Consider the following 57,671-nt stretch of genomic DNA (forward strand, 5'->3'; position numbering starts at 1 on the left):
TTCGGATGGCGCAGGCAATATCAGCATAAACCTGGACGGCGCAGTGCGCGGCGGTTCGGGCAATGGTGCCGGTATCCAACTGGAAGGTGGTCTGAACAACCAGATCGTCACTGCGACCAGCCTCTCGGCCATTTCCGGCTGGGCGATCCGCGCAAGCGGTGGCAACGATACCGTCGTCAACAACGGTATGGTAGCCGGTAACATCGATCTGGGCGGCGGTGACAACCGCTTCCTGAACGGCGTCGATGGCAGCTTCCTCGCCTTCAACACCATCCGCCTGCGTGACAGCGGCATCTCGACCCTGTCGGCCCGCTCGATGTCGCCTTCGGCGGTGGCGGTACCGGCCGGCGCAGCGACCTTCACGAACGAGGGCGTGTTGCGACTGGGTCTGGAAGCCTCGTCTTGGCCGGTTGATCTGGCTGCGGGTGAAACCTTCGGCGACTACGACGACCTGCTGCCGGCGGTCGAGAACCTGTATCTCGGGGCGCGTGCGATCACGACGGTCGAACTGGACGGAAACTTCGTCCAGACGGCGACGGGTCGTACCCTGTTTGACGTGGCCTTTGGCAGCTATGCCTCGGACCAGGTCAAGGTTTCCGGTGATGCGGTGGTCAACGGCACGGTGGATATCAACCTTGTCTGGCTGGAAGACCTGAAGCCGATCACCTTGTTCGACGTGGCGGGCGAGAGCTTTGTGAACGCCGCAAACCCGCAACGCACGCTGGCGCTCAACTTCGCGCTCAAGGCCAGCGACGAGGGTATCCAGTTGTTGGTGGACAGCGACTTTGGCCAGTCCTTCCTGCGTCCGAACGAGGTCCGCCTTGGCGGTCACATGGATTCGGCTCTGGAGACCGGCGGCGCTACCGGTATCGGTCGTCTGATGTCGGCTCTGGGCAATATGGTGGCCGGTCAGGAAGACCTGTACCAGTCCATCTTCGCCGAGCTGAACCCCGAGGGCCACGTCGCCTCCATGCAGACCCAGTATTACGGGGCAACCAGCTTCGCCAACCAGCTGTTCGGTTGCGATGTTGCTGCGTCGGCGAACGAGCGCTGCGTCTGGGGCAAGGGTTCCACCACGGCCTTCGATCAGGAGGCCACGGGCGAGTACTGGGGCGCGACCAGCCATGTTTTCAACGCACGCTTTGGTATGCAGCAACAGTTGAACAGCGACTGGGCTGTGGCACTGGCGGGCGGCTATAACAGCCTCGCACGCCAGCAGATCAGCAATGGCCGAATGAGCACTCAAGGCGACGGCTTTGACGTCGGCATCGGCGCGGCGCGTCGCTGGGCCAAGGGCACCGAGCTGCAGCTCAACGCCTCGGCGGGCTGGCAATGGCTGGAAAGCCAGCGCTACGGCTATGTGTTCGATGTCATGACTGCCAAGTCGGAAGGCCAGAACGGCTATGCCCAACTGGGTGCCGAACTGGGTCACACCATCCGTGCGGGCGACTTCTTCTTCCGTCCGGCGCTGAATGCACAGGCCACGGCCCTGCACACCGGCGCATATAAGGAAGAAGGCTGGGATGGTCTGGGCGCACGCGTGGTGTCCGATACCCAGTGGATCGGTGCCATCGAGCCCAAGATCACCTCGGGCTGGACCTTCGATCCGGCCAGCGGCGTGCGTGCCGATCTCGCGATTACGGCAGGTCGCGTGCATCGCTCCGAGGATGGCATCTACCTGCCGATCCAGCTTATCGGCTCCAAGACGGCGTCTGATCCGGCTCTGATCACGACGCCGCTGGACCGCAGCGCTTGGAAGCTGGGCTTTGAGGCCAAGGTTGTCACCGACGCCGGCGTCTCCTTCCAGGCGGGCTACGACGGCCAGCTGGGCGACAAGGCCAATGTCCACACCGGATCTGTCAGCGTTCGCTGGCAGTTCTGATCCCGTCACGGCGGTAAAAAAAGAGGACGGGTCCCTGACGGGGCCCGTCGTTTTTTTATCAGGCGGCTTCCTGATTGGCCTGTGCGTCGGCCAGTCCGGTCAGATCGGTATCGGTCTGGCTTTCTTCCTGAAGCGTTTCGTCCAGAAGCTTGGCTGCATCGTCCATACCCAGAACCTGTGCCCAGCGTTTGAGGGTGCCATAGCGGGTGATCTCGTAGTGCTCGACGGCCTGGGCCGAAGCGATCAGACCTGCATCCAGAGCGGAGGTATCCTTGTAGGTCTCCATGATCTCTTCGCCCTCGGCGATGATGCCTTCGATGGCGTCGCAGGTCTTGCCGCGGGCTGCCTTGCCGATGATCTCGAATACCTGCTGCAGTCGCTCGATCTGGCCTTCGGTTTGCGTCTCGTGCTTTTCAAAAGCAGCCTTGAGCTCGGGAGACTGTGCAGCGCGAGCCATTTTAGGAAGCGATTTCAGGATTTTGCGCTCGGCATAATAGATATCGCGCAGGGTATCATAGAACAGATCGTTCAGCGTTTTGTCAGCCATAACAGCTCTCCTGAAGAGGATGGACGGGTGTGCTGAAAATGGTGATTTGTCCGGCGCTGTTCCTCATGTCCAACATCGGTCTTTGATCGACATCATCTGTGTTCGGATGGCGACTTACGGCAACGACGTCGTGTGAAATCCTGTTTCTCTGTGGAAGCACGGAGGATTTTCAAATGCGCAAACTTTTAATTCTGACCGGTCTCGTCGCGTCTAGTGCACTACTGGTGGCTTGCTCGAACGATGACGGTCGCAATGCAGTGGATCAAACTCAGGACAAGGTGGCTGAAGGCGTAGGCCAGGTCTCCGCCAGCGCCTGGGGTTCCAACAATCCCGAAACCTATGCCATGAGCGCCTCGATGGGCGATATGTACGAGATCCGCTCGGCCGATCTGGCCCTGCAGCATTCGTCCAATGATAAGGTCAAAGAGCTGGCTCGCATGATCAAGGCTGATCACACGGCCGCGTCCGAGCAGCTTAAAACCGCTGTCGGAAGCGCCGGTGTGAGGGTGGCCACGGCCAATGAACTGGACGAGCGCCGAAAGGGCATGCTGGACAATCTAGCCGGTGCCGATAAGGCCGGTTTCGACAAGGCCTATCTTGAACAGCAGGTGGCAGCCCACGAAGAAGCACTGACCCTGCATCGCGGCTTCACCGAGAACACCGATGCGCCTGAACTGCGCGAGCATGCGCGCACTGTGATCCCCAAGATCGAAGCTCACTTGAAGACCGCACGCGAACTGCTGGCGAACGTGCAATCGTCCAACTGATTAACCGCTAACAACAAGGGGCGCTGTGATCGATCACAGCGCCCCTTTTTTGTTACTTCTTCTTGAAAGTGTCGCCGATTTCCGTGGCGTCAGGGCCGTCGGGTCCGGCGCGCTCGCGGGATTTTTCGTGGGCCTTTTGCGCTCCCTTATCGGGGGCGTCAGGCGTGGATTTGGTGACGGGTACAGCGCCGTTTTCGGTGCGGCCTTTGGTTTGATCGGTCATGGCATACCTTTCTGTGTTTGCCCTTGGGCGGCGGGGGAGTTCTGAACGTCTTCCGACTGGTTCCTGAAGAAGCCCGTTGCCGCGACCGCGACGTACAGCAGGAGAAATAGCGAGATCAGGATTAGCAGGAAGCGCATGAGGGACCCTCGCCTTTTCAAAACGGGAGGCTTGTCCTCGTGCGGGGAGTGCGAAGGCATGGTGCCCTCCTTGATGGGGGTGAGGCACTGACGAAGCTGTCCCGGAGGTATTGTTGTTCCCGAATGAACCGTTTCAGACAGTGTCACCGCCCCATCGCTGAGCGCATCGACCGAGCGGGCAAGAGAACTGACATCGATGGGTGTAAGGCAATCGCCGACTTACTCGCTATGGTATAAATAACTGAATATACTGAGCTAACTAACCCGAGATCTTGCCCGCTTTATTCGGGAATTTACGAAAAAGTATCGGGTAAGCTTTACCGTTACGGGGTGGGGAAACGCGCCAGGGAATCGGCGCAGCCAGTTATTTTTCACGCTTAAGCCCCTGGCTGTGCCAGGGGTCTTTGTCGTGGGGTGCGTATGTCTCAGTTGCGTGTGGTGCTGTCCGGTTCGACGGCCTTGGTTAAGGCGGGTGCTTCTAAATCGCGGTTTACGGCGGCAGGGTTGGCAGCATCAGCAGCCTTGGCCTTGTCGGCACAGGGCGCTCATATGGAACGCTTCGAACAAGCAATGGTTGAACGCGGACGGCGCGCTGGCTGATAACTGGAACGGCGAAGTGGCCATCTTCCGCAACCTGCCCGGCCAGTTCAGCGGCGGTGTTGTGACGGTCGAGGGCGCACAGGCCTTTACCGGTATCCAGTTTGTGGACGAGGGCTATCGCCTGACGGGAACCGGTTCGCTGGTCACCGATGCTGAAGGTTTTGAAATCCGCGTGTTGGCCAATAGCGCCCGCATCGACACGGCCATCAGTGGCACGGGGCTCTCAACAAGACCCAAGGTGGCACCCTCTATCTGGCGGGTGACAACACCTCCGAGGGCGGGACCTCGGTCCAGGGCGGTCTCGTTTCGGTATCGCGCGACGCCAATCTGGGTAAGGCCGGAATAGGCATTTCGCTGAACGGTGGCGGGCTACAGTTCACCGGCACCGCCTTTGGCACCCTGACCCGTGATGTGCTGTTGGGCGAAAATGGCGGCACGATTGATATCGCTGATGCCGACCATACCCTGACGGTGTCGTCGTCACTCACCGGTACGGGCGCTCTGTATAAGCGCGGTGCGGGCACGCTCTCGCTTACGGGAACGAATGCCTATGCAGGCACCATCATCGAAGCGGGGCGTGTGAATGGCTCGCGCGCTTCGTTGGGTGGCAATGTGGCGCTCAGGGGTGCGGACACGGTTCTGAACCTGACCGACAGCGGCAATGTCACCTATGCCAGTGTGCTGAGTGGCACGGGGCAGGTGATGTTCGAGGGCGACGGCACGCGCCTGCTGACCGGCAACAGTGCAGCCTTCGCTGGCACCATCAGCGTCAACGGCGGCACGCTGCTGGTCGGTAATGCGACGGGTGGCTTGCTGGGCGGCTCGATTAACGTCGGCAATGGCGCGACCCTCGGTGGTTCGGGCCGGATCGGCTGGGGCGTGGGTTCACGCGTGACGATTGCATCGGGTGCCGTTCTGGCTCCGGGCAACTCTATTGGAACGCTGAGCATCGCTGGCGATCTGGTCTTCGAGAACGGTGCCCGCTTCGAGGTTGAAGTGGATCCGCTGGGCGTGGGTGCCGATCGCGTGGCGGTTTCGGGCAAGGCTGTCCTGAACGGCGGCACCGTGGCGCACATCGGCGCGACGGGGAACTAGCCTGCGCTCGACCTACACCATCCTGAACGCAGGGACGCTGACGGGCGAGTTTGGCTCGGTAACGTCGGACTTCGCCTTCCTCAATCCCAAGCTGATCTATGACTACAGCGCGGGGACGGTGGCGATGGAACTGTTGCGTAACGACCGCGATTTCGCGGCTCTGGCACGCACCGGCAACCAGACCTCGCTGGCCAACGCCATTGAAAGCATCGGCTTCGATGCCGGGCATGCTGTGTTTGACGCCATCGTCCAGATGGCCGACGCGCCGGATGATATCCGCGCCAGCTTCGATGAACTGACCGGCGAGATGCATGCCTCGACCCGCACGGCTCTGATCGAAGACAGCCGTGTGGTGCGCGACGCGGCCAACAGCCGTCTCCGCTCCGCCTCCGGCCGTGGTGGCCCCACAACGACTGTGGCCTATGGAGCCGGTGGCGAGCAGCTTGCTGTGGATGCGGACCATTCCGGTCTGGCATTCTGGACGCAGGCGTTTGGCTCCTGGGGTTCGTTCGACAACCACGGCGCGACCGGTCAACTGGACCGTCAGCAGGCCGGCATGATGGTCGGCGGTGATGTTGCACTTGGCCAATGGCGCGTTGGCGCTATGGGCGGGTTTGGCGATGCCGAAATGCAGGTGGAGCGTCAAAAGGCAACGACCAGCACCCAGACGCTGGGCCTCTATGCCGGGACAGCGTGGGGCAAGTTGGGCGTTCGCGCGGCCTTGGCTCAGTCCTGGCACGATGTGGACACTCGCCGCTCGGTGATCATCAGCGGTCTGACGGACTACAACCGCGCCGAATACAGCGCCGAGACCCGACAGGCATTCGCCGAGGCCGACTATGCGTTGGTGTCTGGGCAGAAGGCCCAGCTACAGGCCTTTGCTAACGTCGCGCACGTCCGCACCGATACCGATGAGGTGACGGAGAACGGCAATGCGACAGCGCTGGTGATCGATGAGGCACAGACGGCGGTGACCTTCACCGGTCTGGGTCTGCGCGGTGTCCAGCAGGTGGTTCTGGGGGGCTCCGCATCCTCGCTGCGGGCTTCGGCGGCGTGGCGTCATGCCTCGGGCGATCTCGCGCCCCTGAACCGTCAGGCCTTCTCCAAGGGCGACGCCTTCACCATTGCCGGTGGTGCAATCGCCGAGGACAGCGCCCTTATCGAAGCGGGCATGGACGTACAGTTCAGCGACCGCACCCGCTTTGATCTGTCCTACAGTGGCCAACTGTCCGGCAATGCTCAGGACCATGGCTTCAATGCCCGCCTGAGCATCAGCTTCTAAAGCCGAAAAGCCCGCCTGATCGATCGTCAGGCGGGCTTTCTTATCCCTGAGAGGCTCAGTCGGGTCGGGTCATCTTCTCCACTGGAATGAGCGCCTCGACCACTATGCGGCCTCAAACATGCAAAGCCATAGCGTGTCCGGCGCTGCGGTTTTTCCTCTCAGCCCATCTGGGCGATCATCAGGCTGACCCGCTCGGTGGTCTTGTCGATATGCTCGTCGTTCAGCGAGGCGGCGAGTTCGGCATTGCGCTCTAACGCGGCGTCCATAATCGCCCTGTGCTCATCGTGCACATTGCGGCTGGGACTGCGTTCGAGACGCGACAGGCGACGATAACGCTCATGCTGGTCGTACATGTCTTCGGCCAGTTGGATTAGCCGCTCGGACCCGGCAGCACCCATCAAGGCCTGATGGAATTCGCGGTTGCGTGCCTCGCATTCGTCCATGGCGCTGCGGTCTTCGAGGACGCGCTTTTCGGCCATGCCGAGACGGTGGAAGGCCGCAACGATTCCCGCCTCCCATTCGTCACCACCCTTGGTGATCGAGTCGCGCAGCGCGGCCCCTTCGAGCAATTTCCGAACGGCTGCGATCTCCTGCAAATCCTCCACAGAAACGCCGGTCACGCGGAAACCACGACCGCCGTTGAAGGCCACCAGACGCTCGCTGGTCAGGCGCGCCAGAGCTTCTCGCAAAGGGCTGGCACCAAGGCCGTAGCGGCCCTTGAGGTCTTCCATCTTCAGCTTTTCACCGGGTGCGTGGTCGCCGTGCAGGATGGCCCTTTTGAGAGCGGTGAACGCTCTCTCGGTGTCGGTCAGCTCTACGGTTTGCGAGGCGCTCATCGATGAACGTCTTTCTTATCGGGGTTGACAGTTAAAATCGAGGATTTACAGTTTTATCGACAAAATAAGAAACCGCAGACGATTTGTGCTCCTGTCCAAGCGGGCTTTGGCCAAAACGTCAATACTCTTGGGAGGAAGAGGGCGTGAGTTCACCTCGTACCCGCGTAGCCATCATCGGCTCGGGCAATATCGGCACGGATCTGATGATCAAGATCCTGCGCCTGTCCAAGACTCTGGAAATGGGGGCCTTCGTCGGCATCGATCCTGAATCGGACGGCCTGAAGCGCGCCGAGCGCATGGGCGTTCCGATCACCGCTGGCGGTATCGACGGCCTCGTGGCCATGGAAGGCTTCAAGGACATCGAAATCGTTTTCGATGCGACCTCGGCCGGCGCACACAAGCGCCACAACGACATCCTCAAGTCGCACGGCAAGACCGTGATCGACCTGACCCCCGCCGCCATCGGCCCCTATGTGGTGCCGCCGGTGAATGGCGAGGCCAACCTCGACCAGCAGAACCTGAACATGGTGACCTGCGGTGGTCAGGCGACCATTCCGATGGTGGCCGCTGTCAGCCGTATCACCCGCGTTCGCTATGCCGAGATCGTCGCTTCGATCTCGTCGCGCTCGGCAGGTCCGGGCACCCGCGCAAATATCGACGAGTTCACCGAGACGACCAGCGCCGCCATCGTGCAGGTCGGTGGTGCCGAGCAGGGCAAGGCGATTATCGTCCTGAACCCCGCCGAGCCGCCGCTGATCATGCGCGACACGGTCTATTGCCTTGCTGACCCGGCAGACACCGCCGCCATCGAAGCCTCGATCGAGGAGATGGTGAAGGAAGTGCAGTCCTATGTTCCGGGCTATCGCCTGAAGCAAAAGGTGCAGTTCGACACCATTCCGGCCGATGCGCCGATCCGCGTGCCGAACAGTGACGAGATGGCCTCGGGCCTGAAGGTCACCGTCTTCCTCGAAGTCGAGGGTGCAGCCCACTACCTGCCGTCCTATGCCGGCAACCTCGACATCATGACCTCCGCTGCGCTGCGCACCGCCGAGCGCATCGTCGAAACGCGCGCCGCCAAGGCCGCAGCCTGAGCCCGGACATGACCAAGAAACTCTATATTCAGGACGTGACCCTGCGCGACGGCATGCACGCCATCCGTCACCAGTATGGTCTGGACCACGTCCAAAAGATCGCCAAGGCGCTGGACGCCGCCGGTGTTCACGCCATCGAAGTCGCCCACGGCGACGGCCTGTCGGGCTCGTCGTTCAACTATGGCTTTGGGGCGCATACCGACTGGGAATGGATCGAGGCCGCTGGCGAGGTCATGACCAAGTCGGTTCTGACGACCCTGCTGCTGCCGGGCATCGGCACCATCCACGACCTGAAGCAGGCCTATGATCTGGGCGTGCGTTCGGTGCGTGTGGCCACCCACTGCACCGAGGCCGACGTCTCCAAGCAGCACATCGAATATGCCCGCGAGCTGGGCATGGATGTGTCGGGCTTCCTGATGATGAGCCACATGAACTCGCCGGAAGGTCTGGCCCAGCAGGCTCTGCTGATGGAGTCCTATGGCGCGAATTGCGTCTATGTCACCGACTCCGGTGGTGCCATGACCATGGACGACATCGCCGCCCGTCTGGACGCCTATGACCGCGTGCTGAAGCCGGAAACCGAGCGCGGCGTTCACGCCCACCACAACCTGTCGCTGGGCGTCGCCAACTCCATCGCTGCTGTCCAGCATGGTGCGACCCGCGTTGACGCCAGCCTGACGGGCATGGGGGCAGGGGCCGGTAACGCGCCGCTCGAAGTCTTCATCGCGGCTGCCGACCGGTATGGTTGGGACCACGGCTGCGATCTGTTCGCCCTGATGGACGCCGCCGAAGAACTGGTGCGTCCGCTTCAGGATCGTCCGGTCCGCGTTGACCGCGAAACCCTCAGCCTCGGCTATGCCGGTGTCTATTCGTCCTTCCTGCGTCACGCCGAGCGTGCTGCCGAAGAGTACGGCCTCGATACCCGCGCCATCCTGATCGAACTGGGCCGCCGCCGCATGGTCGGTGGTCAAGAAGATATGATCGTCGATGTCGCGCTCGATCTTGCCAAGGCGAAGCTCCAATCCCAGAACGTGAGCCAGTAACTATGACCAGTAAGCTTTCCCCCTTCGGCGCTGGCGCGGCGTATTCTCGCGGCATCGCCTTCATCGACGGCCAGTATGTCGAAGCCACCGACGCGGCTGTCTATGACAACATCAACCCCGCCACAGGCGAGGTCATCGCCCAGATCGAAGTTGCCGACGAGGTGATGGTCGATCGTGCCGTTCAGGCCGCCCGCAAGGCTGGCCGCGGCCAATGGCGTCTGATGTCCGACGACCAGCGCGCAGAGATCATGCGCCGCGTCGCCGCCGGTATCGAAGCCCGTTTCGACGACTTCCTCGCTGCTGAAATGCGCGACACCGGCAAGCCGGTCTCGCTGGCCTCGCACCTCGATATTCCGCGTGGTGCGGCCAACTTCCGCGTCTTTGCCGACGTGATGAAGCACGCCAACGAAAGCACCACCATGACCACCCCCGATGGTGGCAGGGCGATCAACTATTCGATCCGCGCTCCGCTGGGCGTCATCGCAGTGGTCTGCCCGTGGAACCTTCCGCTGCTGCTGATGACGTGGAAGGTCGCGCCGGCTCTGGCCTGCGGCAACACCGTCGTCGTGAAGCCGTCGGAAGAAACCCCGAGCACCGCCCTGCTGCTGGGCGAGGTTATGCGCGATGCAGGCGTACCGGATGGCGTTTATAACGTCGTCAACGGCTTCGGCGGCGCATCGACCGGCGAGTTCCTGACCAACCACCCCGACGTCGATGGCGTGACCTTCACTGGCGAAACCGGCACGGGCGAGGCCATCATGCGTGCTGCGGCTCGCGGCGTGCGTCCGGTGTCGTTCGAACTGGGCGGCAAGAACGCTGGCCTGATCTTCGCCGACTGCAACATCGAAGCGGCGATCGAGACGACCGCCCGCTCGGTCTTTGCCAACGCCGGTCAGGTCTGCCTGCAGACCGAGCGCCTGTATGTCCAGCGCCCGATCTTCGACCAGTTCGTTGCCGGTCTGAAGGCCAAGGCCGAGGCCCTGAAGGTTGGCGATCCGTGGGACAAGTCGACCACGCTTGGCCCGCTTATCAGCCAGGAACACCGCAACAAGGTGCTGTCCTACTATGAAGCCGCTCGTCAGCAGGGTGCTGAAACCGTCACCGGCGGCGGCATTCCGGACATGGAAGAGGCTCTGGCAGGCGGTTCGTGGATCCAGCCGACCCTGTGGACCGGTCTGGCCGACGACGCCAAATGCGTGACCGAAGAGATCTTTGGCCCGTGCGCCCACATCCGTCCGTTCGACGACGAGGAAGAGGCCGTCGCGCTGGCCAACAACTCGCCGTACGGCCTGGCCTCGATGACCTGGACCAACGACGTGTCGCGCGCCCACCGCGTGGCCTCACAACTGGAAGCGGGCACCAACTGGGTCAACGCCTGGTTCCTGCGCGATCTGCGCGCTCCGTTCGGTGGCTCGAAGCGCTCGGGCATCGGCCGCGAAGGCGGCACCCACTCTCTCGAATTCTACACGGAGCTGCGTAATGTCTGCATCAAGCTCTGAAGCCGTGATCAAGGCCTGCGCTGAAGAACTTCGCCAAGCCCGCATCGACGCCACGTCGATCGGTCCGGTGAAAGACCGTCTGGGCGATATCGCCTCGGCCTATGCCGTTCAGGACGCCGTCACCGCCATGGATCTGGCCGATGGCCGCCGCATCGTCGGCCGCAAGATCGGCCTGACCTCGCGTGCCGTTCAGACCCAGCTGGGTGTGTCCGAACCGGACTATGGCGTGCTGTTCGCCGACATGAACCGTGACGAGGGCGAACTGATCGCCCTCGAAACCCTGGTCGCTCCCAAGATCGAGGCCGAAGTGGCCTTCGTTCTGGGCATGGACCTGACCTATGAGCAGCCCGCGCTGCACGAGGTCATCTCCTCGATCGACTACATGGTTCCGGCGCTGGAAGTCGCCGACAGCCGCGTGGCCGACTGGAAGATCAGCATCGTCGACACCATCGCCGACAACGCCTCGGCCGGTCTGTTCGTGCTGGGTGCCACCCCGCGCCTGCTGGGTGAAACCGACCTGACGCTTTCCGGTATGGTGATGGAAGCCAATGGCGATCCGGTGTCGTTCGGTGCCGGTGCGGCCTGCATGGGCCACCCGCTGAACGCCCTGCGCTGGCTCGCCCGCCGCATGGTCGAACTGGGCCAGCCGCTGCGCGCCGGTGACGTGGTCCTGTCGGGCGCGCTTGGCCCGATGGTCAACGTCAAGCCGGGCCACACCTATGAAGCCCGCATCAACGGCGTCGGCACCGTCCGCGCTTCCTTCAACTCGGGAGCCCAGAAGTGACTGAAGAGAACCTGATCGACCTCGGTGCTATCGCCACCCGTCTGGACAATGCGGCCCGCACCGCGGCCGCGACGCCGCAGCTGACCGAGCCGCTGTCGCTGGAAGATGCCTATATCGTCCAGAAGATGTCGCTAGGCCTGCGCTATCAGCGCGGCGAGAAGCGCGTCGGTATCAAGATGGGCTTCACCAGCCGCGCCAAGATGGTGCAGATGGGCGTCCACGACATGATCTGGGGTCGCCTGACCGACGCCATGCGTGTGGAAGAAAATGGCGAGGTCAGCCGCGCCAAATACGTCCACGCCCGCGTCGAGCCGGAAATCGCTTTCCTGCTGAACAGGCCGCTGCCGCGCAATGTTTCGCTGATGGAAGCGCGTGCTGCTGTGGAAGCGCTGGCTCCGGCCATCGAGATCATCGACAGCCGCTACGAGAACTTCAAGTTCTCCCTGACCGATGTGGTCGCCGACAATTCTTCCTCGTCGGGCTTTGTCATCGGCGACTGGGCTTCGCCGGACACCGACGTGTCGAACCTCGGCATGGTCATGACTGTGGACGGCCAACCGGCTGAAATCGGCTCGACCGCAGCGATCCTCGGCAATCCGTGGCGTTCGCTGGTCGCCGCTGCCCGCGTCGCTGCCGACGCAGGCGAGCCGCTGCAGGCCGGTGACATCGTTCTGGCCGGTGGCGCAACCGCCGCTGTGGCTCTGGCGGGCAAGCGCCATGTGCGCCTCGACACGCAAGGGCTGGGCCGCGTCGACGTGTTCGTGAAGGACTGATCGGTGCCCGTCGCCCAAATCACCATCATCGAAGGCCGTCCCGCTGAAAAGCGGGCGGCTGCGATGCGTGAAGTGGCCGAGGCCCTGTCGCGCACACTGGATGCGCCGCTCGAGTCCGTGCGCGTCATCATCAACGAGGTTCCTGCCTTCCACTGGTCCGTGGGTGGCGTGCCGAAGGGACAACCGGCGCAAGACTGAAAACAGTCGGCGTTCTAGTGGGGAGTAAACAGGACTATGATCGATCTCGAAGACATCACCTATGTCCGTCTAGGCACGCGTGATCTGGCGGAAGCCGAGCGTTACGCTACCGAAATCCTCGGCCTTCAGGTCGGTCGACGCGAAGCGGGCGCGGTCTATTTCCGCTCGGACAACCGCGAACATACCCTGTGCTATTTTGAAGGCGATCCGACCGACCACACTGTCGCATTCGAAGTCGCCACCCAGTCGGCCCTCGACAAGGCTTGTGCCGCTCTCGAAGAGGCCGGCCACATTGTGACCGTCGGCTCGGCCGATGACATGGAACGCCGCCGCGTTAAAGGTCTGGCGTCGCTGTACGATCCGAACGGCAACAAGGTCGAACTGGTCGTGCGTCCCGAAGTGAGCGGCTGGCGCTACTTCCCGTCGCGCGATGCTGGGATCACTGGCTTCAGCCACGTCGGTCTGTGCAGCAGCAATCCGGCCCGCGACGAAGTCTTCTGGACTAACATCTTCAACGCCCGCGTCAGCGACTACATCGGCAACTCGCCGCTGCTCCGTATCGACGAGGTGCACCACAAGATCGCGCTGTTCCCGACCCAGCGTAAGGGCGTGCAGCACATCAACCACCAGGTTGCCAGCATCGATGACATCATGCGCTCCTGGTACTTCCTGCAGGACCGTCAGGTCCGCATCCAGTTCGGTCCGGGCCGTCACCCGACCTCGGGTGCCATGTTCCTCTATTTCGAGGGACCGGACGGCATGGTCTATGAATACTCGACCGGCGTTTCGCACATCACGGACGAAGAAAACCATCGTCCGCGCCAGTTCCCCGCCGTGCCGGAAGGCTTCTGCATGTGGGGCGCGAAACCGGACATCGCCGAGTTCAAGTGATGCTGGTTTCTGAACAGACGCAGGTCCTCGTGCGCATGGCGGCGCGTGCCATTGGCCGGGCCAATCTGGCCCACGCCTATGGCCACTGCAGCACCCGTCTGGACGAGGATCACTTCCTCGTCTGTGCGGCCCGTCCGATGGGACTGGTCCGCGTGGGCGAGGCGGGCACGGTCGTTCCGGTTCGCGGTGAACTGCCCGAAGGCGTTCTGGGCGAAGTCCGCATCCACCAGCAGATCTATGCCACGCGCCCGGAAATCGGCGGCGTGTGCCGCACCATGCCGCCGTCGGTGATGGCGCTGGCGACGCTGGGGGCGACGCCGCTGCCGCGTCACGGTTTTGGCACCTATTTCGCGCCGCAGCCGCCGCTGTGGGACGATATCCAGCTGCTGCGCTCGGACGAACAGGCCCGCCAGATGGTCGCGCAGATGGGCAAGGCTGCGGCCATTGTCATGCGCGGCAACGGCGCCGTGGTCGCCGCCGAGACGCTGGAAAAGGCCGTGGGCCTGACCTGGTATCTCGAGGATGCGGCCCGCGTGGAGCTGGCTGTGCGTGCGTGCGGTGGCGAAGGCCCCGTCATCTCGGCCGAGGACTGCGCTAAGCGTGCCACCGACGCCGGACGGATTTTCGAACGCATGTGGGAGTTTCTGACCGCCGGTGATCCGGAGGCTGAGGCGCAATAGGGACGCGCCTTTCGGGCGGTCGGCGGCCTGTGCTGCCGACCGATGGGGACAATGACGACTGCCGAAAAGAGCAGTCGCTTCAAAGTAATATAAAAAGGGAGGTCAGTGTCGTGACGACATTGCCAAAAGTCGACGTCCAGGACGTCCTCGACAATAACAAGATCGCGCCCGTTCAGTGGGTCGTTCTGGCCATCTGTTTCCTGATCATGTTCCTCGATGGCTACGACACCGCAGTCGCCGCCTTCGTCGCACCTGTTCTGTCCAAGGAATGGGGCTTTGAGCCCGCCGCCATGAAGCCCGTGCTGGCTTCGGTGCTGTTCGGCGTGGCCTTTGGTGCGCTGGCCGCGGGCCCGCTGGCCGACCGTTTCGGCCGCCGCTGGGTTCTGATCGCCTCGGTGCTGGTGTTCGGCGTCTTTACGTTGGTTTCGGCCATGGCAACCTCGATCCCGATGCTGACCTGGCTGCGTCTCGTGACGGGCCTCGGTCTGGGCGCAGCGATGTCGAACGCGGCCACCCTGATGGCTGAATATGCGCCGAACCGTCGCCGTTCGGTGATGGTGGCCGTGCTGTTCTCGGGCTTTACGCTGGGTTCGGCGGGCGGTGGCCTGCTGGGCGGCTTTATGGTTCCGGCCTTTGGTTGGCAGAGCGCCTTCATCACCGGCGGCCTTGCGCCTCTGGCACTGGCTCTGGCCATGGTGTTCTTCCTGCCGGAATCGCTGAAGTACCTGACCGTCAAGAAGACCCAAGCGACCGAAACCATCCGCAAGGTGCTGTCGCGCATCGAGCGTCGTGGCCCGATCCCGACCAACGCTGTCTTCATCAACTCGGCCGCCGAGGCTCCGTCGTCAAAGGGCGGTACCCGCATGCTGTTCCGCCGCGATCTGATCGCGGGCACCATGGCGCTGTGGGCGACCTATTTCTTCGGCCTGCTGGTCATCTTCCTGCTGCGCAGCTGGCTGCCGACGCTGGTGACCCTGTCGGGTGAATCCATCCAGCGCGCCGGCTTCCTGGCCGCTCTGTTCGACATCGGTGGCACTGTCGGTGCGTTCGGTGTGGCATGGCTGGTTGACCGCCTGCGTCACGACGGCGTGGTGTCGATCACCTATCTGATCGCTGGCGTGATGATCTTCATCTTCTCGCACTGGCTGGGCAACATCGGCCTGCTGGCGACGGGTATTCTGGTGCTGGGCTTCCTGCTGTCGGGCGCACAGGCCACCGTTCCGGCAATCGCTGCCAAATTCTACCCGACCGAAGGCCGTGCCTCGGGCGTGGCGTGGACGCTGGGCATCGGTCGCTTTGGCGGCATCGCCGGCGCTCTGGTCGGCGGCACCCTGCTGCAACTGGGCTGGAGCTTCGCCACCATTCTGGCGTCGCTGGCCATCCCGGCGGTAATCGCTGCCGTTATCATCGGCGCACACATTTGGGGCTCGCGTCGCGCCGAGGCCCGTTTGGTTCAGTCTCAAGTCTAACTCCCCGAGACAACTGCCGCTCCCGATCCGTCGGGGGCGGCCTTTTTTCTTCAAGACATCAAGCCCGATCCAACGGGCTCAGGAGGAAACCATGCTGCTTTCCACTACGGCGGCTGCAGCCTTGCTGCTGTCCGCAACTCCGGCGGCTGCCACCGCTGCCGTTACGGTCCAAACCCCGGCACCCCCGCTTGCGCCGGTTGCGTTCAAGCCGCTCAATGTCGAGGACGACTGGAGCCGCTTTGCCGATCCGGCCACCCGCACGACCCCGTGGTCGAAACTGAAATATATCCCGGTGGCCGGTGATGCGTGGCTGAGCCTCGGCGGCGAGGCCCGCTGGCGCGCCGAGTACCGTGGCAACGAGCGTTTCGGCCGGGGCGCGCAGGACGACGACGGCGACCTGCAACAGCGACTGCGCCTGTGGGGGGACCTGCACGTCAACAACAATGTGCGAGTCTTTGTCGAACTGCAGGATGGCCGCTCGCACGGTCTGGACAGCGGCGAGACCATCACCGAGGAAAACCGCACCGACTTCCATCAGGCCTTCATTGAAACCGAGGGCAAGTTTGCCGGTGGCCGGACCCGCCTGCGCGTGGGCCGACAGGAGTTCGGCATCGGCTCGATGCGCCTGTTCGAACCGCGCGAAGGCGGCAATGCGCGCGTGGCGCTGGATATAGCGCGCGTGATCTATGACAACCCCAACGGTTGGTCTGGCGGTGCCTTCGCCGGTTACGGTATCCGCGAGGCCAAGACCTCGTTCGATAACCGCACCAACCATGACTACCGCCTGATTGGTGCCCATGCGGGTCGCAAGCTGGGCGAGGGGGCTACCGCGCCCAAGCTGGAACTGCTGTACGTCAACACCGACCGCATGGGCATGGCGTTCGATACCGGTCTGGCCGGTCGCGATGATCGCCATACCGTCTCTGTTCGTCTGGATGGTCGTCACCAAGCTTGGGACTATGACGTCGAAGGCGTGATCCAGCGTGGTGACTTCCGCGGTCTGGATATCGAGGCGTGGTACGTCTCGGCTAATGCCGGATACAGCTTCAACCACGCTTGGTCCCCGCGTCTGGGTGTGCGTATCGATGCCGCCTCGGGCGACAAGGATCGCGCCGATGGCAAGCTGAACACCTATAACCAGCTGAACCAGCCGCCGATCTCGATGCGTACCGATTTTGGCGTCAGTAACCTGGTGACCATTCAGCCGCAACTGACCTTCAAGCCGAACCCGAAAACGACCGTTGGCCTGTTCACGGCGGGTCTCTGGCGTCAGAGCAATGAGGACGGCGTTTATGCGCTATCGGGCATGCCGATCCGTTCGGGCGTTGAAGGCACTTCGTCCTATGTCGGCTGGCGCAACGCCGCCTTTGTCACCCGCGTGCTTAACCCGCACCTGAGCGTAACCGGCGTGGTCAACCACACGACTGCCGGTGACTTCCTTAAGGAGACCGGCACGGCGGACGATCAATCCTACGTCGGCGCATGGCTCACCGCTAAGTTCTAAGCGCCGCTGAACACCAAGAAAAAGGGCTGAACCGCAATCCGGTTCAGCCCTTTTGTATTTCTGCCTGAATAGGGTGGAGCCTATGCCCCTAGTAGGGTGCCCTTTTGCACGATCCGGATCGGGCCATGTTCCGACACGTGGATGCGGCAGGGAGACTTGATCTCCAGCAGGTTGCCCTTTTCGACCCAGTAGAGTGAGCCGAACAATTTCTCGGCCCTCAACCCGCCTGAGGGCTGGAAGGTGGTTGCCCAGTTGCGGATGGCGTAATCACCCGGAAGCACCAGGCCTTCGCCGCCCCAATGGGGGCGCGCAATGAGCCATACCGAACCGTCCCCATCCTGCGACAGCGTGATGCTCTCGTTGGATACGCTGACATTGCGCGGCTTGTAGGCTTCGATGAAGCGGTTCAGCGGCTCGGGGTCACGGGCTTGCAGGATTTCCCGATAGGCGACCAATAGGCTCTCGACCTCTTCGGGGCTGGCACCGGAGGGTTGCGGAGCCATTGCGGGTGCTGGCTGTGTACGTTGGGCAAAGATGTCCCGATCTCGGAGGGCCGTGCGCCCTTCCATCTGCTCCAGAAACTGTTTTAGCGAGTTGCGGTGAGAGTCGACGGATCGATCGAGCGAGTTTATCCGCTCCTCGAGATCCCTGATGCGTTTGGCGCTGGCGTCGAATGCCTCGTCATAGGCGTCGAACATCCTGTTGTGATTGCGCTCGGTCAGGAAGGCGTTGATCCCCAGGACGATGGCGGCCAACAGAGCCAGAAGAGCGACACCTAAAGTCGCCCATGGCAAGATTTTCAACGGCTGTTCCAGTGCGTCCGGCTGTTGAACTTCAGTGGCCGTTTCGTCCGGAATCTGTGCCGGTGCCTGTTCTACCGACATAGGCGCAGCGGTTTGAGCTTGCTCCGTTGCGACCGGTGCATCGGGCAGGCTCGCGGCGGTCGTCGTCGGCGCGGCGTGGGCAAGGCCACTCGTCGCGAGGATAGCGAAGGTCAGCGCCAGACCGGCAGGCTTAAAGACACGGTTTCGCATTAGCGCACATCCTTGATCAGCAGGATTTCATCACGACGGTCGATCTCCTGCGTCATGAACCGGATGAGTTCACGCAGGGCCAGAATGAAGGGCGGCTCGAAGGGCTGGGCATCGCGGTCTTCGAAGGCATCCTCTTCCAACAGGGCGAGGCTGGTCCGAAGGTGCGAGCGGGCGCGTTTGCGCAGCTCGTCCAATGCACCGCGCGACTTGATGTCGACCGACAGGCCGATGGCTTCGCGCAACTGGGCCAACAGGTCTTGAAGGTTTTCCAGCCCGATATCGTCGAAGTCGGACAGGTCCTTGATGCCGAACAGTTCGTCCGTATCGGCATGGGTCTCGCCACGGCTGGTAATTTTCTCGCCTAGGATGGCGAAGCGTTGCTCGGTATCGGTGCTGGAAGCCGGAACGTCGACCAGAAGGCCCTTTGCGACTTCATGCTTGGCTTCGGTCGCGCCAGGGAAGCGGGCGGACACGCTTCCCTTGATCGACTTCCCGGTGGCCACACGCACCGCGATTTTGAGCACCTGTTCCAGTTCGTCATCCGGCACACCGGCCGAAAGCTGCTGGTAGAGGGACGAGCCGCGGCCGGCGAAACCGACCGTCATGCGTGACAGGTCATCGGCACTGATCGGGGCATCCGGACTTTCGACCAGACGTTTCAGGACAAGGCCGACGTAGTACATCATGCCGCCTAGCGCGACGAAAGCAACCTGACGCAGGCCTTCTCCCAAGGGGGCAGCCGAGAGGCGTCGGAAGCCGGAGGCGAACTTGTCGTTGAAGTTCGGCTTGTTGACGAACAGTTCGACGAAGTCGCGGCGACCGTCTTCGTCGAGTTTCGATGCCTTGGAGAGGCCCTCGGCCACATCGCTTAGATCGATGTCGCGCAGCAGGTCGATATTGTTGGCCAGATAGGAGGTGAAGAAGTGGCCACCGGCCACCTTCACCGAGTTGCGCCAGATCGGATTGTCATCCTTCCAGATGGCGATGTCGGTGGTGCCGCCGCCAATGTCGAGGATGACCATGAGGCGGTCGGGCGTCCGTTCGTTCTGGCGCAGGTAGTAGTGACCGGCGGCCAGACCCTCGGCCTTGTGCAGGAATGGACGGGTAACGGGCGGAGCCGTGTCCCCGAACAGTTCGCGCCAACCGGCGGCGATTTCCTTTTCCAACTGGGCGCGCTCACGCGGTTTGAAGGCCTGCGGATAGGAGAAGCGCCAGTCGATGGCTCCGACCGAGCCGCCGGTGGCCACAGTCTCGGCGGCGGTCATCATCATGACCTGACGCAGGAAGCGGGCGGCCATGGCGCGCATCGGGGCGGTGTCACCCCATTTGAGGCGGAATTTCAGGATGCCGCGCTCGGTCCAATCCAGATACGGGTTCTCGCCCGGCGTCAGCTTGGAGTGCCACTTCAGGAAGCCGTCGAAGTTCGGCACGAAGAAGACCGCATCGGTCAGACCATGGGACTCGATCTTTCCGGCATCAACCTCTTGCTGGAGTTGAGGCGGGAGGGCCGGCCTGAACTCGCGCAGTTTGACGACAGTCGGGAAGGGCGACTGGTGCGCCTTGAGTGGGAAGAAGGTGGTGTAAAGCTCGATCAGTTCCTGACGGCGCTTTTCTTCCTTTTCGCGGACGCCGAAGGGGAACAGGACGCGGTCCTCGAAATCGACCCGGTCGATGGTGCTGCCGCGACGGCGGTAGATGACCGTGTTGGTGGTGCCGAAGTCGACAGCCATGGTGGTGTCACCCACGCTGGCGGACGACGGTTCCTGGAAACGGACCAGCGCCATGCCGACGGTGTCGTATTCGCCGTCCGGCTTTTGGCGGGCGAAGAAGATGGCATCGGCACCGTCGGTCAGATGGTGCATCTCGCCGATGGATTGCTCGGTCGCATAATAGCCCACGCGTTGCATCAGACGACGCTGCGGCGTGCGGATTTCCGAGAAGCGCGGCGCATCGGGCGCAAAGCCGAACATGGCATCGATCGGGCCAATGCCCGGTTCGAACCAGCGACGTAGACGGCGCACGCGATCGGCCTGGGTGTTCGCCTCGCCATTCACTTCTTCGGCGATGAAATTACCGGTGACCGCAAAGCGCGGACGCACTTGATAGGTCGGGCTGCCCGAGAAGTGGAAATAGGTCCATTGCCAGCCCGGAGCCTTGAAGTTCGGCCAGAACGACAAGTCTCCCGGGGTTTCCGAGGAGAGGACTTCCAGCGTCTTGCGGACGGTGTGCGTCTGGCCGTTCGACAGCTTGAGTTGCAGAACGGCTGTGGCTTCCTTTGGACCTTTCTGGAGTTGGGCGACCTTGGGCAAATCTGCCGGATCAACCAACAAAAGCGCCAGCGGCGTCAGCGGCAGCAGTACCGAGGTGAAGTCACCGTAATGGGCCTCGATACGGGTGGAAGCATCGAAACCAACCAACGCCTGGGAGAAGATATCGTCGGGCGTGATAACCAGCCAGCCCGCTTCCTCGGCCTCGACGCGGATGGTCTTGAGGATGTGCGGCTTGAGGGCTTCGGCGAGGCTGTATTGGCCCCAGATGCGGATGTCTTCGGGCGGAAGACGCAGAGAGTCCGACAGTTGTTCGTCGACTAGGATAGCCCCGCGCGCCACCTTGGTCAGGTTGGTGGTCGTTCTCAGCACGGCGTCGCCCTGTTCGGGGGCAACATTGCGGGCTTCATAGGCGCTGGTGGTGCCCAGCAGGGCCTGATGCAACTGGGTAGGCCAGTCGAGCGCCAGCGGCTGATCGCGCAGGTCGCTGCCGTCATTGGCGCGCGCGACGCAGTCTTCGTAGAACGTCTTCAGCTCGATGAAGAGCTTTGAGCGGATGCGATTGTCCAGCTCGCCCGCCCCCTGCAAACCCGCGGCGAGACGGTTCACATAGTTGGCAACGATGCGGAAATGTCGTGCAGAAAGCGATGCGCGGGTGGGGCAGGTCAGGCCATTGACCATCCACGGCACCGAGGCGCTGCGTACATCTTGTCCGCCTTGAACGCCGCTGACGATCACAGACGGGCTGAGCATGCCGATGGTGCGACCCTGATCGAAAGCAAAGGCGTTGCCGCCCGCTTGTTCACGCAAGACGATAAGGCTCTGCTCGTCCCAACGTAATTGCGGGTGCAGGCTGCCGGCAGGCTGAAGTTCCTTCAGAACGCGGCGGAAGCGCGAGCCTGCGTCGATCGGTAGGGTTTCGATCGAGAGCGTGTAGTAGTTCTTGAACTCGACCTGCAGAGCCAGCGTGGTCAGGATGCCGCGCCATTGCTGACGCGTGTGGTCGTGCAGCGGGTGGCGGGTGTCGAGAAGGCTGCGCTCGAACAGCAGAGGCTGGGCCCATGGGTCGGGAATGCTCTTGATGCCTTCGCGGTCGGCCGATTTGACGCCGACCTTGAGCGACTCTGCCAGAGCATCGAGACGCTCGATCTTCAGCCAACTGCCCGCCGCCTTCGGGGCGTCCATCGGGCCGTTGATGTCGAGTGCGGGCAGGACATAGGTGAGTTGACGTTGTCCCATATCAGTAGCTCGCGGACTCGGGTTGAAGGTCGGAGAAGGCGTGCAGGGCAGACACGAAAATGCCCAGTCCGCGCTGTCCCTTGTCGGGTTCGGCCTCGGTGCTGAGGCGATGCAGCAGGTCCGCCGAAGTCGGCAGGTTGCCGGTGGACTCGCCCGGTATGATCAAGCGGTTCAGTAGAGCGTCGTGCTGGTTCTCGTGCAGCGTCGCTGGCAAGGAGAAGCGATTGCTTCCGTCACCGTCACGCTGGGTGATCTCCTCCAGCTTCCACAGGCGGAAATCCAGTTTGGCCGCATTGGCATGGATTTCGATAGCGGCGGCCCAGCGCAAAAGGTCGTCGACATAGTGGTTCAAGGAAGCCACTTCGTTCTCGGGCGCAGCCGCCCGGAAGTCGATCTGGTTCAACTGCTGCATGCGGTACCACGGGTCGCGGCTGATCATGCGGCTAAGGCCCGACCGAGGGCGCGAGACGATGGGGGCCCAATATTTCCACGACGCGCCAAAGCGCAACAACTGGCCCAGAGCCTTGAGAGGCAGGTGGTTGTCGCCCTGCGGTGAGGGCAGGTCGGTCCACGTCACAGTATCCGCGTGCGAGCGGGCGACCGTATAGACTTCGCTCTCTTCGCTGCGCTCGTTCTCTGTCTCGAAGAAGCGGGCGGCAGCAAGGGCACCGTAAACCTCGGGCAGCAGTGCCGGATTTTCCTGTGCCTGTGCACCGGCGTGGTGGTCACCGACCGAGAAGGGGCGATCCCAGCCGACCATGTACATCTGGTCGAATACCGGCTCGCGGGCCAGCATATCTGCATAATACTTGAGCGCGTTTTGCGACTGCTGGGCCAGTTCCTCGGCCCGGGCAACGTTGGCGTCAGCGGACTCAACCTCGTCCGAAGGCGGGGCGGCAAAGTCGAAATAGGGCAGCATCAGAACGCCGCCGATACGGACATTGTCGGCCCCTGCGGGAACCTTGCGCCGGATGAGCTTGGCCAATGTGGGGAAGCCCGCCGCGCCCGTGCCGCCAAAGACCGAGCCGACCAGCAGGATGTTCACATCGCGCGAACCGCGGGCCGAGTTGACGTGCTCGACCAGCTGTTTCCAGAAATCCACGTCGGTTTCGATGCGCGAGGTCATGGCTGCGGCCCCGATGTGGGGGCGCCCGCGATAACCCTGATCCAGTGGCATCTTCTGTTCGGTATCGCCGGCACCCTTACCGACCGCGAACAGGCTGTCGAACAGGCGCTGCTCGGTCTCGCTCATCGACTCGCGGTCGAAGATCTGGGCCAGCGTGACGTTGGCGTTCGGGTGCGGTGTCCAGACGTTCTCGACCTCGGAAATCTTGCGAATTTCTGTGCGTAGAAGGGGGCTGGTACCCAAGGTGTGGTTGCCGCTGCCCTCGCGCCAGGAACGGCGGGCGTCGATCAGGGTCTGGATCAGGCGCTCCGTGCGGTTGACGTTACCGTTGCTGCGGTCCTGATCGACCAGACCGACATACATCTGTTCTGGCATGAGGCCCGCAGAGGTCAGGTGCAGGGTGCTCTCGACGACCTTGGCTCCGGTCCCGCCGATGCCGATGACGATATTGATGGTCAACGCGAAGCCCTCCGCAACGGGACAAACAGGGTGGCGAGGGGGACCGACGTGCGCATCTTGGTCGGGGCGGCGAAGCCGGTTGCCAGATGGTAGGCCAGTGCCGTCAGGACCACGCCGCCGATGCCATAGGGATAGACGCGCGAGGGCGAGACAGCCTGTGCGGCACCGCCGGTGCGCAGGCACAGCCAAGCGAACAGAACCGACAGGATCAGGGTAGCGAACAGGCCCAGCACCCACATGCCCGAGGCCGAACGCATCCCATTGACGCCGCCCACATGAGGCGCGCGCAGGCAGGCGTAGATGGCCCAAAGGCTGGCGATGACAAAGCCCGCGAGGATGCTGCGGAACAGACCGGTCTCGAGGCCCTTCACGGTATCACGCCGCAACTGGTCGATCTGGGCCTGTTGTTGGGCAGCGGAGTTGGCCGACGTGGCGTCTCCCAAAATGGTGCCCAGATTGTCTTCGGCCGCGACGGGCGCGGCCGCCGTCGTCGGCGCAGTGGGCAGATGGGCGCGGTCAAGGAAGTCCGGCGATCTGGTCGTGGCGGCAATGGCACCCCAACCGATCCCTGCCAGAATGGCAAAGATCACGAGGACCTTGAGAAGCGAAGCGAATATCGACTTGGCCAAGACGGCAACCTCTGGATTTTAGGATTTGGTTTTGACGACGAGCGCGAGCGTGGCCAGCGGGCGGCCTCCCTCGGGCTGCTGGTCCTGCGTGCTTCGCTCCAGAATGGAGGCCAGCTCGGCAAGATTTAGCGCGGGGAAGAAGGCTGGATTGCGGGCGCTGATCGCACTGGCCTGATCGGGCGAAACACTCCAGTCCCGCATCCAGCGCGTCGCGTCGGAGTTAGGTTTGACCGTGCGTGTCGTGTAGCTTGCACCGATGAGATAGGTGTGGCCGGGCAGAAGATCTGCAGCGGCGCGAGCATCAAGGACGAAGGTGGCCGTCGTCTTTCCGGTGTCATCGGTGTTCACGCGCCATGTACCGCTCAGGTTCGGCATGGCCTCCCACGCGCCGGGGCCGCAGCCTTTGGATGCGCGGCGCCACACGCGAGCGAAGCCGTTGGGCTCGCCTTCCCATACAGCACCGGGCAGGACGCGCGCCTTGGGATCAACGGCAACCGTAAGGCCCGCCTTTCCGGCCTGAAGGTCCTTTACGCTGACTTCCACCTGACGGACCGGCGTCTCTGGGGTGCTGAAAACAGGAGCTGGAATAGCAGAGCCGGTCAGACGGGCATCGGGCAGGTCACCCATCCAGTCGGCCGACGGTTCAGGGCCGAACCAGGTGAAATTGATCCGGTTCTCGGCGAAGGCGGGGCTGCCGGCACGGGTCAGGGATCGATAGGCGGTGAGGATCTCTTTGCGCGTGCCTACCAAGACCACGAACAGAGGGCGCTCGCGGGCACCGCGATGGGTGCCGACATTGGGCACCTCATAGACTGGCCCGCTATAGGGAGCGCGGATGCCGATGACGCCGATCGAGCGTTGGTCCTTGCCGTTCTGACCTGAAAGAATACGTCGAAGCGGGCCGCCAATAGCGACTTCGGTGCTGCCCTTGAAGGCCGAAGTCGAGAGCCACAGGTCGCTGACAATGATCCGCAGGCCGGGTGAGCGGTCGTCGGCAATCTGGGCGAGCACATCGTCCAGACGGCTTTCCTGATTATCGCAATCGGCCTGTTTGCCGCAGCGATAGAAGGCGGCCGCAGCCGGGTCTGCGCGGGCGGGCATGGCGGCGATCTTCTCGCCGAACCGCTTCCAGACAATCTCGGTACTGCCGTCGCGAGCGTGATCGTTAATCAGTCGCTGAATGTCAGCCAGCGGATGCAGATTGGCATTGGCACCGTCGATATAGCCCGCAATGCTCTCGGAACCGTCCCAGTAGGCGGTGATCGGGCCGGTCTTTTCTGTCGCCGCAGGGCGCAAGGCCGCTGGAGATTGTTCAGGCGCGCAAATCTGCGTTGCCTTGCCGTTATTGCATGCGTTGAGGAACAGCGCCGTCAAACACGCAGTAAAGGCCAAACCGGCCTTAGCTTTGAGCACCGACATCCCCCATTTTTGCCGGAAGTTTTTATATAACTACGGTTTAGCGCCATGGCGGAACCGGTGTCGATTCATTTATCTCGGCGTTATTTAAATTTGTACTGATCGTTGATCGGTGATCGCGGGTGTCATATCGAGGGCGGTGGGGGTGGGTTATGAGTATCATCGAGCTGTTAGTGGACGGTCAGCGGATCAAGCTGACAACAGACGAAAATGTGACCCGCGCGATTGTCGTCGGCGACCTGAAGCCGGCGACCCGCGTTGTCATCTGGGAACATGACGAGGAGGTTTTCGTCGGCGCTGCGATGGACGATCCGCAGCTGCGGGCGCTGTTTCCGCCAGAGATGCTTCCGGCCGTGCCCGGCACAAAGAAGATTACTCCTGTTTCGCAAGATGCGGCGGCGGCTCCAGAGAATGCGCTAGCAGCTGTGCCTGCTCTCCTTGAAGAGCAGCCCGTGGAGGCAGAACCGGTTCGTGTCACCCGCGTGCACGAGACACCCGTCGTCAATTCGGCAGATGCGGACCAAGAGGCTTTCGAGCGTCGCTTGGAGGCTGCTCGCCGGTTTCATGAACGGATGGATCGCGCGAAGGCACAGTCATCCTCGGCCCCGGTTGAGGCTAAGCCGGCTCGGGTCACCCGCGTGCAGGACGCGCCAATCGTCAGGGCGTCGGACGCGACAACCGAAGAGAGTTTGCAGCGTCGATTAGAGGCTGCTCGCCTGTTGCACGAACAGATGGATCGCGAGCAAGCACAGCAAGTCGCGATGTCCTCTGGGGCCAAACCCCGTCCTTGGCGACACTGGGTGGCCAAGCTGATTGACCTTCCTTTTCTCGTATTTGCAGCCACCCTAGCCGGAGCGTTGCTCGGCGGAGGCTTCTGGCCGGACCAGCCCGCCGCGATTGTCATCATCTCGATTGGGATGATCTTTGTTATCGAGGCTCTGATCATGCGGGTTTTTGGAGCTACCTTGGGTAAGGGACTGCTCAATATCCAGGTCCGCAAAAACGGCCGCCATATTGGGTTCTTTGCGGGAATAGGCCGCAGTCTCCAGTCGCATATCGTCGGCGCTGGAGCCTGGATACCGATCATCAGCATTGTGGTGATGCTGGGGGCGCGTACCCGCATGCTCGAAGCGGGTCGTAGTGCCTGGGATCTTGGTGCAGGAAATCAGGTCACCTATGGCAAGATTGGGTTCTTGCGGGCAGTGGGCATCATAGGCTTTTTCGTTCTGGCGTATCTGTTGTTGGCAGCGGCTGGCGGACTGTAAGTCCGTCGCCTTGGGGAAGGTAGCGGGGCGCGAATGTACAAGATGGGGTTCAGGATTGATGGCCAGACGGTAGTTCTGTCCAGCGACGACAGTGTCCGTCACGCCATGTTGCGCGGCGATCTAAGACGCGACACCCGCGTATTCGTGGAAGATGACGACAGGGAGGTCTTTGTCGGACCTGCCGAGGATTTTGGTTGGCTGAAAGCGCGCTTCGAGGAAGTTTTCCCCGCGCCGGTCGTAACTGAAGCCGAAGTTGTCGAAGAACAGCCTGAGGTGGTCGCTCCTGCGCCCGCTCCGGTTGCCTCCGAAGATAAAAGCCCCGCCGAAGAGCCTGTCCAGCCGCCTGTCAGCGCCGCTGCGGGACAAACTCCGCAACCTGCGGAACCGCAACTGAACGTCGCGCCCGTGGCTCGCGCCAGCACCGGGAAATCTTCGACCGGACCGGTGTTGGCTCTGCTCGGGGCGTTTGTCGGTATCGTCGTTTTCGTCTTCTGGATGGTGGACAACAACAGAAGCTATGAACCCTATGAGGCCGTGCAGTCCGAGCCGGCTGCAGTGGCAGAGGCTGAGCCCGCCTATCCGGTTCTTGAAACCGGAAGGATGTACAGTTTCCCGCAGACTCCCGAAGCGGGCCGGGTGTTTCAGGTCGGTGACCTGCTGGTGGAACTATCTTCGGCCTACACCGATGGGTACGAGTCTCCGGTTCTCAAGCTCACTGATCCCGAGGGGCAGGTCTTCGCTTTGACGGGTGATGGCCAGTTCGAGCACGCAGAGTTTGGAGTGGGTGATCTGGATGGTGGGGGCAGAGCCGATGACCTGATCTTCACCAGTTTTTCGGGCGGGGCTCACTGCTGTTACGCGATCAGCGTCGCCACCAAACATAATGGCCAGTGGCGCAATGTCGATTTCGGGATGTGGGATGGTGCAGGTCTTGATGGCTTCCCGACCAATCTGGGCGGGGATGCTGCGCCGGAGTTCCGCGCCTATGACAACAGCTTCCTTTACGCATTCGCTTCCTACGCCGAAAGCGCGGCACCGGTGCAAATCCTGAAGCTGCGTGGAGGCCAGATGGTGGATGTGTCCACCGATCGCGCCTATCGGCAGGAGCACGTAAACCGCATGGCCCAGTTGGAGCCGTCCTGTCGCAATGGCCAGAACGGCGCGTGCGCGGCCTATGTCGCATCCGCAGCGCGCGCCGGATCCATGTCTCCCGCATGGGCCGTTATGCTCCAAAGCTATACGAACACTGATTGGATATTGCCGACCGCCTGTCTCATTCCGACAAATGACGCCTGTCCGGCCTCGATGGAGGTCGCGTTTGAAACCTATCCCGAGGCGCTTCAGTACTTCCTGGGCGAGCGGGAGTACGCCTCCCAAGCCTATGTTTCCGGCAAGCAATGGAACGGTAAGCCGTCATTTGATTGCACGGGCAATCTCGGCGAGGTGCTGGGACTGGTCTGCGATACGCCCTACCTGCGGATGCTCGATCACCAACTCGCGCAGGCCTACACCAAGGCGATGGCGTTCAGCAGGGATCGCATTGCGCTTCAGCGCACGCAGCAGGAGTGGATCGCCCTGCGCAATAGCCAACCTGCCGACCTCGACACGATATCCTACCTCTATCAGGCACGTATCAGCCAACTAACGGGCAACTGATCGCTGCGGCCCTAAGCGGGTATTGAGCAGGTTCTAACTGGTAACGACAATAATGTCGGGACCAGTTAAGAGCTGCTCACTTCAGGCCCGTTAGCATTGAGCTTTTGGAATCCGACCATTTTAGCAGACCACTTAAGAGCTGCTCAAAATGAGGGCAAACCAGCTAAGAGCTGCTCGAAAGCCGCGTAGAAATAGCCCGGACGATCCTGCACGCCTCCTCGCCAAGATGATGCTCTAATTATCTTGCCCCATTCCGTACTCACACTCTCAAACTGAACGATGAGCCCCAGGCTGTGTCGTGACCTCTGCCAATACCGTTGACGGCGCGTGTCATGGAGCCTGAGCGGTCCAGGAACTGATCCGCCAGTTCGATCATGAGCGGGTTTGGGGTGGCGTAGGGTGCGCGTTTTCTAAGACTATGCGCTAGGGCTTGCTCAAGGCCGGGACCGATCATTTGGCAAGCAATGATAAAGGCGGCGGCGGGGGAGCGGCTGACGCCTGCCCAGCAGTGGATCAACAGCGGTCCCGCCGATTGGGCAGCCTGCCCAAAGGCGAGGATGTCCCTGACTAGGTCCTGTGATGGGGCAATAAGGCCGTCGCGCGCATCGGCGATATCATTGAAACGCAATTCCAGATGATGGGGCGCGATTTGGGCAAAACGGGTGAGCTCGGCGCTGGGTGAGATCAGGCTGAGGATGTGCGAAGGACGACGTGCAAGTGCGATGGCTTCTACGTCGTGTAATGGGCAGACGATGATGGCGCTCATAGCGCAACGACGATACTGAGCGCCAAGAGGCAGCCGATCTCGAACGCCTGTTCGACGGCCCCCAGAACATCACCTGTGCGACCGCCCAAATGTTTCCACGCCAGCCATGCGGGGATGGTCGCCGCGATCAGGCCCAGCCCCATGCCTGCACCGGCCATCAATGGTGACAGCAGGGCAAAGGGGATAAGGCCGAAGCCTAAGGCTATCAGCACATTATATATGCTGGTCCGATCCGGATTACCTTCTTTGGCCATGCCGGGATTGCCGCCATAGGGCATGATAGCCATGGCGGTGACAGCGGCTGAGCGACCAAGTGTTTGGGCGCAGATCATGGCCACGGCGGCCAGCCATGGCGATACCTCTATCAGGGCAGCAAGGCAGGCGATCCGGAGCGTGAGATTGAGGAACAGTACCGAGGCCCCATAGGTGCCAAGGCGACTGTCCTTCATGATTTCCAAGCGGCGCTCACGCGTGGTTCCGCCGCCGATGCCATCGGCCGTATCGGCAAGGCCGTCTTCGTGGAAACAGCCGGTCAGGGCCATGCTGGCCGCAACGGCCAGAATGGCCGCCACCAAGGGCGCGGTGATCTGGGCTGCGCCATAGAGGACCGCAGCCGAAGCACCTCCGACCATCATCCCGACGAGGGGATAATAGCGGGCGCTAGCTTGGATCCATGCGGGATCAAAGGCCTTGAGTTGCGGTGTCGGGATGCGCGTCAGGAACTGGACCGCGCAAATCACAAGATTGATCTCGCGACGGATCATTGGGCAGCGTCCAGCACGTCTTGAAGACTGGCAACCTCGCTGATGATCGCACAGCCCGCCTTGATGAGAGGAACGGCCAAAAGTGCACCAGTGCCTTCGCCAAGACGAAGATCCAAATCTAGTAGAGGCTTGGCGTCGAGCGCTTGCATGATTACGCGATGACCCGGTTCGACCGAGGCGTGAGCAAAGACGCAGTAGTCCTGTGCTTGAGGAACGAGGCGCAGGGCAATCAACGCCGCTGCCGAACAGATCACACCGTCGATGATGACGGCCACACCAGCCTTAGCACAGGCTAGTACTGCGCCGGCGATCATGGCGATCTCATAGCCGCCGAACTGGGACAGAACCTCCAGAGGATCAGTCGCGTCACTGCGAGCAGCGGCTTTGGCAAGGACGGCCTTCTTGTGGGCCAAGCCTTCGGGGGAATGACCCGCACCCGGACCGACGCAAGTTTCGAGCGGGGCGGGAGCCAGGCGCGAAATGATCAGGGCCGCAGGTGAGCTGTTGCCTATGCCCATTTCGCCTAGGCAGATGAGGTCGGCACCTTTACGGATGGCGTCTGCGGTAATGCGCGCCCCGGCGAGCAGGGCTTCAACCGCCTGTTCACGCGTCATGGCAGGAGCCACAGAGGCATCTTCGGTGCCCATGGCGATCTTGGCATGGATCAGATCTTGGCGGTCGGACAGGTCTGCGGCCACACCGGCATCCACCACACTGACCATGGCCCCGACGACACCGGCAAAGGCATTGGCGCTGGCCTTGCCCGCTAGCAGGGTGTCCACCATCGAGACCGTGACCGCTGCCGGAAAGGCTGCGACGCCCGAGCGGGTCAGGCCGTGATCGCCAGCAAAGACCAGAAGCTCGGGCTGGGTAATCTGTGGCGTGGCGTTTTTCTGGATCAGGGCCAGTTGCACCGCCAGTTCCTCGATGCGGCCCAAGGCCTGCGGCGGCTTGGCCTTGCCATCCACCACGGCTTGGAACAACGACTGCTGGGAGCGGTCAAGCGCGGGAATGGAGATGAGGTCGTTGAGCGTCTGCATCACAGGCCGGCAATCTTACTGAGGGTGGGAATATCGAGGTGGGCTTCGAGGATGTCGGCGATCCGGTCCAGGGCCTCATGGATGCGCTGGCTGTGATTGGTCGGAGTGATCTGACCTGACAGTTCCGGCAGCAGGGCGGCGCGCACTTCAGTCTGATCGAACAGGCCATGGACGTAGAGACCCATGACCTTGCCATCAGGGCTGATAGCCCCTTGTGGTCGGCCATCAATGAAGGCGACGGGTTGTGCGGTATCTGGACCTGTCGTTGCGCCGATGTGGATTTCATAACCTGTAAAAGGAGCTTGGCTACCGGCCAAAACGCCTTGGACTTTCTTCAGGGTTTTTGGGCCTTCTAAACGGGTATCGACATCCAGTAAGCCGAGACCCTCGGACGAACCGATTGGCCCTTCAATGCCCGCAGGGTCATGCACAGTGCTACCCAGTATCTGATAACCCCCGCAGATGCCGATGACCCGACCGCCGCGCCGGACATGGGATAGTATGTCGATGTCCCATCCCTGCGCCCGCAGAAAGGCAAGGTCCGAAATGGTGGATTTTGTGCCGGGGATGATGATGACGTCTGTATCGGCCCCGATCACCTGACCGGGAGGCACGAAAGATAGATCAATCTGAGGCTCCAGACGCAGAGGATCAAAATCGTCGAAATTGGCAATGCGCGACAGCATGGGCACGGCAATCTTCAACCGCTTGCCTTCACTCGACGGCAAGGGAGTTTGCAGAACCACAGCGTCTTCAGCAGGCAGGAAGGCGGCGTCCTTTAGCCATGGGATCATGCCCATGTCGGGCCATCCTGTCAGATTTTGGATCTGCTGGCGTCCTTCGTCGAAGAGGGCGGGATCACCACGAAACTTATTGATGATGAAGCCCTTGATGGCCCCGCGATCGGCCGCGTCCAGAACCGTGTGCGCCCCTGCCAGAGCCGCGATAACATGGCCACGGTCGATGTCACCGACAAGTATGACCGGCACATCGGCCGCAAGAGCAAAGCCCATATTGGCAATGTCGCTGGCCCTTAGATTGATCTCGGCAGGACTGCCCGCTCCCTCGACTATGACCAGATCGGATTCAGCTTTTAAGACTTTAAAGCTCTCAAGCACCACATCTAGCAGGGCCGTCTTATGGGCCTGATAACCGCTGGCCTTCCATGAGCCTTGGACCTGTCCACGCACGACAAGCTGGGTGCCTGTGTCGCTCTGAGGTTTCAGAAGGACAGGGTTCATATCGACCGTGGGCGGCGTGCGGCAAGCCATGGCTTGCAGTGCTTGTGCACGGCCGATCTCGCCCGTGCGACCTTGGCTATCGGGGGCAGTAACCGCAGCATTATTGGACATGTTCTGTGGCTTAAACGGGCGAACCCTTAACCCGTGGCGTGTGAACAATCGGCAGAGCCCTGCCACTAGAACCGACTTGCCCACGTCCGAGCCGCAGCCCTGAATCATTATCGCAGCCATGCAAAGCCTCCGATCAGTATGAGGGTCAGCAAGCCGCCACAGGCTAGAAGATAGAGGCGCAGAGCCTGTTTTAGATGGTGTGCCTTGGGGGCTTCCCCTTCTCCCAGCACAGGCCGCATAGCGTCTTGGCCATCATAGCGGATCTCGCCCCCCAGTCTGACGCCTAAGGCTCCAGCCATGGCAGCCTCGGTCCAACCGGCATTCGGGGATGCGTGTTTACGGGCATCGCGTCCCATCACCTGCCAGCCCTTAAGTCCCCTCCCAGCGATCATTCCCGCAAGTGCAATCAGGACCCCCGCGATGCGGGCCGGTATCCAGTTCATCAAATCGTCGGTCTTTGCCGCCGCCCAGCCAAAGGCCCGCCAGCGCGGTTCCATATGGCCGATCATACTGTCCGCCGTATTGATGGCCTTATATGCGAACAGTCCCGGCAAACCGGCAAGCAGGAACCAGAAGACCGGTGCCACCACCCCGTCATTAAAGCTTTCGGCCAGACTTTCGATAGCGGCCGTTGCGATGTCGCGCTCATCCATGTCGTGGGTATCGCGCCCGACAACCATGCCGACCGCCGTGCGGGCCGAGGCCGTATCCCACCTATAAAGCGGGGCTTCGATGGCCTTGATGTGGTGCCACAGACTACCCGCCGCCAAACCACAGGTCCCGCAGGCCACCATCACGACGAAGGACCACGGCTTCGGCAATATCTGACTAAGGCTTGTGATCAATAAGCCAATACCAATTGTCACGAACAACAGGATCAGGACGCTGAGAACACCCATGGCTCGTTTCCAGCCTTGGCTGCGCTCAGCCTTATTCCAATCCCGTTCCAAGGCCGCGATCAGCCGTCCAATCCAGACGACGGGGTGCGGCAGTCCTTGGGGCCAGCGGATCAAGGCTTCGACGACTAGAGCGGCGGCCACGATCCACCACGCCTCAGCGGTCACGACCGATAATCTCCAGGACTGGACCTGAGGCTCCGTCCAGCAGTCGGCTTTCAACCCCATAGGCCCGTCGCAAAACTTCTGGCGACAGTGCCTCCAGCGGCAGGCCATCCGCTATGATCTGCCCATCGGCCAGAACCATCACACGGTCGGCTATGCGAATGGCGGCGGCTAAATCATGCAGGGTAAGGATGATGCCATAGCCCTGCTGGTGGGCCAGTTCTTGGAACAGGTCGCCCACATCCAGAACATGACCGGGGTCAAGGCCCGCCAGAGGCTCATCTGCCAGCAGCCAGTCCGGCTGTCCGGCTAAGGCGCGGGCGATCAGGACACGGGCACGCTCGCCGCCTGACAGGCTTGAGACAACACGATGCCTGAAATCGGTTGTGCCCGTCAGGGCCATGGCGGCTTCGACATGGGCGCGGTCGTCGTGGCTCAGTCCCCACGCGCTCTGATAGGCGGTGCGGCCCAAGCCGACGAAGGTTTTGCCATCTACGGCCCACGCGATCTCGGCATTCTGGGGCAGATAGCCGATCTGGCGGGCGCGCTGTCGGCTGGGCATCCGGCCAAGGTCCTTGCAGCCAAGGGTAACGGTCCCTGATTGAGGGCTACGAAGCTGGGCAAGGCAGTCGAGGAAGGTTGACTTGCCCGCGCCATTGGGGCCGACAATGGCGGTGACCTTGCCGCGTTTGAAACGGGCGGACACGCCCTTGAGGATGCCGCGATTGGCGATACGGACCGCGATGTCGCGGGCTTCAAAATCGGTCATGCCAGTTTGCGCCGCATAGAGATCAGAAGGGCGAGGAAGAAGGGGCCGCCGATAATCGCCATGGCGACGCCGAGCTTGATCTCGGAGGCTGCGGGCATCAAGCGCACCACTATGTCGGCTGCCAAGGTGATGACGGCTCCGCCCAATGCAGAGGGCAGTAAAAGCGCCGAGGGACGTGCCCCCACAAGGGGGCGCAAAATGTGGGGCGTGACCAGGCCGACAAAGCCGATGACGCCCGTGACCGCGACCGCCGAACCCACCGCCAGAGCGCTGCCGATCGCTAGCATCAGGCGGCCACGTCCCAGATTGACCCCCAATGTCTTGGCCCCGTTTTCGCCCAGCGTTAGGGCATCAAGGGTGCGCCCCTGTGTGAGAAGAAGAAGACAGCCCAAGGCCATTCCGGGTGCAGCAATCTTGATCTCGTCAAAGCTGCGATCGCTGAGAGAGCCCATCAGCCAGGTGACAATCTCGTTCACGGCCCAAGGGTTGGGCGCGAGATTGAGGGCAAGGGCGACACCTGCACCGGAAATAGTCTGGATCACCACACCGGCCAGAATAAAGGTCACAACGCTGGAGGTGGCTCCGGCCATCAGCAGAAGGAGTAAGACACCAAAGGCTGCCCCCACCATGGCAGCGGCAGGCAGGACCCAGATCCCGGCGGCGACCGTGCCCATATAGAAGGTGAGCACGGCCCCCAAGGCCGCCATGCTGGAGACGCCCAGCATTCCCGGGTCGGCCAGCGGGTTGCGGGTATAGCCCTGTAAGGCCGCACCCGTGAGACCCAGCACAGCCCCCACCATCAGGGCCAGAAGGGTCCGTGGCAGGCGCAGTTCGAACAGGATGGCCCATGCGGGATCACCCTTGTTGGCCAACCATCCTGACCAAGGAATCCACACCTTGCCCGCGCTGAGGCTGGCCACGGCTAGAACGGCGATAAGGGCCATCAGGCCCACATAAATAAGGGACCGTCTGATAGTGCTCATGACAACTGTTCCAGCGCCAGATCGCGGGCGCGACTTAGGGCCTGTGCCGTGCGGACAAGGACTGGGCCTCCGCAATAAAGCAGGCGTTCGTCAAAGGGAGCCTGAACCATTCGGTCTCTCAGCGAGGCCAGAGCCTGATGGTGCATGATCCGCTCGGCCCAGCTTCGGGCTTGGTTTTGGGCTGTGCTGCTAAGCAGGACTTCAGGCGGATTGGCCAGCAGGCTCTCGAGGGAAACATTGCCCCATTTGCCGACGCCATATTCACCAGCAACATTTTCGAAGCCTGCGATTTCCATCATCTCGCTCATCAAAGTGCCTTGGCCGGCGGCAAAGCCATTGGGCTGGTAGATGAGGGCGCGCAGGCGACGCGGATGGTGCGGGCGCGAGGCAGACAGGGCAGCATTGATCCGTTTAATCAGGGACTCGCCCCGTGCTGGGTGTCCGACCAGACGAGCAATGTCCCGAACCTGTTGCTGATTTTCTGAAATACTGGCCGGAACGCCGAAAATAGACGGGGTAATACCCATTCGATTGAGGGCGTTGCGGGTCGCCCGATCTCCATGAAGACTACCCAAAACCAGATCGGGGCGCAGGCTGATGATCTCTTCAGCTGTGCCGTGGGTCTGGGGAAACGTCAGAGCCAGATCGTAGAGGTTCGACTGCTGGCGAATGCGCGAATAATGGCTCAGGGCCTTGATCTGCTGGCGGTCGGCGACCTCGACGAGTATGGCGTCCAGACACGGGTTCAGCGACACGATTCGCTGGGGCCGCGAGCGGGCATGAGCCGAGAGGGGAAGCCCCCCTGCCAGCACCAATCCCCCTATGGCCGCTCTGCGGTTCAGCGACATGGACCAGCCTCTAGAGCATTGACCAGACGCGGCAGAGTCTCCGAGGTGGGGACGCCGAAGCGTAAGGTCTCTGGCGCGTAGTCGAAGGGACGGGTCAGGATGCCGTGCTGGCAAAGATGCTCGAACCAGACGTGGGCGTTATCTGAGCGCACGAGCCTAAAGAGCGTGGTCCCGCCAATGATTTCGAACCCGGCAGTTATCAGGGCTTGGTCGAGGGCCTGACTGTCCTGCTTTAGGCGAAGGGCGGTCTGGGTTTGCCAAGCCTTGTCGGAATAGGCTGCCCGTCCGATGACCATGGCTTCGGTGCTGATGGGCCAGTCACCGGTCAGGCCCCGCATTTTGGCCTTAAGCCTTGGATCGGCGACCATAAAGCCCAGTCGCAATCCGGCCAGTCCGAAGAACTTTCCGAACGAGCGCAGGACGATCAGATGCTCGATGTCTTGGTCGGCAATGGAGGCGTGAAGCGCGCAGCCGATGAAGGATTCATCGACAATCAGCCACTGACCCTGACGGTCGCGCTTTCGTGCCAGCTTGATCAGGGTGTCGCGATCAAACAGATGTCCGTCGGGATTGTTGGGATTGACGATCACTAGAACGCCAGCCCCCGAATTCAGGGCCTGATACTTGGAAATGGAATGGGGGGCCATGGACGACACCCGCCAGGATTCCTTGTGGGCACCATAGGTGGGCTCGACGATATCAACCGTCGAAGGTCCCAGAATAAGGGGCATCATGCGGATGGCAGTCTCTGCACCCGATACCGCACAGACGCGCTCTGGCCCGACGCCAAATGTGCCTCCGGCAAGACGCTCCAGTTCCAGTATGTCTACCGGATCAGGCAGGGCATTGAGGCTTTCGTCAGGCGCGCGAACACCCGTCCAAGGCACAGGATTGACGCCGGTCGACAGGTCCAGCCACGGCCTTGGCGCGTCCGGATAGGCATAGGCGGCGGCCCGAAGGCCGCCGCCGTGCCTGACTGCCGCTTCATGGGGTGTGAAGTGGCGCATCATGGATCAGAATTTGACGCGGACGCCGCCGTAGACGCCGCTCTCAGCCGTGCCGTAGTTCGGAACGATCTGATATTCCTCGTCGAACAGGTTCTCGACGCGGGCATAGACTTCGAGATTGTCGTTGACCGGATAGGACACTCGCAGGTCCACCAGGGTGTATTCCTCCAGAGCGGCAGTGTTGCCGTCATTGGTGAAGGCCTCACCTGCATAGCGCACCGCAACACCCGTCTTCAGACCGCTGGAGAAGGCATAGTCGGCCGAGAGGTTGGCCATGTGCTCGGGACGACGGGTCAGGTGTTTACCCTTGTTGGCACCCGAAGCGTTGAGAGCTTCAGTCCAGGTGTAGTTGGCCGCGATCTGGAAGGCGGGCGTGATAGCGATCTTGCCGCTGACCTCGATGCCTTGGGCCTCGGTCTTCTGGACGTTGGTGTAATAGCCCCAGCGTGCGACGCCGTTAACGCTGCACAGAGGATCGGGAGCACCGGTACAACCGAAGTAACGGATTTCATTATCGGCCACGCGGTTGAAATAGGTGACACCGATGCTGGCCTTATCGCCAAAGGCCTGCTGTACACCGACTTCCCAAGCGTCGAACTCTTCCGGCTGAAGGGTCAGGTTGCCGTATTCGCTATAGAGCTCATACAGGCCCGGCGCGCGGAAGCCTTGGCCCCAGCTGGCACGGATGACCGTGTCGCCATCGTTGAGCGACCAAGCAGCTGCGACCTGACCCAAGGTCTTGTCGCCATATTGGGCGTGGTCGTCATAACGCAGACCTGCCGTGAAGTTCAGGCTCGCAAGCGCCGCCCACTGGAACTGCACGTAAGCGCTGTCCTGATCGGCACGGCCGGTAGCGAAGTCCGGCTTGATAGCACTGTCGTATGGCGAGCGGGTGCGCATTTCAGCGCGTTCGCTTTCAAGACCAAAGGTCGCGCTAAGGTCCGACGTGAAAGCAAAGACACCCTGATAGTCAAAGCGCGTGTTTTCGCCTTGAGCCTCGAAGGTCGAGGTCTCGATAGTGCGTGCCGGATTGGCGTTGTTGCGCTGGGTGTCGGTATAGGCATAGCCCACGCGGTTACGCAGGCGTCCGCCCAGAAGGTCGAAGTTCACACCGGCATAGGTGACCAGTTCTTCGGTGTTGCCGTATTCACGGCTGTCGCCGTTATAAGCATCGAAGTCATTGGTGCCGTCCGAATAGACTGCACGCAAATCGATCGATGCGGCATCCGACAGCTTGTAGTTCAGGCGACCAGACAGGCTGGTGTTTTCATAGCCGTCATCTTCGGTGCCCGTGGCATAGGCCGAGAAGCCATCCGTGTCATAACGGTTGGCCGCCAGACGCCAGCTCAAACGGTCATTCACCCCACCAATGGAGCCGCGGAAATAGGTTGTGCCGAACGAACCGGCCTCGGCACTGAAGCCGCCTTGGAAGCTTTCCGTTGGCTCTGCGGTGATGATGTTGACGACGCCGCCGATGGCTTGGCTGCCCCACAGGGTGGATTGGGCACCGCGCAGGATTTCGATCCGGCCAATGTCACCAACCAGAAGGTTGGTGAAGTTGGCACCGCCCTGCGTCGAGGACGGGTCATTCATTTTCACGCCGTCGATCAGCACGACAGTGTGGTGGCCTTCGGCACCACGGATGTTGACGGTTGTCGAGGTGCCCACACCGCCATTGCGGGTGAAGCTGACACCAGGCGTGCGGGCCAGAGTATCGGACAGGGCGGTGGCCTGACTGGCTTCAAGAGCCGTCTTCGTCAGAACAGTGACCGAGGCACCGACGCGGTCGATCGCTTGTGCCGAGCGGTTGGCCGTGACCACGATGTCGCTGAGCGCAGTGGCGGCGGTGCGGTCCGCAACCGAAGGTGCAGCCGCGTGTTGGTCGACGGTTTCGGCAAGGGCCGGATTAGCGGCAAAAAGAGCAAGGCCAGCGGCCGAAAGAAGAAGCCTGTTCACTGTGACATCCCCAAATGGAGGCGCGCAGCAAGGCAGACCGCGTATGACACTTAAGACATACGCAATCGCCCGCTGAACGCGGTTGAAAACGATGTCGTCACACGAGTTACCTCGACCACTTGGCTCTTCCCGGCCGCGTGGAGAACGACGGCGGCAGGTAGGTCTCCTGGCTCACGGATCAACGCCGGTGCACGTCGCCTTCCCAGTGACATCTGGCCGTAGCCAAGTCCGTCTCCAGTGGCATATGACGTGCGGGCTAGCCGCTTACAGTTGCGGGAACAGCCGGAGCTTGAAACTCCGTTCCCTTTTAATCCCCGTTAACGGGAACCTGACGCAAGGTCGGCAGTAAGCCCGACAGCCGCACAGGTCAATCGGAGATTTTTGATGGGCTTTACGCTGGTTCTGGGCGGAGCACGTTCGGGCAAAAGCCGCTATGCGCAGACCATGGCAGAGGCGGCGGCACAGGATTGCTGCACCCGCCCCATCGCCATCGTCACCGCCCAAGTCTATGATGAAGAGATGGCCCAGCGCGTGGCCCTGCACAAGCATGACCGTGGGGATGCATGGGAAACCGTGGAAGCTCCGCTTGACCTGTGCGGGGCAATCAACGGCCTGAAATCGGGCGATGTCGCGGTCATCGACTGTATGACATTGTGGCTCACGAACATTCTCTTGGCAGAAGCAGATTTTGCCGTTGAAATCGACCGATTGCTGGCTTCCCTCAAGGCTAGCCCCGCCATGATCTGGATCGTCAGCAATGAGGTGGGCTGGGGCATTGTGCCCGATAATGCGCTCGCTCGCCGCTTCAGAGACGAGGCAGGACGCCTGAACCAGAAACTGGCCGAAGCCTCTGAACAGGCCGTCCTGGTCGTCGCCGGGATGAAGCTGGATTTAGCGCGGGTTTAGTCGAGTGTAATCATGCCCTGGGGTGGCACGCGGACAAGGAAATGCCCCTTAACCCCCTCGGGCCAAAACTTGTAGGGGACGACGCCTTGTGGGCTATCGTCATAGTGTTTCGCAAACTCGACCAGAGCTTCAGCCGCCTCTTGGGTCGGCTCGAAACTGCCCATGACATAACCGATCTTGCCTGCTGCCCTAAGATGGACGGTACAGTGCTGCGAACAGGCAAACAGACAGGCCATAGGCTCGACGCTAATCCGGCTCTCATCCGAGGTTTTCAGGACCTGTTGGATATGGCCCGCCAAGGCACTTCCGCCTCGCTCTCCCGAGGGCAGATTGGGTTCGTCCGATTTGAATTTGCAGGTTGAACAAACCACCAGAGAGGTGCCGTTTTCAGACGGCCGCAATATCGACATTACACATGATCCTGAGGCATGGGGACGAAGTTAGACGGCTCCATTTTCCCCGTTTCCGATTCTGTATCGGAACCTGCTCAGGATAGTCACATGCCCCTCGAAAATGCCAATATCGATCTGAAGCATAAAGAAAAAATGAAGAAAATTCAGATCGTTAAGGCTAAAATTTTGGCCGGAAAGACGGTCGAAAAGGGCTTGGTGATTGTCCATACGGGAGCCGGTAAAGGTAAGACAACTGCGGCCCTTGGCATGGCTATCCGGATGATCGGTCACGGCATGAAGGTATCGATTATCCAGTTCATCAAGGGGGCAATGGACACCGGCGAACAGGCGGTTTTCAACGTCTTTCCGGACCTCGTTGAAATGCGGCCCATGGGCGAAGGCTTTACCTGGGACACACAGGATCGAGCTGCAGACATAGCCAATGTCCGCGCCGCCTGGGAGGTATGCAAATCAAGGATCATGGACCCCGAATGGAAGATGGTGATCTGCGATGAACTGAACATCGCCCTGCGCTACGACTATCTGCCTCTCGAAGAGGTTCTAGAGGTCTTGGCCAACAAACCCGAGGACACCCATGTCGTGATTACGGGGCGAAATGCCAGGGAAGAACTGATCGCGGTAGCTGACCTCGTGACCGAGATGAGCCTAGTCAAGCACCCATTCCGATCTGGCGTAAAAGCGCAAGCTGGCGTGGAGTTTTAATCATGGAAATTGACGGTTCAAACCCAAAGCTACGCTACATAGAAATCGAAGAGTTCACAGCTCTTATACGCTTAGTCGCAAACGGAACTGGCTGGGCTCTTTGTGTCTCAAACGCTGTCGAAAGCAGTAGGATACTACAGCTGCGTAAACAGGAGGTTTTGTCGCTGTGCCTACGGCTGAACCGAAAGTCGGGACTGTCCTTAATTGTTTCGGATCAGCAGATCCCGGTGACAATGGATGACGTAGTTTTTGTCGGTTACAGGGCTGCCAAAGGCTTGGCTAAGATCAATAACCGCAGCCTGACAGCGCCAGAAGTTTGCACGCTGTTGGGCATTTCCAACACAGAGCGTCTTAGCTTAACAAAGTCAGGATACCTGCGCCCTTCTGGCAAACAGGAGATCGGTCGATCCGGTTCGGTGAAATCAGACCTCTACCGCATCCAGGATGTAGAAAAATATCGCCACCCTGAAAAACGCGATGTGTAACCAGAATTCATGCGATCCCAAATTGTCAAAAACTGCCCCAAGCAAATGCACAGAATGCCGCTTAGGCGAAAAGTGCTGGTGGATTAACTCCACCAGCTCGATTTCGGCGCTTCTGCTTTAAGTACGATTTCTAGAGCTTCGCGATCATGAAAGCCTTGGCCGATTGAAGGGACCTCTGGATGGGCATCAAGAAGCATCCAGATATCCTTCGGGCTAACAGCTAAACGAGCAGCAGCTTCTCGCGTTGACATGAATTTGAGGCCCGTTTCTCTCACGGAGGCGCGACAATAGCGCGACTTCTCCTCTGTGAATTTGGTGATGTGGCCGCGCCGACGAAGCCAGCTGACGTCTTGTGCCGTGCAGTTTAGGTAGCGCTCTACTTCGCAGAGAGACATCCAACTTCGATCGTAGATGCCGTAATGTTGGCGATCAAAAATGTAGGGCGTGGAGGTGTCGGAGCCTCCCATGATTAAGGCGCGTGCCCCAGCCTCATGGACAGCAATTTTATAAGATTTAGGTCCTTTCAGGAGAGCAAGGCCTCCGGGCAGCTTACCGTTGAGTCCGCCTCGCAGTACTGGCAGCCATGGTTTCTCGCGTCCGCCTACCCCTGTGAAAGCGACGTCTAGCGAGATGTAGCCCGCATTTGGCCGCACTTCGTTCAGGGCTTTCAACAGCTCAAACAAATGATTTGCTGAGGTGCCAGCTAAGGACTGGTCCCCTCGCAGAATGCGAATGGCAGGATCGGGCTCTTCAGCTAACCAGTTTGCCGCTAAGAGTTGCTCCATCGCGATACGAGGCAGATCGAACACCCTTTTGAATAGAGAACCGTCGAACCACTTCTGGGCGCGACCGCGAAGCTCGACAACCGAACTACGCAAGATCAACGAAGGGAACGTATCGCTCCGGAACTCAGCCCGTTTTAGATGACCATTAGCAACAAGTTCGCCGATACAACTTGTGCTGACCGACAAAATATCTGCGGCCTTAGAGTGGCACACGATGTCGTACCGGTCATGTGACGATCGTGGAGACCGTTTCGGATAACAGCCCCAATGATGCGACATCAGACGCTCGATATTTCGGGTGACCACGGGTTGAGAGTGGTCACGTGCAACTCTGAGAGCCGTCCGAAATATTGCTGGTTGGGATTGATCTCCCTGCTCTCGGTACAAATCCCAAATTGATTTTGGGTAATCCAAGAGCATCCTGGCACCGAAGGCTAAGTGCTCAGGCGTCCATGAGCCTTTGTTGTTGATGCCTTCGTAATGGGCACCATAAGCTGACTGGCCAAATGCCAGCACCAGCTCGTAAACGTCGGTTGCGGAGTCGATTTCAAAAAAGGGCGGAACACGATTGATGGCTTCCGTTACCTGTTCTTCGTCGTCACTAAATAGCTGCAGCACCCAGCCTAAAATCTCACGATGCTTCAGCGCTATAGTTTTTGTCCCTCTGAACTCCAGCGACCCTCCGCACCTTGCGCACGAGTGAACATTTTGCGCTTGAGGCCAAGTCAACTTGCCTTGGCAAACAGGGCAACTGTCCACCAATCTAGTCCATGTGACAGGGCAGAAATTCAGATGCTCAACCATCCATGTGGCTTGGTGAACCTTTGGAGGGTACTTTGAGCGAGGAATCCGGCGGACATGATGGCAGATTTGATGGGGGCGTAAATAAACCCCTCCAAGCTTGCGTTTGCCGTCATCAGTTAAAGGACGGATGCCCCATAAACCTTTTAGTTCATGAGGGGGCATTCCGAGGAGTTCACTAAGCTCGGGAAGCGATCGTGACAGTCTGGTGAGATAATCGCCTTTAATGCTGAAATTGATGCCGCCTAAGGCCAAAAAGCTTCTGATCGAGCCGAGATGATTGGCGTCGACTGCTCGGGCTATAAATCCGAGGGCAGTCTCTCCTGGCGCGGGCTGAACGGGGAAGAGCAAGCTCTTCCCCTGAAATGCCTCGGCCGAATTAAGACTTGAGGCATTACCGTCAGCCAACACGATGCTCCTTGAAGGGGTTCTTGTTGGTAAAGGCTTGCTCAATCGCCCACGCGTCCACTGCCCATGAGAGGTCTTCGAGCGTGATGCGATTTGCTCCCCGCCTGATGGCCGCTTCCATCGCGACATGTATCAGTCGCATGACACGGCCAACGATCCCTTTCGACACTTCAAACAACGCTGAAAGTGTTGTTGGTTCTGTCAGCTCGGAAGGGGATGTGAAACCCGCGACATCAACGAGTGATTGGTCAATCCGGGACACAAAACCTGCGAAGGCCTGTTGATCTTTGACCTTAAGTGCGTCTAGCGGTTTGAGATCACAAGGTGGTCTAAGGCGACCGTTGAGTTGCAGATTACGACCGAACATCTTTTCGGCCTCGTCGGTCCCCAAAAACGCAATCGACACGACACCGGCATCAAGAAGGCCTTTTAGCGTGTCGGTGACATCATTTTTGACCCCGTTTCGGTAGTTCAAATGTTGCACCTCGTCGACGATGAGCAACTCGGTTTTGAACCGTTTGAAGCAGGCGATTAGCCTCTTTTTGAGCGTTAGCTCATTGCCGTGTTCTGGATGAGGGTCCCCAAACGCTTGGAGGATCAGGACCATCAACTTCTTGGAAGTTGTATGCCTTTCGAGGTCGATTTTTATGATGGGTATATAGTCGTCGGTGTTCGGCGTTTGCTTGCTCACAAGGTCTATATAAGCTTGTGCAGACGAGGTTTTACCCGATCCTGAAGGTGCAAGAACGCGAACGCCCATTTGGGGCTTGCCTGGCATTTGGCGTGCAAGTTCACGAAGGTAGTGAAACTCAGCATGCAAAGCCACGTGGGCTGGGTAAGGGATAAACACCGTTTTGAAGCGGGCTAACCTCTCGGCGACTTCCGCATTCAGCATCGCAATTGAACGAGTCATTGGAAGTCCTCCCATTTTTGCGCGTTTTGGACGGCATCGACCCAAGCCGTTTCAGGAACCTGTGCTTGAGGCCTCGTCTTCGTTGGACGCTTCTGAGTTTTGGGTTTTCCTCTAGGCGGCCGCACAGGCTTCTCGTGGTTGTCAGTGCGCTCGGATGCCATGGGTTTGGTCTGGATGATTGGAGCCATACCGTCATGGCGCGCGGGGGCGTACTCAACCCTTATGGCGTTGCTAGACATGGCTTCGATCTTGGGTGATGAAAGTAGTCGAGCTTGCGCGCGCTTGCTTCGTGTGAGGATCCTATCGGGTGTTATGGCCTCGATTTCCTTGCGAAGCTCAACACGTCTCCTGCATCGCTCGTCGGCATCTTCGTGTTGCTCTTCACGCACCCATGTTTGAAGCAAGTCATGACGCCACTTGCATAGACCTGAAGCATACTCAGGGTCTGTGCAGGGTAGTTCGATGAACTGTCCGAGCCTCGGGTGCCAGACGTTTATGTGGTCTAAGTCTGCGGGATTATATTTTACTTCTACGCGTGCCGTAGCTGAACCCTTGCGTCGTCCCCTGATGGGCTCAGTGCGTGCCAGATCTTCCAGCATTGGCCCTGTGATTTCAGGGTCATGGAACTGAAGATTAAAGAGGGTGATGCCCGAACGCGTTAGATAACCTGTATTCCACCCTGCCTGCGCGTCTCCCTAGACCAAACGGCTACAGGTGCTTCCATTAGCGTTGAATGGAGTTCCTGATGATATGTGCCGATAGCGGAGATGAGCAGGTCTTCAGCCTGCTCAAGTGTGAGGACAGGATCTATTCGGGGATCAAGATCCCAGGCTCTGAGCTGCTCGATAGGAAAGGTGCCTCCAGGAAGCTTTCGATGAAGCTTCGTGTTCAGGGTTCCGAAATACCGCTCGATAACTGCTTTGTAGGTAGGGGATCGTACTGGAGCCCAGCGAACGCTGACTCCCATGTCGACCATTGCGGACTCAAAAGAGGTCCCAGTATATTCCCAACCATTGTCGACAATGATCTCGTCGAATTTGCCATGGATTTCGACCAGCTCGGGGCAATCGGGAAAGCGATCCGCCATTCTTAACTTGGGCCGATTGGCGCGCTTGATGCACTCTGTGACCGAGTAAAGCGATGGTGGTTCGAAACTTAGAACCCATCCCACGATGCATCTGGAATGCACATCTATGAGCGAGGTGAGCCATGGGCGCCCGAGCAGACGCCAACCCTTGAAGTTGACGGCGACATGGTAGTCCACTTGTGTGTGGTCCATTGCGCCTAGCAACAGCGGACGGCGTGCTCTCAACCCTTGGCCAGTTGCTTTGAAGCGTTGATCTGCAGCCTTTTTCCCATATCGTTCTGCTACCGTCTCATAACATTCCAAGGCACGGATTTGCTTGCGGAAGGTTTCTTTTGACGGGATCGGAACCGTTCTCCAGTAGGAGGAACGCTGCTCGATCCAAACGTTCACCCGTGTAAGGCTGAATTTTAGATCATCATATGCGTCGCCGATGGACTGCCGAAGGTTTGACCAATACGACAGAGCATAATCATGAAGGCGTCTTTGAACTGACGAGGGAAGCCTTTTCTTACGGCAAGTACGGCCAGAGCGGCTGATCATTGTCTTCAGGGTTCGCTCACCTGCTTCTCCTCTATGTTTCAGCCATCGCCGAACTGTGGTGGGAGAAGGAGTGGGATATTTCCCGAATATCTCAGGCTTGTCGCGCCGAATAGACGCAAGGGCTTGTTTTATACCTTTGTCGCTCCGTGTATACGATCCTTGGCGGTCCAATGCCTTGAGCACCGCTTGACGGTGCAGGGCTTTAGGATCTTTCGCTGCCATCATCTCATAGTCACCAAAAGCAGCAGAGGAGTGACGGGATGAGCGCGAACTGTCGAAGCCAGGATCAATTTTCTGGATGACCCCGAGTGCGAACTGTTCTGTGAGCCACACTCTGGATGGGGAAATCAGATTTCCCATTTTATCTAGGACTTGGAGAGGGGATCCTGTCCGTTCCGAGCGCAGGTGGAGTAAATCATCACCCATGACTTGATCGAGAACGTACCGCTCGTTTCCAATCACCCATGTCTCGCCGGCAGATAATCTGATCCCGATCATTGGCTGAGCTCCGATACGTCGGACACCAAAGTCACGAGACTGTCTTCGTCGAGCTTTGAATCGAGATCCAATCGAACGATGCGGCCTACCATCATAGCTTTTAGCTTGGCTATTCCGACCGGTCGACTCCCGAGACGATGAGCAAGATCGCCTAGAGCGACGCTCTTATGGATGCTTAGATACTGCACGGCTATAAATACGTCGCTAGATCCGTAGTCCGTGAAGGACCAGGATTGAACATCCTCGACATTCTGGAAGCGCAGGATTGGCTCGCAAAGATCGCGTTTAAATAGAACTTTGAACTGCCAGCCTTGATGGTCACATATTGCACGTACAGCCTGCAGTTTGAGATAATAATCGGGGTCTCTTAGCTGGCGCTGGTCACTCTTGATTTCGACCACTTCCAATGTGCCGTTTGAGTGAAGTCTCATAACATCGGCGATATAGGCGCGTTTTATGCCGTCGATTACTGCCTCTAATCGAAAGGGCTGCGCCCGGTACTCGACGATGTCGGTGTCGACCTCGGAGTGCATAAAGAACGAGCGCTCATTCATGCTCTCATAGGGGTGGCCACGCCCACATTTTCGGCTGGCGTAAACGCCGGTTGGAATTATGCGCCTGCCCGTCACGATAGTACGGATCGAACTGCCGAATGCGGGAAGAACTATTGTAGCGTTTGCCGTTAAGCTTTCCCAGGAAAGGCGATCGTGCGTCGCTGCTAGGCTCAGTAAAGCTTTGTCTAGCTCGGTCGGCATCTTGAATGCGGGCGAGCAGAAGCCATCATGAACGATGTCCATGCTTAATCCTCGTTTGTTCAGATCTTTGTTTGAGGCGCGAGCTTCCCGGCAACCCGTTTCATAAAAACGCGTTTGACTTCTTGGCCGGTGCAGGGGATCATCAGTTCGTCGTACGGTAACGATTGGAACGCCAGTTCCTGCAATGTAGAGCCTCGGGTGGCAGCCTGGGGCTCGCATTGTTTCTGTGACAAGTCACAGAAAAATATAATTATTTAAGGTGGCCGCACGAGATCGTCTCCTGAGTTGCTGCGAGCAATTTGTGCCGCAATTGGTCGAGGCTGGTCTGTAAGGACTCACCTGCTGCTCAGGTATTTTCTCAAATCACGCGTTCTGAGTCTCAGTAATTATTTTTATATTTTTAGCTTAAGCAATATTATTACAATATAGCTGATAGGCTATAGATTGGATTGTTTGTGTGTGTATTGTATTTTTTAAGTATTGATGTCGTGTGTGGATGCTGCGAACGGTGAAGTTGAATCTCAAATATTCGGTAGCTGTTCAGGACGTGGATATTGGCCGTTCTCGTGTCGACGATTTGGAGGCTGCGGTCCAGTTGCTGAGGCAGCGCTACATGCGCACTGCCCGACAGCTGTAAGCTTCGGACTTACCGGTTCTCTCTCAGCAGGTTCGGGGAGACAGGCTGCTCAAGGCATGTCAGGTCTGCGCCAACAGCAGCCGTTGGCTCGCGAGCGCAATTTGGACCTAGGCGCTAACCGCTTTTTGACCCATAGGGCAAGTCGCCAAACATCAATAATGTAACGTCTGTATTGCTGAGTTGGTGAAGTCCTCTTACGTCTGATTGCACCTTTCAGTGTGGCCGAGCAACCGGACAAGAGAACGACGATTGTCGCCAGAGTGCTGAAGGGGCTTGCACGCGCTCCGTACCACCACGAGGTCATTCCTTGCCCGGCATGTTCATTTTTCGACGTCGGCTCATGCAAGAAATGCTGGACGACCTAACCTTCCTACCCAGTGTCGATCGGCAAAAACTGGCGGACCGGCTAAACAAGCGCCACAAGGACCGGATGGCGGCAATGTGGGAGCTAGTTTTTCTGTGGGGACTGAGCCGCGTCGGCCGCGTGGATCACGAAGCCGAACTCGACAACAGCCGTCGCCCGGATCTGCGATACGAACTAGATGATCTCGGGTTCATCGCCGACGTCACCGCGCTAAGCGACAGCGGGCTTGAGGATCAGGCCGGCGTCGAGCAGTTCTGGTCAGACATCCTTCGGATCGGACACAAATACGGCCTCAGAGGCAACGGCCTATCACTTGAAGTGGAATCAACCCGCGTCGGAGCGTACGGCGACACAGTCGTAGCAGTTCATCTTCCTAAACCGAAGGATCGGGCTAGGGTGATAAAAACTCATGTCGAACCGTTCTTGCGGGCGCACCGCGAAACGCAAGAGGTTGTATCCCTCGTCGTTGATGAACCCGAAGTCCAATTCACCCTCTCCTATAATCCCGGGCAGCAATACGCTACGCAGATTCACACGGCATATACGGTGCCGGACTCGCTCAAGAATAATCCCCTAGCTAAGCGGATCAAGGTTAAAGCTGGCCAGCTTCGCGGGGCACCCGCCGATCTGCCGCGCGGCCTCATCATTTGCGACGCCGGCTCTGACCTGATGCGCCACAAAAACAACCTCAACAGCCGAGACTACTCGCGTCGCGACATCGCCCTCGCCGCCCTTGAGGCAACCACTGCAATCGATTTTGTGCTGATGGTCTCCGTTGTTGCCGAACAGAAGATGCTCCGGGGGAGCTCCACATTTCATTGGCACATCGATTTCGTTGGCTCGAAGCGGGCCATAAGGGAGGGGCGGCTGGCCGACGGGATAGCGGTGCGGATCGAAGGCGTGTTCAGGGAGATGTTCAAGCGCTTGCCGCCGCTGGTGAACGACGCCATGAACGTGGCGCACCGGGTGCTGGAAGCCGAGGGGCCGAACATGATCGGCGGTTATCAATGGGAAGGCGACATGTTCGAGATTTCATCGCGTGCGGTTATGGATCTGCTGGCGGGCACGCTCAGCCAGAACGACTTCCAAGCAGCGTACGGGTGGCACCCTGACGCCCCCCGCGGCGCGCGAAATCCTTTTGCTATGGCCAAGTCGCGCGGGCAACTCATCAAGTCCATCGAAATAAAGGCTAGTCAGGATAGCGACGATGACTGGTTGGTCGTGCACTTTGGTCGGCCAGACCCCGCTGTAGCGCCCTTCACAGGCACGAACACCGAAGCTACGCCAGATGGTCCGACCAAATCCGCCAGTCAGGTGGATTAAGTCGGGGAGTTCGGTATCGCAAACTTCGACTTCCGCGACTCCAATACGTAGCAGTTAACGCTCGCGGACAGCGCGCGCGGCCCACGGCTCCCGTCATCCCTTGACACACAGCAAGCACCGCTGAAAGCGATCGGCTGTTCGCGGCTATTCAAAACTCTCTTCCTGTTCGGCCTCCCGCTCGCGTTCGGCGGCGATCCATCGATCGATGCGCGGATATTCCCGCGCGCGCCAAGCCGCGATGTCTGGATGGTCCGGCAAATCGTCGAGAAGCCCTTTCCTGAACGTCAGGATTTCGGCGAGAGAACCGCTCCATCCGCTGGGATGGACATGAGTATAGGCCTCGCCGAGAAAGGCTGCCTTGTCTGGGGCGTGTTCCAAGAGCGCGGTGAAGGCGGGATTGATGCCGAGCACATTGTCCATTTGGTCTTTGCGGAACAGCGACAGCACCTCGCCCAGTCGCGCGTACCGCCGCTCTGGCGCGCGGTCGGCCCAGGCGATCAATACGTCTGTATCAACCCCGTCGAGCGGAGACCCGCGCGCCACCCTTCCCTTGAACAGTCGTTCCGGAGGTCCTTTGGCGCCATCAACGAAGACGTCGAGAGCGACCTCAGGCTGCGTCTTGAAGAGTTTATCGACCAGACCATGAGCCTCCCGACGCCATCCCCCTTTGGCCGTGACGCCGTCATAGACACGATGACTGACCACCAGAGCGGTCTCGCGGCCTTCCTCTCCCGCGAGAACGGCCGACGCTAGGGATCGAATTGACGAGTCCCGCAAGTCGTTGAAGTCGTCCAGATCGATGAGTGTCAGGACGCGGCGGGCGCGATCGACAAGCACGGAGTCGTAAACTTTCTCCGATTCTTTCTGACTGCGGTAGAAATATCGCCACAACATATCGATGGCGAGCCCGGGCCCGTGCGGCAGGCCGACTACGACATCAACGAGCCGAGCCACCTCCGACGCCGGGAGCGTGTCCACATCGATATTGGAAAGGTGCCGGAAGGCCTCGATCGACCCAGTTTGATCCAACGCTCCGATGACACGGTCAATGCCCGTGCTGTCGAGGCCCGTGGCGACCTGCAAGAAGCAGAAATGACGTCCGAGGTCCGGGTCTGAAACCGCCGCATCCAGACAGGCGGATACGAAGGTCGCATCGCGCAGATGCGTCGCCTTCAGGAAGTTGCCGAGCACAGTTGGGTTACGGACCGACTGATCGGTCAGGGCGAAGACATGGCACAGGGTGGTCCAGGTCGCCTGCGGGTCTTCAGTGCCTTCCCCCAAACCGACGCCGAACGGTGCGCTGCGTACGCCGCCGCCGTTGGAGATGAGAATTTTAGGCAGGAAGGCAATAAGGTCCTCCGGGCGGTTGACCATGACGCGGCCAATCTCACGGGCCTTCTCCTCGGCCCTACGCCAGCTGGCCGACGGATCTACCTCGTAGTCTTCATCCCCATCGGCCACATCCCAGGCCCCCAGTCTAACGGATAGTACATAGGCGCGAGCTTCAGCAATCAGGTCTTTCGGTGCTAGCCGTCGAATTATCGTGAGTGTCTCAGCGCGAATGTCCTCCGGCATTTGATGTCCGTCGAACTGCATCATGACCCTCAGTGCGGTCCAGCCTTCCAGCCACCCTCCGTCGGCGGAGAAGGCGTCGGCGGCGGCGATTAGCCGCGCACGGCAACCGCTATACCTCCAAAGGTCGCGGATCGTGTCAGCGAGTATCTTGCGGGTGTCGGCCGGATCGAGCCTACCGCTTAGGACTAGATCAATACCTGACTCATACCAATCTGCGATCGAAGCATTTGTCGATGGCTGCCAGCCATACCCACGCGGTCTTGCCCCAAAGTCTATAATCGAAGTGGCGCTGAAATGACCTGCGATAAGTATGCTATCTAGTGCCACTCGCCCCGCACGTTTGATACCGGGGTCGGGACTGTCCAGCCATTCAGCGACCAAAGCCCGGCGCTGTTCTGGCGTTGCCTGGGTGCCGGAAAGATAGAGTTGGAACAGCTCGCCGAGCGCTCTACGCGCACTGTCATAATTTTCATCGGGTGGCTCTGCGGCGACAAGACGGGCCAAGAGCGTTGCCGCCTTGGAAAAGAGGTCGGCGTCATAGGCCAACGCCTTGAGTAGATGGATCCATGCGCCTCGCCCACTGCTTCGCCCCGAGAGACCTTCCAGCGCGTCGGCCGCTGCGGCCTCCTGGAGCAGCGTTAGGACGGCCGCCGGGTCGACCGGAGCAATATTGGACAGGATCGCCAGATCCGTCTCGGCCAGCAGATCTCCCGCCGGCCCCGTCGGCTTCAGCCATCGCGCTACAACGGACTGTGCCTCGCGCACGTCATGCAGGAAGCCAAGGCGTCGGGACATAGAGCGGCGCATCCGTTCTGGCAGGGCCTGACAGAAGTCGTCGAAGGCCAGGGACGGAAATCGCTTCAGCGCTCCAGCGGCCAAGGGATTCGCGATGGCATGAGGTAAGACCGCTCGCCAACGGCCTCGCGCCTGCAAAACGCCTCGGGCCTGGAGCTCCGCGACGGATCCGAAAAGCTCCACGGCGGTCCTACCGGCGAAAGTCGCGATCAAGTCGAGTTCTCCGCCTGCTCCCTCTGAAATATCGAACGAGTAGAACAGAGCCAATGTCTGGGCGTCGTGGAGCAGGCTTTTGTCCGGATCGTTGCGCTGGATAAAAATGCGCTCGAACAGATCCTGGTCGCGCAACCGGCCGAGGGTTTCCCCGTGTCCCACGGTGTTCGCCAATGCGCGCGCGACCCTGAAATTGCCGCCACTGAACTGGGCAATGCGGTTCCGGTCGCTTTGCATAACGTGCGGGAAATCGCGTTCTAGCCAAGCCTCGATCAAGGTGTCCGATGCCGCTGCAAGCCGGAACACTTGAGTATGCTCAGGCTCGTCGTCCCGTATGTCATACTCCACCGTCAGCAGACTGACCTGACTTCCCGGCCGGCTGCACACATCCGCCAGCTGAGCGTGCGTTTTCGGATTGCAGTTATCGACGACCAAGATGGCCCGCAGGCCGTCTTCGACCAGTCGCGACGCCATCTCGCGCGCGGTGGGCGTCGTCTCCTCGGCGTAGTCAGCATAGACAGACACGCCCGGATCCAAGGGCGTCCCGTTGCCAACATCTGCTTCGAAGAGCGCTTCGACCAACCGTGTTTTGCCGACCCCGGACAGGCCGATCAGCCGGACGCATTCCCGGTGTGTGTGCAAGGCCTTCCTAAGCAGGCCCATTCCATCAGCGATCGGCACGGTCCTAGCCCCATCCCGTTCGTCAATCAGAGAAAGGGTGTCGTCTATGAGGTAATCGTTGTCACCGGTAACGCCCAGATCTCGCCAGGTGCCGATTGAACGCCAGCCCGATAGCGGGCGGCCGCAGAGTCGACGCACCCAGGCAGCGACACCCGGATTTTGGTTGACCCAGGTTGCGAGCCGATCACGATCATAAACATCCACGAACAGGCTCTCGCTATTGGGATGGTCCGCGATGGCGTCCCGCATGGCGACGCGTCGCCGCTCCAAGGTTATGTCCGTGAGCGATGCCCCTGAACTGGCGATGATGTAGGCACCACCCGCCTCAGCAAGAGCGACGATGGACGGGCGTAGTACGCCATCGGGACGCATTTCATCCTTGATCGCCTGAGCCGCTAGGTCTGGCTTCTTGACCTGAAAACCCGTCTTCGCTCGCGGCACGAAGTCTGGATCGGCATGGAGCGTAGCTTGGTCGACCCTTACGTCGATGCCGCCGTCGGCCGCGTCCTGCGCCCCGCCCGCGGTCACGCTCGCCAGAGGCGCGCGACGTGCCGACAGTTCAGCCTGCGCCAGCCGCGCCACGAGTGTACGCAAGTCCGTATCGTTGAGGCTCGCGATGTCTGCGCCAGTGATATCAAACATGGCCTGACTTTATGCGTCGATTCGGTAAGTGTGCAGTGGGTGAGCATCTCACTCCACAACCTATCTTTGAAGCCGCTGGGCATATTCGGTCGCCCAGGATTTGCCTACGATAATCTACAGATCGTTTTGCGTAGGCTAAGTTTGTCTTCGTTGGCAGCTGTCGAGCTCACTTACCAACTGAGTCCCTGACAAAGGCGTGGCCACACCACAACGTCTCTGATGCGCCATTTGCTGCCATTGGCGGCCGGGCAGAAAAACGACCTTCTTCTAGGTTGGATTTGCCGTGCCAAGCGGTCTTGCCCCACACATCCTCTGCCCAAACACGCTATGCGTTCAACTTTAGTTCCGCAGCCATGTTGCCGCCCCACTGCCGGAAATAGACGATGGTCGAGACGAATGGCCAAGCGTCACCTCTTCTACAAAACGTCGGCCTGAGGTGCGTATTACGCCAGTAGCGAGTTTGCTCGTAAAGCTAGAAGTAACAGGTGCCAACTTCCCAACGCGACGTTGGTTCGACGTCGTCGACGTAGACATCTACGACTTCTATGACGATGCCAGAGACAGACTCCTACCAGAAGCCACACTCAACAATCGCTACGTCTAATCACCGATACCAAGTCGCTGTGGGAAGGGCATTAACATCGGAAAGAACGATTTCTGAGACTTCAATCGTAGCGTATCCCCGATCGAGATAGTGTTCCCCTTGCGACGAAGGCCGCCATTTTGGGTAACCACTTCCAGATCCTCGCTTTCCAGCATCGCAGCGTGAATATCGTCTTTGTGCGATGGTGTGGCGCTATAAGCAGCCTCATAGAATTCTTTAACCCGCATGGCGTCACCGGATTCCGAAACTAGCTTCGGAATATCGTGAAGTAGATTAGCGCGGGCACTTGCCCGATCCTCGGCCTCAAACAGATAGAGGCGTCCTTCGCGCTCCGGATCATAAGCAAGCATATTGAGCCCAGAACGGCCAAAATGGTCGAGTTGTCCGTTGTCGTGCAGAACATCGTTGTAAACTTGGCGCGCGCGGCAGTTGTTAGCGAAATGTATCATCCAGTAGCGCCAGCCACCCGGGTTGCGGATCGAAAATGGGCTCACATAAGGTGCACAGGTCCGCAAGGTCTCAAATACTAGTCGCTCAGCTGCGCCAAGCCACTCTGTTTTGGTCATCAAACCGTCGAGCGCACCCAGATTTGTCGGATGGATGCCCAAATGTCCGAGCTGCCTTAGCAAGAGGCTGGGATTGCGGCCGCTGAGGTATGTCAGGAGCGTCTGAATGGCAAAGGTATAGAACACCTCAGTAGAAGGTGACGCCCGCATGATATTTTTCAACGTCGTTATGTCGACCTCGGCGTGGCCGTACTGGTCGAGGTTGTAAAGTACGTTGCGGTAACGGCCCTTTGCTATCAAATCTCGTATCGCCGGATAGGCTGCCTCAAACGGTTCGGAGTAGTAGCAGACATCTAGATGAAGGTTCGGCGACTTATGTTTGATTGCTGCGACTAGAGGGTTGCAGTAGGAAGCTAGCATCGCAGTGACGCTAGGCTGAGCGTCGTTGAGGACAATCAGGCACTCGATTTCGATCGCGCCCATGCCCTGTAGCGAACGACGCAAGTTGATCACTTCAAGCGTACGATCAAGCTCTTCGATAAAAATGATCGGCGATCCTGCTGATCCGCATTGGTATCGCCCGCCACCTGAGAAGCCGTCTACGATGGCTAACCGAAATTTCGACTGCTGCGGTAGTTGGCATCGTACATTTAGATATTGATGAAAATACTCGCGCAAAATTTTGTGCTTGCGCCGGCTGTGATCGTCAAGTTCGGCCCCATTGGACCATGAATAGCCGTCCGTTTTCATTCTTGCTCCGGGTCTCGAGGGCTGGCCCTACATTGCCAACGCCGCCGGCATCTCGTTCCAGATCTGGCCACGGTACTCACGACCATTGGCCTTCTTGGAGCGCTTCTTGTTGTCTTTGCCCCAAGTCCCCCACTGCTTGAAGAAGAATGCAGTCCCGTAGGTTTCGCACTGGTTATAAATCTCGTCGATCCACTCCTCGCGGATTGGTCTGGCGTTGAGACCACTCTCACCACCAACGATTGCCCAGTCGATATTGGACAAATCCACTACGCCAACGGTACCGATGAGCGGCTCGAACGAAATGAAGCGAATATGCGCCGGAACAGCGCGCAGATAGTCGATGCGCCCAACCACCTCGGCGCTCTCCACACTCGTGCCTAGCCATACATTAGGTAGGACATCCGGCATACGGGCCACGAGTTCGGCCATCCGTTCCGGTCGCTTTGTCAGGATCTGGTAGTTGTGCCGCGGTGTATCACGCATAACCTGCCAGACGTCGAGTATGAATTCCTCACTGACGGCATCGTGGAAAAGGTCGCTCATCGAGTTGACGAAGATTTTGCGCGGTTTTTTCCAACTGTACGGAATGGCAAGGGCCGCGTGGTCTTCGCGCACGATACCATTCCAGATGGCCCGCTTGCCGCTCTTACGCGTAAGCCCCTCGTACTTCGCGACGCCCATCGATTCTAAGCGGCGAGCCATTTGCATCGCGTAGCAGTTGGAGCAGCCTGCTGTAACAATGGAACATCCTGCGACTGGGTTCCAGGTGGCATCAGTCCATTCGATCTGGGTCTCAGCCATAAGCCTTCTCATCATCGGTTCACGCCTGATGCGTCACTGCAGCGCTGCACCAAGCAAAGAGGTTGGACCCCTAGCAGGCCTTTTGCCCCGCGTCGCCGGATCACCCCGGATCGCTGCCGTCTGGACCCCCAACGGCATGTTCCTTTGAAATCGAATATCGACGTTCTTCACAAGCTTTGCAATGCTCAGGAGAATCACTGGTGCGGTTTGACTACGCAGAGGCCATAATGATCGGGAATTTGGGCCTATACTCCGGAAGAGAGCAGGCTTACGTTAAACATTTCTTGCTCAGTAGATATCTTGAAATCTTCGCGCACAAGATCGGCAGCGCCTATCCTGAGATAGCTTATGTCGATGGCTTCGCTGGCCCATGGAAAAATACTGACGAGACCTTCGAAGACACCTCCTTCGGTATAGCCTTGGCCGCCCTGACACGCGCGAAAGCCACCTGGAAAGGGTTGGGACAGGACCTTAAAGTTTCTGCCTATCTCGTCGAAAAAAATCCGAACTCATATGCCGCCCTACAGGGCGTCAAGGCGCTATTTCCCGAAGTCGAGATCAAGACCTATTCGGGCTCCTTCATCGACCGGACGCCCGACTTGCTAAAGGATATCCCGCCTCAAGCCTTCGCCTTCCTCTTTATCGATCCCAAGGGGTGGGCAATTGACATGCAAAGGATCGCTCCTCTGCTGAAACGGCCGAACAGCGAAGTCGTGTTCAACTTCATGTTCGATTTCGTTAACAGATTTGCTGAACTCCAGAAGCCCCAAATCGCCAACAGCCTAGATCGGCTGCTTGTAGAGCCGGGATGGCGGGATAAACTGGCCGCCTTGCCTAAGGAGGGCCAGAACCAAGCCGATTACCGCAAGTCAGTGCTTGTCGATGCATTTTCTGCAGCGCTGCGCAGACTAGGCGGGTATACCCATGTGGCTGAAACCACTGTCCTCAGGCCGACCCAAGACCGACCGCTCTACAGCCTAATCTACGGCACCCGAAGCGTAAAAGGCTTGGAGGTATTTCGAGACTGCCAGATCAAAGCGCTGCGCGAGCAAAGTCAAGTGCGTGGCATCGCCAAGCTTAAAGCCGCTGCCGCCTCCAGCCGTCAATACGAACTATTCGGCTCACTCAGCGACATGACCCCTGATCCAACTTCTGACTTCCTGCAAGGGGAGCATCGCGTCGCGGGTGAGGTTCTTCTGAACATGGTCCCGACAGCTCCCAACGTCGTCCGCTGGGCTGAAGTGTGGCCCCAGGTATTGGCACGAACTATAGTCACTCGCACCCAAGTAAACGCCTTGGCCGCCGACTTGCGCAAGTCAGGTGACTTGACGTTTCCTGATTGGGAATCCCGCAAACGCGTTCCGGACGACAGCTACCGCCTCTTCCGCCCCTGAAATGCTGCAAGGGCTACTGCAATGAGGCAGTCCCGAACATTACGGCAACCTGAGAAACATATTGCACGAAAGCGGACAGTCCCGACCGCCGCTATGAGTCGAGGCTGTGTAAAAACGGCTTCCATTCGAGCGAATTAGGTTAGTCTCCTGAGGTC

Annotated in this window: 49 protein-coding genes and 1 riboswitch (1 of these 50 cut by a window edge); of the genes, 22 read left to right on the plus strand and 27 right to left on the minus strand. The window is 59.8% G+C overall.

Annotated elements, in window-relative coordinates:
* Positions 1–1,882 carry the 3' end of an autotransporter outer membrane beta-barrel domain-containing protein gene (locus tag LOX95_RS11590; protein WP_242914755.1) on the plus strand. The gene continues 11,456 nt to the left of window position 1, outside the view, so the window shows 1,882 of its 13,338 coding nt (coding positions 11,457–13,338); the start codon falls outside the window, past its left edge; the stop codon is at positions 1,880–1,882.
* Positions 1,883–1,940: 58 nt separating this feature from the next.
* Here LOX95_RS11590 and LOX95_RS11595 read toward each other — a convergent pair whose 3' ends face one another.
* Complete coding sequence (locus LOX95_RS11595; protein ID WP_242914757.1) at positions 1,941–2,429, minus strand: YciE/YciF ferroxidase family protein; 489 nt, start codon at positions 2,427–2,429, stop codon at positions 1,941–1,943.
* A gap of 173 nt (positions 2,430–2,602) precedes the next feature.
* On the opposite strand from LOX95_RS11595, the gene LOX95_RS11600 reads away from it, so the two are divergent.
* On the plus strand, positions 2,603–3,196 hold the full coding sequence (locus LOX95_RS11600; protein WP_242914759.1) for a DUF4142 domain-containing protein: 594 nt from the start codon (positions 2,603–2,605) through the stop codon (positions 3,194–3,196).
* Between the two features lie 52 nt (positions 3,197–3,248).
* Here LOX95_RS11600 and LOX95_RS11605 read toward each other — a convergent pair whose 3' ends face one another.
* Positions 3,249–3,419: a hypothetical protein gene (locus LOX95_RS11605; protein ID WP_242914761.1), complete on the minus strand. Its 171-nt coding sequence runs from the start codon at positions 3,417–3,419 to the stop codon at positions 3,249–3,251.
* 711 nt (positions 3,420–4,130) lie between these two features.
* Here LOX95_RS11605 and LOX95_RS11610 point away from each other — a divergent pair.
* The 3 genes from LOX95_RS11610 to LOX95_RS11620 are packed head-to-tail and all read left to right on the plus strand — an operon-like array spanning position 4,131 to position 6,533.
* Positions 4,131–4,502, plus strand: a complete 372-nt coding sequence (locus tag LOX95_RS11610) for a hypothetical protein (RefSeq protein ID WP_242914763.1) — start codon at positions 4,131–4,133, stop codon at positions 4,500–4,502.
* Complete coding sequence (locus tag LOX95_RS11615) at positions 4,409–5,251, plus strand: autotransporter-associated beta strand repeat-containing protein (RefSeq protein ID WP_427846587.1); 843 nt, start codon at positions 4,409–4,411, stop codon at positions 5,249–5,251. Before LOX95_RS11610 ends, LOX95_RS11615 begins: the two co-directional genes overlap by 94 nt.
* Before the next feature lie 22 nt (positions 5,252–5,273).
* Positions 5,274–6,533: an autotransporter outer membrane beta-barrel domain-containing protein gene (locus tag LOX95_RS11620; protein WP_282452757.1), complete on the plus strand. Its 1,260-nt coding sequence runs from the start codon at positions 5,274–5,276 to the stop codon at positions 6,531–6,533.
* Between the two features lie 158 nt (positions 6,534–6,691).
* Here the strand turns inward: LOX95_RS11620 and LOX95_RS11625 are convergent, their stop codons facing one another.
* On the minus strand, positions 6,692–7,369 hold the full coding sequence (locus tag LOX95_RS11625) for a GntR family transcriptional regulator (RefSeq protein WP_242914767.1): 678 nt from the start codon (positions 7,367–7,369) through the stop codon (positions 6,692–6,694).
* 143 nt (positions 7,370–7,512) lie between these two features.
* On the opposite strand from LOX95_RS11625, the gene LOX95_RS11630 reads away from it, so the two are divergent.
* From LOX95_RS11630 to LOX95_RS11675, 10 genes are all read left to right on the plus strand, one after another.
* The gene (locus LOX95_RS11630; protein WP_345791450.1) at positions 7,513–8,460 is read left to right on the plus strand and encodes an acetaldehyde dehydrogenase (acetylating); all 948 of its coding nucleotides are present in this window, start codon (positions 7,513–7,515) and stop codon (positions 8,458–8,460) included.
* A gap of 8 nt (positions 8,461–8,468) precedes the next feature.
* Entirely contained in the window at positions 8,469–9,503 is a 1,035-nt protein-coding gene (gene dmpG, locus LOX95_RS11635; protein ID WP_242914769.1) for a 4-hydroxy-2-oxovalerate aldolase, read from the plus strand.
* 2 nt (positions 9,504–9,505) lie between these two features.
* The gene (locus LOX95_RS11640) at positions 9,506–11,002 is read left to right on the plus strand and encodes a 2-hydroxymuconic semialdehyde dehydrogenase (RefSeq protein WP_242914771.1); all 1,497 of its coding nucleotides are present in this window, start codon (positions 9,506–9,508) and stop codon (positions 11,000–11,002) included.
* Positions 10,983–11,786 carry a 2-keto-4-pentenoate hydratase gene (locus LOX95_RS11645; RefSeq protein WP_242914773.1) on the plus strand — a complete coding sequence of 268 codons (804 nt, stop codon included), beginning with the start codon at positions 10,983–10,985 and terminating at the stop codon, positions 11,784–11,786. Before LOX95_RS11640 ends, LOX95_RS11645 begins: the two co-directional genes overlap by 20 nt.
* Positions 11,783–12,559 carry a 2-keto-4-pentenoate hydratase gene (locus LOX95_RS11650; RefSeq protein WP_242914775.1) on the plus strand — a complete coding sequence of 259 codons (777 nt, stop codon included), beginning with the start codon at positions 11,783–11,785 and terminating at the stop codon, positions 12,557–12,559. Before LOX95_RS11645 ends, LOX95_RS11650 begins: the two co-directional genes overlap by 4 nt.
* A 3-nt stretch (positions 12,560–12,562) precedes the next feature.
* Positions 12,563–12,757 (plus strand): 2-hydroxymuconate tautomerase family protein, encoded by a 195-nt coding sequence (locus LOX95_RS11655; RefSeq protein ID WP_242914778.1) that lies wholly within the window; start codon positions 12,563–12,565, stop codon positions 12,755–12,757.
* Positions 12,758–12,793: 36 nt separating this feature from the next.
* Entirely contained in the window at positions 12,794–13,648 is an 855-nt protein-coding gene (locus LOX95_RS11660; protein WP_242914779.1) for a VOC family protein, read from the plus strand.
* Positions 13,648–14,328: a class II aldolase/adducin family protein gene (locus LOX95_RS11665; protein ID WP_242914781.1), complete on the plus strand. Its 681-nt coding sequence runs from the start codon at positions 13,648–13,650 to the stop codon at positions 14,326–14,328. The genes LOX95_RS11660 and LOX95_RS11665 overlap by 1 nt, the downstream gene beginning before the upstream one ends.
* Before the next feature lie 110 nt (positions 14,329–14,438).
* On the plus strand, positions 14,439–15,797 hold the full coding sequence (locus LOX95_RS11670) for an MFS transporter (RefSeq protein ID WP_242914783.1): 1,359 nt from the start codon (positions 14,439–14,441) through the stop codon (positions 15,795–15,797).
* Between the two features lie 91 nt (positions 15,798–15,888).
* Positions 15,889–17,301 carry an alginate export family protein gene (locus LOX95_RS11675; RefSeq protein ID WP_242914785.1) on the plus strand — a complete coding sequence of 471 codons (1,413 nt, stop codon included), beginning with the start codon at positions 15,889–15,891 and terminating at the stop codon, positions 17,299–17,301.
* Positions 17,302–17,381: 80 nt separating this feature from the next.
* On the opposite strand, the gene LOX95_RS11680 is transcribed toward LOX95_RS11675, so the two are convergent.
* From LOX95_RS11680 to LOX95_RS11700, 5 genes are read right to left on the minus strand one after another with little or no spacing between them, the layout of a single operon-like run.
* The gene (locus LOX95_RS11680) at positions 17,382–18,335 is read right to left on the minus strand and encodes a hypothetical protein (RefSeq protein WP_242914787.1); all 954 of its coding nucleotides are present in this window, start codon (positions 18,333–18,335) and stop codon (positions 17,382–17,384) included.
* Complete coding sequence (locus LOX95_RS11685) at positions 18,335–21,841, minus strand: hypothetical protein (RefSeq protein WP_242914789.1); 3,507 nt, start codon at positions 21,839–21,841, stop codon at positions 18,335–18,337. Before LOX95_RS11685 ends, LOX95_RS11680 begins: the two co-directional genes overlap by 1 nt.
* A 1-nt stretch (position 21,842) precedes the next feature.
* On the minus strand, positions 21,843–23,426 hold the full coding sequence (locus tag LOX95_RS11690; RefSeq protein WP_242914790.1) for a tubulin-like doman-containing protein: 1,584 nt from the start codon (positions 23,424–23,426) through the stop codon (positions 21,843–21,845).
* A complete protein-coding gene (locus tag LOX95_RS11695) occupies positions 23,423–24,055 on the minus strand; it encodes a hypothetical protein (RefSeq protein ID WP_242914792.1) in 633 nt (210 codons plus the stop codon). The genes LOX95_RS11690 and LOX95_RS11695 overlap by 4 nt, the downstream gene beginning before the upstream one ends.
* An 18-nt stretch (positions 24,056–24,073) precedes the next feature.
* The gene (locus LOX95_RS11700) at positions 24,074–25,474 is read right to left on the minus strand and encodes a hypothetical protein (RefSeq protein ID WP_242914795.1); all 1,401 of its coding nucleotides are present in this window, start codon (positions 25,472–25,474) and stop codon (positions 24,074–24,076) included.
* 149 nt (positions 25,475–25,623) lie between these two features.
* Between LOX95_RS11700 and LOX95_RS11705 the strand changes: the two genes are divergently transcribed.
* Together LOX95_RS11705 and LOX95_RS11710 are read left to right on the plus strand one after the other, a co-directional pair.
* Positions 25,624–26,736 carry an RDD family protein gene (locus tag LOX95_RS11705; protein ID WP_242914797.1) on the plus strand — a complete coding sequence of 371 codons (1,113 nt, stop codon included), beginning with the start codon at positions 25,624–25,626 and terminating at the stop codon, positions 26,734–26,736.
* Between the two features lie 42 nt (positions 26,737–26,778).
* Positions 26,779–28,392 carry a lysozyme inhibitor LprI family protein gene (locus LOX95_RS11710; protein WP_242914799.1) on the plus strand — a complete coding sequence of 538 codons (1,614 nt, stop codon included), beginning with the start codon at positions 26,779–26,781 and terminating at the stop codon, positions 28,390–28,392.
* Positions 28,393–28,651: 259 nt separating this feature from the next.
* Here LOX95_RS11710 and LOX95_RS11715 read toward each other — a convergent pair whose 3' ends face one another.
* From LOX95_RS11715 to LOX95_RS11760, 10 genes are read right to left on the minus strand one after another with little or no spacing between them, the layout of a single operon-like run.
* Positions 28,652–29,158 (minus strand): tyrosine phosphatase family protein, encoded by a 507-nt coding sequence (locus LOX95_RS11715; protein WP_242914801.1) that lies wholly within the window; start codon positions 29,156–29,158, stop codon positions 28,652–28,654.
* Positions 29,155–29,922 (minus strand): adenosylcobinamide-GDP ribazoletransferase, encoded by a 768-nt coding sequence (gene cobS, locus LOX95_RS11720; protein ID WP_242914802.1) that lies wholly within the window; start codon positions 29,920–29,922, stop codon positions 29,155–29,157. Before cobS ends, LOX95_RS11715 begins: the two co-directional genes overlap by 4 nt.
* Complete coding sequence (cobT, locus tag LOX95_RS11725) at positions 29,919–30,962, minus strand: nicotinate-nucleotide--dimethylbenzimidazole phosphoribosyltransferase (protein ID WP_242914803.1); 1,044 nt, start codon at positions 30,960–30,962, stop codon at positions 29,919–29,921. The genes cobS and cobT overlap by 4 nt, the downstream gene beginning before the upstream one ends.
* Positions 30,962–32,434, minus strand: a complete 1,473-nt coding sequence (locus LOX95_RS11730) for a cobyric acid synthase (protein WP_242914804.1) — start codon at positions 32,432–32,434, stop codon at positions 30,962–30,964. Before LOX95_RS11730 ends, cobT begins: the two co-directional genes overlap by 1 nt.
* On the minus strand, positions 32,422–33,378 hold the full coding sequence (gene cbiB, locus LOX95_RS11735; RefSeq protein WP_242914805.1) for an adenosylcobinamide-phosphate synthase CbiB: 957 nt from the start codon (positions 33,376–33,378) through the stop codon (positions 32,422–32,424). Before cbiB ends, LOX95_RS11730 begins: the two co-directional genes overlap by 13 nt.
* Positions 33,368–34,144 carry an ABC transporter ATP-binding protein gene (locus LOX95_RS11740; RefSeq protein ID WP_242914806.1) on the minus strand — a complete coding sequence of 259 codons (777 nt, stop codon included), beginning with the start codon at positions 34,142–34,144 and terminating at the stop codon, positions 33,368–33,370. Before LOX95_RS11740 ends, cbiB begins: the two co-directional genes overlap by 11 nt.
* Positions 34,141–35,127, minus strand: coding sequence for a FecCD family ABC transporter permease (locus tag LOX95_RS11745; RefSeq protein WP_242914807.1), 987 nt, complete (start codon positions 35,125–35,127; stop codon positions 34,141–34,143). The genes LOX95_RS11740 and LOX95_RS11745 overlap by 4 nt, the downstream gene beginning before the upstream one ends.
* Positions 35,124–35,975, minus strand: a complete 852-nt coding sequence (locus LOX95_RS11750; RefSeq protein ID WP_242914809.1) for an ABC transporter substrate-binding protein — start codon at positions 35,973–35,975, stop codon at positions 35,124–35,126. The genes LOX95_RS11745 and LOX95_RS11750 overlap by 4 nt, the downstream gene beginning before the upstream one ends.
* Positions 35,966–36,985: a threonine-phosphate decarboxylase CobD gene (gene cobD / locus LOX95_RS11755; protein ID WP_242914811.1), complete on the minus strand. Its 1,020-nt coding sequence runs from the start codon at positions 36,983–36,985 to the stop codon at positions 35,966–35,968. Before cobD ends, LOX95_RS11750 begins: the two co-directional genes overlap by 10 nt.
* A gap of 3 nt (positions 36,986–36,988) precedes the next feature.
* The gene (locus LOX95_RS11760) at positions 36,989–38,938 is read right to left on the minus strand and encodes a TonB-dependent receptor plug domain-containing protein (protein WP_242914813.1); all 1,950 of its coding nucleotides are present in this window, start codon (positions 38,936–38,938) and stop codon (positions 36,989–36,991) included.
* Positions 38,939–39,077: 139 nt separating this feature from the next.
* A riboswitch (cobalamin riboswitch) is annotated at positions 39,078–39,285 on the minus strand.
* Between the two features lie 37 nt (positions 39,286–39,322).
* Here LOX95_RS11760 and cobU point away from each other — a divergent pair.
* On the plus strand, positions 39,323–39,844 hold the full coding sequence (gene cobU, locus LOX95_RS11765; protein WP_242914815.1) for a bifunctional adenosylcobinamide kinase/adenosylcobinamide-phosphate guanylyltransferase: 522 nt from the start codon (positions 39,323–39,325) through the stop codon (positions 39,842–39,844).
* Here cobU and LOX95_RS11770 read toward each other — a convergent pair.
* Positions 39,841–40,254: a DUF1636 domain-containing protein gene (locus LOX95_RS11770; protein ID WP_242914816.1), complete on the minus strand. Its 414-nt coding sequence runs from the start codon at positions 40,252–40,254 to the stop codon at positions 39,841–39,843. The genes cobU and LOX95_RS11770 overlap by 4 nt on opposite strands.
* A gap of 90 nt (positions 40,255–40,344) precedes the next feature.
* Between LOX95_RS11770 and cobO the strand changes: the two genes are divergently transcribed.
* Positions 40,345–40,959 (plus strand): cob(I)yrinic acid a,c-diamide adenosyltransferase, encoded by a 615-nt coding sequence (gene cobO / locus LOX95_RS11775; protein ID WP_242914818.1) that lies wholly within the window; start codon positions 40,345–40,347, stop codon positions 40,957–40,959.
* Positions 40,960–40,961: 2 nt separating this feature from the next.
* Positions 40,962–41,444, plus strand: a complete 483-nt coding sequence (locus LOX95_RS11780) for a hypothetical protein (RefSeq protein WP_242914820.1) — start codon at positions 40,962–40,964, stop codon at positions 41,442–41,444.
* A gap of 83 nt (positions 41,445–41,527) precedes the next feature.
* On the opposite strand, the gene LOX95_RS11785 is transcribed toward LOX95_RS11780, so the two are convergent.
* From LOX95_RS11785 to LOX95_RS11800, 5 genes are read right to left on the minus strand one after another with little or no spacing between them, the layout of a single operon-like run.
* Complete coding sequence (locus tag LOX95_RS11785; protein ID WP_242914822.1) at positions 41,528–43,438, minus strand: hypothetical protein; 1,911 nt, start codon at positions 43,436–43,438, stop codon at positions 41,528–41,530.
* Positions 43,431–44,351 carry a TniB family NTP-binding protein gene (locus LOX95_RS11790; RefSeq protein WP_242914824.1) on the minus strand — a complete coding sequence of 307 codons (921 nt, stop codon included), beginning with the start codon at positions 44,349–44,351 and terminating at the stop codon, positions 43,431–43,433. Before LOX95_RS11790 ends, LOX95_RS11785 begins: the two co-directional genes overlap by 8 nt.
* Positions 44,348–44,998 (minus strand): hypothetical protein, encoded by a 651-nt coding sequence (locus LOX95_RS14345; protein ID WP_427846588.1) that lies wholly within the window; start codon positions 44,996–44,998, stop codon positions 44,348–44,350. Before LOX95_RS14345 ends, LOX95_RS11790 begins: the two co-directional genes overlap by 4 nt.
* A gap of 11 nt (positions 44,999–45,009) precedes the next feature.
* Positions 45,010–46,476 (minus strand): integrase catalytic domain-containing protein, encoded by a 1,467-nt coding sequence (locus tag LOX95_RS11795; protein WP_242914826.1) that lies wholly within the window; start codon positions 46,474–46,476, stop codon positions 45,010–45,012.
* Entirely contained in the window at positions 46,473–47,273 is an 801-nt protein-coding gene (locus LOX95_RS11800; RefSeq protein WP_242914828.1) for a TnsA endonuclease N-terminal domain-containing protein, read from the minus strand. Before LOX95_RS11800 ends, LOX95_RS11795 begins: the two co-directional genes overlap by 4 nt.
* A gap of 902 nt (positions 47,274–48,175) precedes the next feature.
* Here LOX95_RS11800 and LOX95_RS11805 point away from each other — a divergent pair.
* On the plus strand, positions 48,176–49,555 hold the full coding sequence (locus LOX95_RS11805) for a hypothetical protein (RefSeq protein ID WP_242914830.1): 1,380 nt from the start codon (positions 48,176–48,178) through the stop codon (positions 49,553–49,555).
* 144 nt (positions 49,556–49,699) lie between these two features.
* On the opposite strand, the gene LOX95_RS11810 is transcribed toward LOX95_RS11805, so the two are convergent.
* The 3 genes from LOX95_RS11810 to LOX95_RS11820 form a co-directional block, all read right to left on the minus strand.
* Positions 49,700–53,461, minus strand: coding sequence for a hypothetical protein (locus LOX95_RS11810; RefSeq protein WP_242914831.1), 3,762 nt, complete (start codon positions 53,459–53,461; stop codon positions 49,700–49,702).
* Positions 53,462–54,061: 600 nt separating this feature from the next.
* Positions 54,062–55,321 (minus strand): three-Cys-motif partner protein TcmP, encoded by a 1,260-nt coding sequence (locus LOX95_RS11815; protein ID WP_242914833.1) that lies wholly within the window; start codon positions 55,319–55,321, stop codon positions 54,062–54,064.
* A 27-nt stretch (positions 55,322–55,348) separates the two neighbouring features.
* Positions 55,349–56,122, minus strand: coding sequence for a DUF5131 family protein (locus LOX95_RS11820; RefSeq protein WP_242914835.1), 774 nt, complete (start codon positions 56,120–56,122; stop codon positions 55,349–55,351).
* Positions 56,123–56,322: 200 nt separating this feature from the next.
* Between LOX95_RS11820 and tcmP the strand changes: the two genes are divergently transcribed.
* The gene (gene tcmP, locus LOX95_RS11825) at positions 56,323–57,516 is read left to right on the plus strand and encodes a three-Cys-motif partner protein TcmP (RefSeq protein WP_242914837.1); all 1,194 of its coding nucleotides are present in this window, start codon (positions 56,323–56,325) and stop codon (positions 57,514–57,516) included.
* Positions 57,517–57,671: the final 155 nt, after the last annotated feature.

Source organism: Brevundimonas pishanensis (genome assembly GCF_022750635.1).
Taxonomy (GTDB): Bacteria; Pseudomonadota; Alphaproteobacteria; order Caulobacterales; family Caulobacteraceae; genus Brevundimonas; species Brevundimonas pishanensis.

Excerpts from the sequence above, each read along its gene's own strand:
- LOX95_RS11595 (WP_242914757.1), bottom strand. The coding sequence starts at position 2,429 with ATGGCTGACAAAACGCTGAACGATCTGTTCTATGATACCCTGCGCGAT.
- LOX95_RS11600 (WP_242914759.1), top strand. The coding sequence starts at position 2,603 with ATGCGCAAACTTTTAATTCTGACCGGTCTCGTCGCGTCTAGTGCACTA.
- LOX95_RS11605 (WP_242914761.1), bottom strand. The coding sequence starts at position 3,419 with ATGACCGATCAAACCAAAGGCCGCACCGAAAACGGCGCTGTACCCGTC.
- LOX95_RS11625 (WP_242914767.1), bottom strand. The coding sequence starts at position 7,369 with ATGAGCGCCTCGCAAACCGTAGAGCTGACCGACACCGAGAGAGCGTTC.
- dmpG (WP_242914769.1), top strand. The coding sequence starts at position 8,469 with ATGACCAAGAAACTCTATATTCAGGACGTGACCCTGCGCGACGGCATG.
- LOX95_RS11640 (WP_242914771.1), top strand. The coding sequence starts at position 9,506 with ATGACCAGTAAGCTTTCCCCCTTCGGCGCTGGCGCGGCGTATTCTCGC.
- LOX95_RS11645 (WP_242914773.1), top strand. The coding sequence starts at position 10,983 with ATGTCTGCATCAAGCTCTGAAGCCGTGATCAAGGCCTGCGCTGAAGAA.
- LOX95_RS11660 (WP_242914779.1), top strand. The coding sequence starts at position 12,794 with ATGATCGATCTCGAAGACATCACCTATGTCCGTCTAGGCACGCGTGAT.
- LOX95_RS11665 (WP_242914781.1), top strand. The coding sequence starts at position 13,648 with ATGCTGGTTTCTGAACAGACGCAGGTCCTCGTGCGCATGGCGGCGCGT.
- LOX95_RS11675 (WP_242914785.1), top strand. The coding sequence starts at position 15,889 with ATGCTGCTTTCCACTACGGCGGCTGCAGCCTTGCTGCTGTCCGCAACT.
- LOX95_RS11680 (WP_242914787.1), bottom strand. The coding sequence starts at position 18,335 with ATGCGAAACCGTGTCTTTAAGCCTGCCGGTCTGGCGCTGACCTTCGCT.
- LOX95_RS11685 (WP_242914789.1), bottom strand. The coding sequence starts at position 21,841 with ATGGGACAACGTCAACTCACCTATGTCCTGCCCGCACTCGACATCAAC.
- LOX95_RS11700 (WP_242914795.1), bottom strand. The coding sequence starts at position 25,474 with ATGTCGGTGCTCAAAGCTAAGGCCGGTTTGGCCTTTACTGCGTGTTTG.
- LOX95_RS11705 (WP_242914797.1), top strand. The coding sequence starts at position 25,624 with ATGAGTATCATCGAGCTGTTAGTGGACGGTCAGCGGATCAAGCTGACA.
- LOX95_RS11710 (WP_242914799.1), top strand. The coding sequence starts at position 26,779 with ATGGGGTTCAGGATTGATGGCCAGACGGTAGTTCTGTCCAGCGACGAC.
- LOX95_RS11715 (WP_242914801.1), bottom strand. The coding sequence starts at position 29,158 with ATGAGCGCCATCATCGTCTGCCCATTACACGACGTAGAAGCCATCGCA.
- cobS (WP_242914802.1), bottom strand. The coding sequence starts at position 29,922 with ATGATCCGTCGCGAGATCAATCTTGTGATTTGCGCGGTCCAGTTCCTG.
- cobT (WP_242914803.1), bottom strand. The coding sequence starts at position 30,962 with ATGCAGACGCTCAACGACCTCATCTCCATTCCCGCGCTTGACCGCTCC.
- LOX95_RS11730 (WP_242914804.1), bottom strand. The coding sequence starts at position 32,434 with ATGGCTGCGATAATGATTCAGGGCTGCGGCTCGGACGTGGGCAAGTCG.
- LOX95_RS11740 (WP_242914806.1), bottom strand. The coding sequence starts at position 34,144 with ATGACCGATTTTGAAGCCCGCGACATCGCGGTCCGTATCGCCAATCGC.
- LOX95_RS11745 (WP_242914807.1), bottom strand. The coding sequence starts at position 35,127 with ATGAGCACTATCAGACGGTCCCTTATTTATGTGGGCCTGATGGCCCTT.
- LOX95_RS11750 (WP_242914809.1), bottom strand. The coding sequence starts at position 35,975 with ATGTCGCTGAACCGCAGAGCGGCCATAGGGGGATTGGTGCTGGCAGGG.
- cobD (WP_242914811.1), bottom strand. The coding sequence starts at position 36,985 with ATGATGCGCCACTTCACACCCCATGAAGCGGCAGTCAGGCACGGCGGC.
- cobU (WP_242914815.1), top strand. The coding sequence starts at position 39,323 with ATGGGCTTTACGCTGGTTCTGGGCGGAGCACGTTCGGGCAAAAGCCGC.
- LOX95_RS11770 (WP_242914816.1), bottom strand. The coding sequence starts at position 40,254 with ATGTCGATATTGCGGCCGTCTGAAAACGGCACCTCTCTGGTGGTTTGT.
- cobO (WP_242914818.1), top strand. The coding sequence starts at position 40,345 with ATGCCCCTCGAAAATGCCAATATCGATCTGAAGCATAAAGAAAAAATG.
- LOX95_RS11780 (WP_242914820.1), top strand. The coding sequence starts at position 40,962 with ATGGAAATTGACGGTTCAAACCCAAAGCTACGCTACATAGAAATCGAA.
- LOX95_RS11790 (WP_242914824.1), bottom strand. The coding sequence starts at position 44,351 with ATGACTCGTTCAATTGCGATGCTGAATGCGGAAGTCGCCGAGAGGTTA.
- LOX95_RS11795 (WP_242914826.1), bottom strand. The coding sequence starts at position 46,476 with ATGATCGGGATCAGATTATCTGCCGGCGAGACATGGGTGATTGGAAAC.
- LOX95_RS11800 (WP_242914828.1), bottom strand. The coding sequence starts at position 47,273 with ATGGACATCGTTCATGATGGCTTCTGCTCGCCCGCATTCAAGATGCCG.
- LOX95_RS11810 (WP_242914831.1), bottom strand. The coding sequence starts at position 53,461 with ATGTTTGATATCACTGGCGCAGACATCGCGAGCCTCAACGATACGGAC.
- LOX95_RS11815 (WP_242914833.1), bottom strand. The coding sequence starts at position 55,321 with ATGAAAACGGACGGCTATTCATGGTCCAATGGGGCCGAACTTGACGAT.
- LOX95_RS11820 (WP_242914835.1), bottom strand. The coding sequence starts at position 56,122 with ATGGCTGAGACCCAGATCGAATGGACTGATGCCACCTGGAACCCAGTC.